Here is a 56,142-nt window from a genome sequence, read left to right on the forward strand (position 1 = left end):
CCAGCCGTGGGTTTGGTGGCTGGTCGTGGTGGTGGTGTCCGGTCCCGGGATACCACCGTGAGCGCCAGCCGGTGGCGGCACCGGCGAACGATAACCGACAGGTTAATCGGCGGTGCGATCTTTCGCGTTGTTCCGGGCCGCGCGCCGGACGATCGTATTCGACATGCCGGAAATCATGATCGACGTGGCGGGGACGCCGGGGAACGCCATGGCCGGGCTGGCCGGGCTGGGGCCGATCATTCCGCTGGGTCCCCCGAGCGTGCCCGGGGCGGGAGCCCGCGCGGCGGCCGGAACCACAGTGCGGTTTCGGGTTGCCGGCGAGGGCGGTGTCCGTAGCGTGTGAGGGCATGCGGGAGAGAAGACTGGGGGACCTGACGGTCTCGGCGATCGGGTTCGGCGCGATGGGGATGAGCCACGGCTACGGACCCGGACCGGACCGGGAGGCGAACATCGCGCTGTTGCGCGGCGCCGTGGAGCGAGGCGTCACGCTTTTCGACACGGCGGAGGTCTACGGGCCGTGGGTCAACGAGGAGCTGGTCGGCGAGGCGCTGGAACCGTTCCGCGGCCAGGTGGTGATCGCCACCAAGTTCGGTTTCCGGATCGACGCGGACGGACGGCAGCAACCCGGGGTGGACAGCCGGCCGGAGAACATCCGCAAGGTGGCCGAGGGTTCGCTGCGGCGGCTGCGGGTGGACGCGATCGACCTGTTCTACCAGCACCGGGTGGACCCGGACGTGCCGATCGAAGACGTCGCCGGAACGGTCCGGGACCTGATAGCGGCCGGCAAGGTCCGGCATTTCGGGATGTCCGAGGCGGCGCCCGGGACGATCCGGCGGGCGCACGCGGTGCAGCCGGTGACGGCGGTGCAGAGTGAGTACTCGCTGTGGTGGCGGCGTCCCGAGGAGGAACTGCTCGACACCCTGGCGGAACTGGGGATCGGGTTCGTTCCGTTCAGCCCGCTGGGCCGCGGCTTCCTGACCGGCAAGATCGGCGCGGACACCGTCTTCGCGGCGAACGACATGCGCAACGGGCTGCCCCGGTTCTCGGCGGCGGCGCGCGAGGCGAATCAGGCGCTGGTCGAGCTGATCGCGCGGATCGCGGCCGGGAAGGCGGCGACCCCGGCGCAGGTGGCGCTCGCCTGGCTGCTCGCGCAGCGGCAGTGGATAGTGCCGATCCCGGGCACCCGGCGCCTCGACCGGCTGGAGGAGAACCTCGGCGCGGACCGAATCGAGCTGACCGCCGCCGACCTGGCGGAGATCGAGACGGCCGCGGCCAAGATCGAGGTGCACGGGGGGCGCTACCCCGAGCAGATGGAGAGGATGACGAACCTCTAGGCGACGGCGGCGCGGCGCGGGGAGTACTCCTTCTCCTCGTACTGCTCGGTCCAGCGGCGGCTGCTCGACTCCAGCGGGTCCGACTCGTAGACGGACCGGCCGTGGAAGCGCTGCGAGTAGTCGAGCATGCCGTCGACCAGGCGGTCCACGTCCGGGGCGGGCCGCACCACCAGGCGCATGAACTGGCTGGTCATGCCGAGCTTGTTGCCGCACTCGCGGGTCATGATGCCGTGGTTGGCGACCAAGAAGTCGCGCAGTGCCACGCCGGACCACTCGGTCGGCAGCTTGACCAGGAAGAAGTTGCCCTGCGACGGGAAGACGGTGAGGCCGGGGATGCGCTGCAGCTCCCGGCCCATCGACCGGCGGTCGCGGCTGAGCAGGCGCAGGCTCTCCTCGTACTCCATCTCGTGCTGCTGGATCATGTGGACCACCTTCTCCGCGAGGGAGTTCACATTCCACTTCGGCAGCATCTTCGCGATCTTGCCGGCGATCGCCGGGTTGGCGAGCATGTAGCCGAACCGGATGCCGTGCAGGCCGAAGTTCTTGCCGAGCGACTTGAGCACCACCGTGTTCGGGCGGATCACCGCGTCCGGGCCGACCGACGGGTAACGCTCGGCATCCGAGAAGTCGATGAACGACTCGTCGATGACCACCAGGTCGAGGTCGCTGAGCTGGTCCATGAACCGGATGACGTCGCGCCGCGGCAGGTAGTTGCCGTCCGGGTTGTTGACGTTGCAGACCACCGCGACCCGGGACCGGCGCTCCCTGATGAACTCGACGTACTCCTCCAGGTCGAGCCGGAAGCCGTCGCGTTCCTGCAGCGGGAACATGTCCACCCGCTTGCCGGTCTCCAGCGGCTGGTCGGTCCACCTGCCGAAGGTCGGGATCGGGACGGCCAGACTCTCCTTGACCAGCAGGTGGTCGATCCAGGTGATCAGCTCGGTGGAGCCGTTCGCCATCGCCACCGTCTGCGGGTGCAGGTTGAGCACGCCGGCCAGCTTCCTGGTGATGGTGGCCGAGTCGCTCGGGTAGTACTTGAGGATGTTCGTCAGCTCCCGGGTGAGCTCGTCGAACATCTCCGGGGTGGGGAAATACGGGTTGCACGGGATGCAGAAGTCGACGATCTCGGCGCCCTCACCGGCCGCTCTGGCCAGGTCGAAGTAGGAGGCGCTGTGCGCTCCCTTGTGCAGGATCGCGGTGTCGATTCCGGTCCGTGCCACGGTGTCCTCCCGATGCCCTCGGTGACGTTGCCGTCCCCGAGTACGGGACTCGCAGCCCGATCGTTCACAACATCGTTGATCCTCGCGGAGCGTTAAGGCGGAGGAAAGGAACGACATGCGGGGGATCGTGCGTACCGGATTGATCGGATGTGTCGTGCTCGGCTCGGTGACCGTGGCGGACGAGGCGCGGGCGGTGCCCGGCGGCGCGGCGGCGGTCCGGACCGGATGGGAGTGGCCCGTCGCCGCGCCCGGAGCAGGGCGGCCGGTGCTTTCATCCCGGTCGGATGAGGCGGTGACGGGCGGGCCACGGCGATCCTCAGCGCCATGACCGTCGAACCTGTCAAACCCACCGTCAACGCCGGGAAACTGTGGGCCGGCGGCGGAGCCACCGCGGCGGTGGCGGCCCTGATCGCCATCGCCGGGATCCTGCTCGGGCGCGGAGTCTTCGGCGTGGACGTGCTGGCCCCCAAGGGCGAGGGCACCTGGGGTGACGCGAGCACCGGGTGGTACGCCCTCGGTGCCGCGGCCGCCGCCCTGGCCGCCACCGGCCTGGTGCACGTGCTGCTGCTGACCACCCCGCGGCCGATGCGGTTCTTCGGCTGGGTGATCACGCTGGCCACGATCTCGGCGATGCTCGCGCCGTTCGTCACCGACGCCAGCCGTGGATCACAGTTCTACACCGCGGGGCTCAACATGATCATCGGGATCGCGATCGGGTCGCTGGTGGCCGGAACGGCGCGCTCCTCGATCGCCGTGCCGGTGCGAGGTTACCGATGACCACGACGTTTCACGTGCTCACCGTCCCGGAGGCGCTGGAGGTCGAGCAGGTCGACCAGCAGCGCGGCCTGAGCGGTGCCGAGGCCACCGCCCGCCGGGCGAAGTACGGCCCGAACAAATTCGCCGAGGCCGAGCGGGAGCCGTGGTGGCGCTCGTTCGTCAGGCAGTACGCCGACCCGATGCAGATCGTGCTGCTCGCCGCCGGCCTGGGCAGCCTCTACCCGCTGAAGCAGTGGGGTACCGGCGTCATGCTGATCGCCCTGACCCTGCTCAACGCGTTCCTCGGCCTGCACCAGGAGGGCAAGGCCGCGGCCGCCATCGACGCGCTGCAGAAGATGATGATCATCAAGACCCGGGTACGCCGGGACGGCAAGCTGGTGGAGCTGGCCGCCGAGGATCTGGTGCCCGGCGACGTGGTGCAGGTCGAAGCCGGCGACGTGGTCCCGGCCGACGGGCGGCTGCTGCGCGCGGCCACCCTGAGATCGCCGAGTCCGCGCTGACCGGGGAGAGCCTGCCGGTCGCCAAGAACGTCGAACCGCTCGAGAAGGTCGACGCCGACCTGGGCGACCGGTCCGACATGGCGTACATGAACACCAACGTGACCCGGGGCTCCGGCGAGCTGCTGGTCACCGCGACCGGGATGAACACCGAGGTCGGCCGGATCTCCGGGATGCTGCAGACGGAGAAGGACGCGGACACCCCGCTCACCCGGCAGCTTGCCCGGCTGACCAACCAGATCCTCTACATCGCCGGGTTCGCGCTGCTCGCCTCGGTCGTGATCAACCTGGCCCGGGGCAACGAGTTCAACGTGGTGTTCACCGCCGCCGTCGCCTTCGCGGTCTCGGCCATCCCGACCGGGCTGCCGGCCGTCGTCACCACCATCCTGTCGCTCGGCACCCAGCTGCTCGCCAGGTCGAACGCGATAGTGAAACGGCTGCGCTCCACCGAGACGCTCGGCTCCACCTCGGCGATCAACTCGGACAAGACCGGGACGCTGACGCTGAACCAGATGACGGCCACCGAGATGGCCATCCCGGGGCGGCGCTACAAGATCTCCGGGAGCGGTTACTCCACCGAGGGCACCATCAAGCGGGTGGCCGGGGAGCCGGACACCCCGCTGGAGGAGTACCTGCTGCCGATGATCCTGGCCTCGGACGCGGTGATCTCCGACGGCGCGATGATCGGTGACCCGACCGAGGGCGCGCTCGTGGTGCTCGCGGAGAAGGGCGGCCTGGACGCCGAGGCGACCCGGGAGAAGTACCCCAGGATCGCCGAACTGCCGTTCGACGCGGCGTACAAATTGATGGCTACCTTTCACCAGGTCTCGGACAAGACGGTCCGCTGTTTCGTCAAGGGCGCCCCTGATCAGCTTCTCGCGCGCTGCGATGTGACACCCGAGCAGCGCGAACGCTACCTGGCCGAGAACGATCGGCTGGCCCGGCAGGGGCTCCGGGTGCTGGCGACCGCCCGCAAGGACATCGACGGCTTCGATCCGGCGGATGACCTGCTGGAGACGCTGACCGGTCTGGAGCCGCTCGCCCTGGTCGGCATCGTCGACCCGCCGAGGCCGCAGGCCAGGGCCGCCATCGAGCAGGCGCACGCGGCGGGCATCGAGGTCCGCATGATCACCGGTGACCACGCGATCACCGCGGCCGCCATCGCCGGCAAGCTCGGCATCCGCGGCCGGGCGATCACCGGCGCCGAGTTCGCCGCGATGAGCGACGACGAGCTGGACCGGGAACTCGACGGGATCGGCGTGATCGCCCGGGTCACCCCGGAGCACAAGGTACGCCTGGTCGAGGCGCTCCGCCGCAAGGGTCACATCGTCGCGATGACCGGCGACGGCGTGAACGACGCGCCGGCACTGAAGAAGGCCGACATCGGCATCGCGATGGGGATCACCGGCACCGAGGTGAGCAAGGAAGCCGCCGCGATGATCCTCACCGACGACGACTTCGCCACCATCGTGAAGGCCGTCGAGCTGGGCCGGGCCCTCTACGCCAACCTGAAGAAGTACATCTTCTTCCAGATGGGCGTGCTGGCCGCCATGATCGTCACGTTCCTCGCGGCGAGCATCGGCAACATCGCGGCCGGCGTGCCGTTCGTGCCGCTGCAGACCCTGTGGCTGAACTTCACCACGCAGGTCTTCCAGTCCGTCGGCCTCGGGTACGGCAACGCCGAGCCGGACATCATGCGGCGCCGGCCGCGCCGTTCCGACGAGCCGCTGCTGACCAACCGGGTGCTCGGCTGGCTGAGCCTGCTCGGCCTGTTCATGGGCGTGATCACGCTGCTGGTGATCTGGTTCGCCGAGCGGAACAGGGACGTCGGTGTCGCCCGGACCATGGGCCTGACCGCGTTCTCGCTGATGAACCTGATCTTCTCCTTCACCGTGCGCAGCGACATCCGCTCGGTCTTCAGCCTGGAGACCTTCAACGACCGGCGCTTCGTGATCACCAGCGGGATGTCGCTGGCCGCGATCGTGCTGGCCACCGAGTTCGGCCTGTTCCAGCGCATCCTGCAGACCGTCCACCTGGACCTGTGGCAGTGGGGTGTCTGCCTGGTCGCCGCGCTCACCGTGCTCGTGCCCACCGAGATTCGCAAGGCGGTGCTGCGGCGCCGGGCGGGAGGTTCGGAATGATCGCATTGATCCAGCTGGGCGATGTCGCCATCGGCGCGGTGTTCCGGGTGGGTGAGAAGAGCGCCGACAGACTGGCCGAGCTCCGGTCGCGGTTCGACAGGGAGAGCTTGCGTACGGCCGGCGAGGCCTGGGCCCGATGGACGATCCTCGCCGAGCGGGGCGCCGCGGAGCGCGAGCGTGGCGTACGCGGCGCCCAGCGGGCCGTCGACGCCGCGGTGGAGCGGCTGGCCCACTCCACCATCGTCGAACGTGTGGTGGACGCCCAGCTGAACCGGGTGCTCGGCATGCTGGAGCACGACCCGGACCGGATCCGGGCGCTGGTCCGTGGCCAGAGGGACAGCATCGTCGGCGAGGCGGTCGGCCGGGTGCGCGCCGGGGCGGCAGCCGGGGACAGTGCCGTCGACCGGTTCACCATGCGGGTGCGGCGCGGCGAGACGCCATGACCGGATACGCCGGGCTGGTCAGCCGGACCTTGGCGTACCTGATCGACACCCTTACCGTCGGGCTGCTGACCGGTGCCGGGCTGACCGCGCTGGCGGCGGTCGCGTCGGTCGTCGGCACCGAGGCGCGCAAGCTCGCCGAGATGCTGCTCTCCGGCTACCTGGTATTCCTGCCGGCCCTGCTGGCGGTGTACTGCGCGCTGTTCTGGAGCCTGGCCGGGCGCACTCCGGGGATGGCGGTGCTCGGCGTCCGGGTGGTCCGCTCCGACGGCCGCCCGGTGCGCTGGTTCGCCGCGCTGGTCCGCGGGCTGCTGCTGGCGTACTTCCCGATCGGCGCCCTGTGGCTGCTGGTCGACCGCCGCCGGCAGGGACTGCCCGACAAGGTGGCGATGACCACCGTGATCCGGGAGGGCTGAGGGGCGTACCGAAAAAGGCCGGTCACCACGAGCGCGGTGACCGGCCGGACAAACCTCAGGACCCCAGGATCTTGGCCTTCTGCACCTCGACCTCGGCGTCGCTCAGCAGACCCTGCGCCCTCAGCTCGGACAGCTGCTTGAGCTGCTCCAGCTTCACCGACATCGGATCCGGCGCCGGGGCGGCCGGCTCCGGCTCCGGCTGCTGGGCGTTGTAATCCTCCTCCTGTGCCTGCCGGGACCAGCGGCCGGCCTGCCGCCGCGACACCCGGTTGGACACCGCTGTCGCCGTGCCGGCGATCACCGCGGTGCGTGCGACTCCCCTGAGCAAACCCGGCATCGCCGATCAACTCCCGCTCGTGATGGTGGACTGTTCGGACTCGGTCTCGTCCAGTGCGGACAGCAGCTGTTGTACCGGGATCCGGCCGCCGGCGACCAGCTGCGCGCCGGCCTCCCGCAGGGTCCGGGCCAGCGGCGCGGCCCAGGTGTTCTCGTAGACCAGGACGGCCGCCGCCGCGCCCGGCGCCAGGATGTCGCCGATCTCGCGCAGGTCGTCGCCGCCGAGGATGCCGGACGCCGCGCCGTGGAACGCGCCCAGCCCGGCCACGTCCATCTCGGTGCCGTCCAGCGCCATCACCGCGCCGTCCGCCGCCTTGCGGACGAACAGCAGGTCGAGCACCCGGATGGTGTGCTGGTCCACCAGGTCCAGCAGCATCGGGAACGCCTTGCCGGTCAGGCTGCCCCGCGGGAACTCGATGCACAGGTAGTCGATCGGTCCCATCTCCTGAAGATCGGTCATCAGGCACCCACCGGCTCGAGACGGCGGTCCGCGGCGTCCGCGATCCCGGCCACCCGCTCCGGTGCCCGGCGGCGGCTGACCAGCGCCTCCAGGCCCAGCGCGATCAGCGCGCCGCCGGCCGCCGCGACCAGCGGCAGCACCACGAGGATGCCGTAGTCCGGCCGCGCCGGGCGGCCCCGGAGCACCAGATAGGCGTCCCCGGCTCGCTGCTTTGCGATCTCTCTCCTGGTCATGGATTCCCCTCAGCTCGTGATGGTCCGGGAGGTGAGCCGGCGCCACGAGGCGGGCCCACGCCGGCTCCGCCGGTGGTCCCGGCCCCGATGCGCTGGCCCCAGCGTGCTCGCCGGTCCGGGCCGGGTCCTCATCCGTCGCGGGTGAAAGCGCCGGTCGCCGGCCGGGTTCATCCCCACCGGGTGAGGCGGTGGGTGACCGATGTCGGCGACCGTCGGCGCATGCCGGCGTCCGCGCCTCGCGCGGCCCGCGCCGGCCCGAGGCCCGCAAGGGAGAGATCATGACAGGCTCCGCGAGTTCGTCACCCGCCGCGGCATCAGAGAACCCTTTCCCGGTACGCCCGGAGGACCCGCCCGTGGCAGCCGGCGGCCTGGCCGGCGACGACGCCGCGGAGCTCGAACGCCTGCGTGCCGAGGTCGCGTCGCTGCGCGCCCGGCTCGACACCCGCCCGCCGCCTCGCCGGCAGCGCACCGGCCGCCACCCGATCCGCGGCACCATCGCCGCGACACTCGTCGCCATCGCCGCGTTCTGCCTGGTCACCAGCGTGGTCGGGCTGTGGGCGGCGCGCACCACGCTGAACACCGACCGCTACGTGGCCACCGTCGCCCCGCTGCCGCAGGACCCCGCGGTCTCCACCGCCGTCGCCGAGTACGCCACCACTCAGTTGTTCGAGGTGGTCGACGTGGACGCCCGGCTGCGCGCGGTGCTGCCGCCGCAGGCCGGCTTCGTGGTCGGCCCGCTGACCGGTCAGCTGCGCGAGCAGGTCGACAAGATCGTGACGAACGTGCTGCGCAGCGACCGCTTCCAGCCGATCTGGATGGAGCTGAACCGGCGGGTGCACCAGCGGGTGATGGCGGTCCTCAACGGCACCAGCGACGTGCTCACCGCCTCCTCGGACCGGATCCAGATCGACCTGCTGCCGCTGATCAACCAGGCGATCCGGGCGGTGAGCGACCAGTTGCCCACCATGTTCGGCAAGACGATCACACTGCCCGACCTGAGCAGTGGCGAGATCCCCGCCAACCTGCGCGATCGGATCTCCGAGCAGCTCGGTGTGGAGCTGCCGGCGAACTTCGCCCAGTTCACCGTCTACGACTCCGGGCAGCTGTACGCCGCTCAGCAGGCCGTCGTCGCCGCCAAGCGGTACCTGGCGCTGTTCGTCGCCGCCACCGTCCTGCTGGTGCTCGCCGCGTTCCTGATCTCGCCGCGCCGCCGGCGGACCACCCTGCAACTGGGGCTGTGGCTGGTCGTCGCGGCGGTGACGATCACCGCGATCCTGCGGGCGGTACGCCGGGAGATCCTCGAACAGGTACCCGGCGGTGTCTACCGCGACGGCGTGGACGCCGCGATGACCAGCGTGTTCGGCCTGCTCCGGGACCGGGGCACGCAGATCATCGTGATCGGCGTGGTGCTCGCCGTGCTGGCCTACCTGGTCGGGCCGGGCCGCTTCCCGCGGTGGCTGCGCGCCCAGCTGGCCCGGGCCGGCCGGGCGACCGGCCGCGGCGTGCGTTCCGGTTCCGCGGTGCTGGCCGCCCGCGGCCCCGGCTGGATCGCCGCACACCTCGACCCGGTCCGGATCGCCGGCGTGGTGGTCGCCGCGATCCTCGCCCTGATCCTGTCCTCCTGGACGTCCCTGCTGGTGATCCTGATCCTGCTGGCCGCCTACGAGGTGGCCGTCACGGTGATCGGCCGGCGCGAGCCGGAGCCGCTCGCCGCCGAGCCGCAGCCGGGCACCTGACCGGCACGACAGCGACCCCGGGTGCCGCCGGCGCCCGGGGTCGCTGTCGTGTGGTCAGGACTTGGTGGCCGCTTTGAAGGCGGCGTGGTCGCGTTCGGTCTGGGTGGCGTAGGACTCGGCGAAGTCGGCCAGGGCGCGTTCGAAGCGGTCACCGCGGCCCAGGTAGGCCGCGATCGCGATGCGGTCGCCGCTGCGGGCGTGTGCGCGGGCCAGGATCCAGGAGCACAGTTCGGCGTACGCCCGCAGGCCCTCCGGGTTCATCTCCTCGGTGGTCACCGACCCCTTCCAGTCGCGCAGCTGGCGGACGTAGAAGTCGCGGGTCTGCCCGTCGAAGCCGACGGCCCGGTCCCAGCCCAGGAAGATGTCGCTGCTGGCCTGCATGAGCCGCTGCCCGGCGACCACCCGGTGGCCCTCGCCCAGCGGATCCGGGGTGTCCGGGCCGAGCACCGACCGGTTGGCCTCCTTGACCTGCAGGAGCAGCGGATCGGTGTCGTCACGGCCGGTCAACAGGACGATCCAGCAGCGGGTGCCGACACTGCCCACACCGACCACCTTGCGGGCCAGGTCGACGAAGCGGTACGCGTCGAACAGGTGCCGCCGGTCCTCGGCGAGCGTCTCCCGGTACTCGGCCAGCAGCCCGCGGATCTGCTCCTCCAGCTCGACCCGTTCCACCTCGGGCAGCAGATCGGCCGCCGGGACCAGCAGCGGCGGGTCGGCCACGATCCGCCGCCGGCCGCCGACCACCTCGGTCAGCTTCCGGTACGCCTGCAGGCTGGTCCGGGCCCGTGCCTTGGCGCCGGCCGCGGCCACCTTGCGGCGGCGTTCCTTGTCCAGCCGCGCCATGACGTCGTCCACGTCGGCGTGGGCGTACCAGACGTCCAGCTCGCCGAGTTTCCTGAAGCCGGCCATCGCCTCCCGGTAGCGCCGGCCGGCGGCCCGCAGGATCCAGGCCCGGTCCCGGCGGCCGAAGTCGTTGGCCCGGGCGGCCAGCGCGACACTGACCAGCAGCCGCTTCACGTCCCACTCGAAGGGGCCGGGGAACGTCTCGTCGAAGTCGTTGAGGTCGAACACCAGCCGCCGCTCCGGCGAGGCGAACAGCCCGAAGTTGTACAGGTGGGCGTCCCCGCAGAGCTGGGCGGTCAGGCCCGAGTGCGGCTGCGCGGCGAGGTCGGCGGCCAGTACGGCGGCCGCCCCGCGGTAGAACGCCAGCGGCGAGGCCCGCATCCGCTTGTGACGCAGGTCGAGCAGTTCGGGCAGCCGGTTCGCCTCCTGGGCGAAGAGCAGGTCCACCGGATCCGGGCGGTCGGCGGCGGGCTGGAACGAGCCGTGCCGGTCGAGCGGGGTACGTTCCCGGGCCGCCCGGCCGGCTTCGGCACGGGCCCGCGGACCGGCGAGCACGGTGCTCATGGCCGGTGGTCGCCGAAGGTCTCGAGCAGCTCGTCGCGTTCCTCGTCGGTGAGGTTGGTGGCGACCAGCTTCATGCCCATCCCGTGGAACCGCTCGCCCAGCCGGTCCAGATTGCCCTCCTCGGTGACCAGGAACAGCGCCGAGGTCCCCTCGGTGACCTCCAGCCGGATCCGCTCCAGCGTCTCGCGGTCGATCCCAGTCCCCTCGGTGGCCTTGGCCAGCGCACCCACCCCGGCGCCGACCACGCCGCCGATCACCGGGATGAAGAACAGGCTGCCCAGCACCACACCCCAGAACGCGCCCCAGCCGGTGCCGCGCCGGGTGCGGTCGTGCGCGTGGTGGGTGTCCGGCTTGCTCGCGCCCTGCGGCCAGGTCACTATCGCGTGGTCGACGATCTTCACCAGATCGTCGGCGGCCGCGTACTTGACGGCGTCGAACGCGTGCTCGGCGCCCTTCGGATCGTCGTACTTCCATACCGTGAAGGTCGTCATGCCGTCATGGTCGCGGTGCGGGTGCGGCCGGAGCCTCATCCTGTGCGGGGGAATCGGCGAGCAGGACGTTCATCCACCGCGTGCTCGGGTCGATGTCCACCAGCAGGCCCTTGGCGAGCAGGGTCAGCGGGATGGCCAGCAGCGCGCCGAGCCCGCCCAGCACCCAGGCCCAGAAGATCAGCGCCAGGAACGAGATGGTGGTCGACAACCCGACCGCGTCGCCCACCACCTTGGGCTGGATCACCGACTGGATGATGAAGTTGACCAGGCAGTACAGCACGATCACGGTGATCATCAGCTGCGGGCCGCCCTGCAGCAGGCCGAGCAGCGCCGGCGGGATCACGCCGATCACGAAGCCGATGTTCGGGATGTAGTTGGTGATGAACGACAGCAGGCCCCACAGCAGAGGCAGCGGCACGCCGAGCGCCCACAGCAGCAGCGTGTCGAAGACCGCCACGATCAGCCCGAACACCGTGCAGACCACCAGGTAGCGGCGGGTGCCCCCGGCGAACGAGCGGAGCGCGGCGACGACCTGCGGCCGTTCGCCCACCACGATGCGCAGCCGGGCCGGGAACTCCACCGCGTCCAGGCACATGAACAGCAGCACCGCGGCCAGGAACAGGGTGTTCGACAGCACCGCGGCCAGCCCGCCGAACAGCCAGCCGATCGCGTGCAGCACCGACTCCGGGTTGGCCGCGCCCACCGCGGTGCGCGCCTGCTCGGTGCTCACGCCCAGCGAGCCGAGGCCGTTCACGATGGCGTCGCGCAGGTCACTGAACTGCTGGGCGTACGTCGGCATCAGGTCGATCAGCTCGGTGACCGACACCGCCAGGGCGGCGCCCAGCGCGACCAGGATCGCGTAGATCACCAGCACCGTGGCGAGCGCGGCCAGCCAGCCCGGCACCCGGCGGCGGCGCAGCCACCCGGTCAGCGGACTGACCGTGACCACCAGCATCAGGCCCAGGAAGACCGGGCCGATCAGGTCGGACACCCAGCGCAGCCCGGCCACCACGACCACCAGGCAGGCGCAGCCGAGCAGCACCAGCGCCCCGCGGGGCAGCATCGCGGGTGGCACCGGCACCGTCTGGTTGCGGCGGTGCCCCGGACGGACCACCGGCCGGTTCATGCCCCGGCCCGGCCGGGCGTCGGGCGTGGACCTCACGGCCGTGTCTCGCCCAGCGAGGTCAGGCAGACCACCTGGACGCCGGACTTGTCCAGGCGGGTGAGCAGTCGTTCCAGGTCGTCGTCGGAGAGCCGGCCGCGGATCGTGCTCTGCCGGGGGATGGGCCGGACCCGCAACTCACCGAGAGTCCTGCGGAGCAGCGGGCCGAGGAAACCGCGCACCCGGATCTCGTATCGCTCCTGCATGACCTGCTCCCCTCGGGCGGCAAAAGATGTCCCTCGACACTCGCGGTCCTCGCCGTACCGGTGCATCGCCCACCGGGGATGAACAACCCGGCGGCGAACGGCGAACCGGGAGAAGTCATCCGTCCGGAATGAGGATCGGCGCCGCGCGCCGTGGCTGACTGGGCATCACGCCGCCGGGCCGCGCCGCGGTGGCGACACGATGCGGAAGGAGCACGACATGTCAACACTGGTCGCCATCGGCTATCCCGACGAGACCACGGCGACAGCGGCGTCGTTGGAGGCCGACCGGCTAGCCAAGGATCTGATCATCCAGCCGGACGCGATCGCCGTGATCATCCGGGACCGCGAGGGCAAGTACCACGTCACCACCAACCACCACGCGGTGGGCGGCGGGGCCACGTGGGGGATGTTCTGGGGCCTGCTGTTCGGCATGCTCTTCTTCATCCCGGTGCTGGGCATGGCGGTCGGCGCCGGCCTCGGCGCGCTCACCGGCAAGATCGCCAAGAACGCGATCAACAAGGAGTTCCAGGAGCGGATCCGGGAGGAGCTGCAGCCGGGCACGTCGGCGCTGTTCCTGGTCGTCGAGTCGGTGACGCCGGACAAGGCGGTCGAGGCACTGAGTAAGTTCGGCGGCACGGTGCTGAAGTCCTCGCTGCCGAAGGAGACCGAGGAAGAGCTGCAGGACGCGCTGCACGGCGGCGGCGCCGGCAAGTAGGGTCCGGACCATGGAGAGTGGACGCCGCCCGGCCTGGCTGGGCGGCGTTTTCCGGGTCAGCGCCGAGCATCCGGGCCGGGACCTGGTGGCCGGGCTGGTGCTGACCACGCTGCTGGTGCCGCAGGGGATGGCGTACGCGGAGCTGGCCGGCCTGCCGGCCATCACCGGGCTCTACACCAGCATCCTGTGCCTGGTGGCGTACGCCCTGATCGGCCCCTCCAAGGTGCTGGTCCTCGGGCCGGACTCGTCGCTCGGGCCGATGATCGCCGCGGTGATCGTGCCGATCGTGGCCGCCTCCGGTGCCGATCCGGTGGCGCTGGCGTCGATGCTGGCGCTGATGGTCGGCGTGATGATGACCGTGGCGGCGGTCGCCAAGCTGGGCTTCGTCGCCGACCTGCTGGCCCACCCCACCCAGCTGGGCTACATGAACGGACTGGCCCTGACCATCCTGATCGGTCAGCTGCCGAAGCTGTTCGGGTTCTCGGTGGACGCCGACGGGCTGTTCGCGGAGGCGGGCGGCTTCGTCAGCGGGGTGGTGAACGGCGAGACGGTGCCGGCCGCGGTCACCCTGGGCGCCGGCGGGCTGCTGCTCATCCTGCTCCTGCGGCGCTACCTGCCGAAGGTGCCGGGCATCCTGGTCGTCGTGGTGGCCTCGATCGCCGCGGTGTCGCTGCTGGACCTCGACGTGGACGTGGTGGGCGCGCTGCCGCGCGGCTTCCCGCCGTTCACGCTGCCGCACGCGAGCTGGCACGACCTGGGTCTGCTGGCGGCCGGCGCGCTCGGCATCACCCTGGTCTCGGTGACCGACACCATCTCCACCGCGTCCGCCTTCGCCGCCCGCACCGACCAGGAGGTGCAGGGCAACCGGGAGATGCTCGGGATCGGCGCGGCCAACCTGAGCGCCGCCTTCTTCCAGGGCTTCCCGGTCAGCACCAGCGGCTCGCGGACCGCCGTGGCCTTCCAGGCCGGCGCCCGCAGCCAGCTCACCGGCCTGGTCGGCGCCGCCGCGATCACCCTGCTGCTGGTCCTCGCGCCCGGCCTGCTGAAGAACCTGCCGCAGCCGATCCTGGCCGCCGTGGTGATCGCCGCCTCGCTGTCGCTGGCCGACCTGCCGGGGATGCGCCGGTTGTGGAGGCAGCGCCGGGTCGAGTTCGCCCTCGCCGCGGCGGCCTTCTTGGGCGTCGCCCTGCTCGGCGTGCTGCCCGGCATCGCCGTCGCTGTCGGCCTGTCGGTGCTCAACGTGTTCCGCCGCCTGTGGTGGCCGTACCGGACCGTGCTGGGCCGGCCGGCCGGCGTGAACGGGTATCACGACGTGCGGTCCTTCCCGGACGCCGTGCGGGAGCCCGGGATGGTGATCTTCCGGTTCGACGCGCCGCTGATCTTCGCGAACGCGCGCACGTTCCGTGAGGAGGTCCGGGCCGCCGTCCGCGCCGAGCCGAAACCGCGGTACGTCGTGGTGGCCGCCGAGCCGATCACCGACGTCGACACCACCGCCGCGGACATGCTCGAGGAGCTCGACGAGGAACTGAACGAGGCCGGGATCTCACTGGTCTTCGCGGAGATGAAGTCACCGGTGCGGGAGAAGATCGACAGGTACAAGCTGACCCGGACGATCGATCCGGCGCACTTCTTCCCGACCGTCGAGGACGCGGTTTCAGCCCTGCGGGAGGATGCCCGCTGACCCGGCACCGCACAGCGTGACGGTATGAACGCAAGCGAGAACGCCGAGCAGCGACGCCTTCGGGACGCCGACACCGCCGCCGTGGACTGGCGGCACTGGGGGCCGTACCTCAGCGAACGGCAGTGGGGGACGGTCCGGGAGGACTACAGCCCGGGCGGGGACGCCTGGAACTACCTGACCCACGACCAGGCGCGATCCCGGGCGTACCGGTGGGGTGAGGACGGGATCGGCGGGTTCAGCGACGACCGGCAGCAGCTGTGCCTGGCGGTGGCGTTGTGGAACGGGCGCGATCCGATCCTCAAGGAACGGTTCTTCGGGTTGACCAACGCCGAGGGCAACCACGGCGAGGACGTCAAGGAGTACTACTTCTACGTCGACGGGACGCCGACGCACTCCTACATGCGGATGGTCTACAAGTACCCGCACCGGGAGTTCCCCTACAACGACCTGGTCGCCACCAACCGGGCGCGCGGGCGGGACGAGTTCGAGTACGAGCTGGTGGACACCGGGATCTTCGCCGAGGAGCGGTACTTCGACGTGGAGATCGAGTACGCCAAGGCCGGCCCGGAGGAGATCCTCACCCGGATCACCGTGCACAACCGCGGTCCGGAGCCGGCCGAGCTGCACGTGCTGCCGACCGTCTGGTTCCGCGCCACCGGCGGCCGGGGCCGGCTGGTCGCCGGCGAGGACGCGTCGGTGCAGGCCGACCACGAGCAGCTCGGCACCCGCTACTGGAGCTGCCTGGGCCAGCACTCCCTGCTGTTCACCGAGAACGCGGACGGGCGCAAGGACGCGTTCCACCGCTACCTGATCCAGGGCGAGAAGGAGGCGGTGAACACCGAGCCGGCCGGGACCAAGGCCGCGGCGGTGGTCACCGTGACGCTGCCGGCCGGCGGGACCTCCCGCGTACGCAGCATGCTGAGTGACCAACCGCGCACCGTGACCGAGGCGGAGTTCGACGCGGTCGTCGAGGCACGCCGCGCCGAGGCCGACCAGTTCTACGCCGCCCTGTTCGCGCCGGCGCTGAGCGAGCCGGAACGCCAGGTGGCCCGCCAGGCACTGGCCGGGATGCTGTGGAGCAAGCAGTACTTCGGCTACGACGTGGAACGCTGGCTGAAGGAGCACGGCAGGGACCCGCTCGGCGCGCCGGACATCCGCAACGGCGAGTGGTTCCACCTGGACGCGCACGACGTCATCTCGATGCCGGACACCTGGGAGTACCCCTGGTTCGCGGCCTGGGACCTGGCCTTCCACACCGTCGCGTTCGCCACCATCGACCTGGCGTTCGCGAAGAACCAGCTGGAACTGCTGCTCAGCCGGCGTTACCTGCACCCGAACGGGCAGATCCCGGCGTACGAGTGGAACTTCAGCGACGTCAACCCACCGGTGCACGCGTGGGCCACCTACCTGGTCTACGAGCTGGAGAAGGCGCGCACCGGCAGCGGCGACCGGGCCTGGCTGGAGCGCCAGTTCCACAAGCTGTCGAAGAACTTCACCTGGTGGGTGAACCGCAAGGACATCGACGGGCGCAACGTCTTCCAGGGCGGGTTCCTCGGCCTGGACAACATCGGGGTCTTCGACCGCAGTGCGCCGCTGCCCACCGGCGGCCACCTGGACCAGGCCGACGGGACCGCGTGGATGGCGCTGTACTGCCAGAACCTGCTCCAGATCGCGCTGGAACTGGCCACCGACGACCCGGTCTACGTGGAGGAGGCGCAGACGTACTTCGAGCACTTCGCCTGGATCGCGGCGGCGGTGAACAACGCCGGCGGCGGCGCCTCGATGTGGGACGACCAGGACGGCTTCTTCTACGACCTGCTGCGCGCGCCGGACGGGTCGGCGCAGCCGCTGCGGGTGCGGTCCATGGTCGGCCTGCTGCCGCTGGCCGCCGCCACCGTCTACGACCGGAGCGTGGTGGAACGCTATCCCGAGGTCATCGACGAGATGCGGCATTTCCTCGGGCGCAATCCCGGGGTGATGGCGACGCTGGCCGGCGGCCGGCGCGGGCAGCGACTGCTGTCGCTGTTCGACGAGGAGAAGCTGCGCCGGATCCTGGCCCGGATGCTCGACGAGGACGAGTTCCTCAGCCCGTACGGCATCCGCGCGCTGTCCCGCCACCACGCCGAGCACCCGTTCGAGTTCGACGCCGGCGGCCAGGTGTACCGGGTCACCTACCAGCCCGCCGAGTCGGACACCGGGATGTTCGGCGGCAACTCCAACTGGCGCGGCCCGATCTGGTTCCCGATGAACGCTCTGATGATCCGCGCGCTGCTCAACCTGTACGGCAGCTACGGCGACGAGTTCACGGTCGAGTGCCCGACCGGCTCCGGGGTGCGGATGACCCTGTTCGAGGTGGCCCGGGAGATCTCCGACCGGCTCACCCGGATCTTCCTGCCCGATGCCGACGGGCACCGGCCTTGCTACGGTGGCCAGGGGATGTTCGCCGGCGAGCACTGGCGGGACCTGCTGCTCTTCTCCGAGTACTTCCACGGCGACAACGGGGCGGGCATCGGGGCCGCGCACCAGACCGGCTGGACCGGCCTCGTGGCGGTCTTCCCGAACCTGTTCGCCGGGTTGACCGGTCAGGACCTGCTCGACAACGGGATGACCGGCATCTTCCAGAAAGTGCAACAGAGGGAGGAACGATGACCGGCTGGCCGCCCACCCCGGCGATCTACGAGATCGACACCTGGCCCTGGCTGACCGGCGTCGCCCGCCGGCTCGGCCGCGAGGTCACCCTGGCCGACGTCCCGGGCGAGATCTGGGACGAGGTGGCCACCCCCGGCCTGGACGGGGTGTGGCTGATGGGCGTCTGGGAGCGCAGCCCGGCCGGGCTGGCGGTGGCCCACGGCAACGAGGGGCTGCAACGGGCGTTCCGCGGCGCGCTGCCCGACCTGACGCCGCAGGACGTGGTCGGCTCGCCGTACTGCGTGCGCCGCTACCGGGTCGACGACCGGCTCGGCGGACCGGCCGGGCTCGCCGTCGCCCGCCGGGAGCTGCGCGCGCGGGGACTGCGGCTGATCCTCGACTACGTGCCGAACCACGTCGCCCCGGACCATCCGGCGGTGCTCGCCCACCCGGACTGGTTCGTGCAGGGCACCGAGGACGGGTTCGAGGCCGGCGGCCGGATCATCGCGCACGGCCGGGACCCCTACTTCCCGCCGTGGCCGGACGTGGCCCAGCTGAACGCGTTCTCCCCGGGGATGCGGGAGGCGACCCTGGCCGCCATGTCGAGCATCGCCGAGCAGTGCGACGGGATGCGCTGCGACATGGCCATGCTGCTGACCAACGAAATCTTCGCGCGCACCTGGGGGAGCTATGTGGGTCCGGCCCCGGCGGCGGAGTTCTGGCCGGAACTGATCGGCCGGCTGCGGGAGCGGCACCCCGATGTGGTGCTGATCGCCGAGGCGTACTGGGACACCGAGTGGATGCTGCAGCAGCAGGGCTTCGACTACTGCTACGACAAGCGGCTCTACGACCGGCTCGCGCACGAGGACGCCGGCTCGGTGCGCAAGCACCTCGCCGCCGGCCGGGACTATCAGGACCGTCTGATCCGGTTCCTGGAGAATCACGACGAGCCGCGGGCGGCGGCCACCTTCCCGGCCGCCCGGGAGCGGGCCGCGGCGGTGGCGATGGCCACCCTGCCGGGCGCGACGCTCTGGCACGACGGGCAGTTCGAGGGGCGGCGTACCCACCTGCCGGTGTTCCTGGCGCGCTATCCCGACGAGCCGGCCGACGCCGGGCTGCGCGACTTCCACCGGCGGCTGGTCAAGGTCGCCGGACAGGTGCGGCACGGCGAGTGGCGGCTGCTGGACACCCACGGCTGGCCGGACAACTGGACGCACCAGGATCTGCTGGCATGGTCCTGGGACCGGGCGGTGGTGGTGGTCAACTATTCCGGGCACCCGTCCCAGGCCCGGGTCGCCCTGCCCTGGCCGGACCTGTCCGGACGGGCCTGGCGGCTGACCGACCGGCTGGACGGCCGGGTGTTCGAGCGGTCCGGCAGTGAGCTGGCCGCCGACGGTCTCTATGTCGATCTGCCGCCTTGGGGATCACACGTCTTGACTCTCGAGTAACCGGACCAGGACTTTCCGTCGCGGATTATCCGATCCGGACGATGCGGAGGTCTGCCGCCGCCAGGAGTCTGAACGAGGAGATCGCGAACGGGGTCGACCTCGGAGGTAGCGGACGTGACCATCGCCCAGATCACTGACTCACCCGACATATCCGGTTCCCTACTGGCCTCGAAGTTCGCGGTGCCGGCCGCCCCGCCGTTCATGGTGGCGCGGCCGGCTCTGCTGGACCGGGTGAGTGAGGGCGTACGCGGCCCGGTCACCCTGGTCACCGGGCTGGCCGGCAGCGGCAAGACCCAACTGCTCGCCTCCTGGGTGCGGTCCCGCGCGGTGGACTGGCCGATCGCCTGGGTCACCTGTGAGAACGGCGACGAGCCGGCGGCCACCTTCTGGTCGTACGTGCTGGAGGGCCTGCGCCGGGCCGGCGTGCCGGCCCCGGAGCCGGCGGTGCCCGGTGCGGCCGCCGGCCGGCCGGTGCTGGCCCGGCTGGCCGCGGTGATCGACGAACAGCCGACCCCGGTGGTGCTGGTGCTCGACGGCGCCGCGCAGCTCCCCGGCCGGGAGTGGTCCGACGGACTGGAGTTCCTGCTGGCCCACGCCCGTGGCCTGCGGGTCGTGCTGGCCGGGCGGTGGGACCCGCCGCTGCCGCTGTACCGCTACCGGCTGGGCGGGCAGCTGCGCGAGGTGCGTACCGCCGACCTGGCGTTCACCGCCGACGAGGCGGCCCGGCTGATGGAGCTGCACGGGGTACCGGTGACCGGGACCGATCTCGCCGCGCTGCTGGAGCACACCGAGGGCTGGGCCGCCGGGATCCGGCTCTGCGCCTGCGCGATGCAGGGCAGCGCGGACGTCACCCGGATGGTCACCGCGATCTCCGGCGACGAGTCGACGATCGCCGAGTACTTCATCGGTGAGGTGCTGCGCACCCAGTCGCCGGCCATGCGCCGGTTCCTGCTGGAGACCAGCATCCTCGACACGTTCTCCGCCGAGCTGGCCGCCACGGTCACCGCGCGGCCCGACGCGGCCCGCCTGCTGGCCGTGCTGACCAGGGAGAACGCCTTCATCCAGCCGGTCGGCGAGGGTGCCGAGCTCTACCGTTACCACAGGTTGTTCGCCGAGCTGCTGCGTGCCCAGCTGTCCTGGGTGGAACCCGAGCAGGTGGTGGTGCTGCACCAGCGGGCCGCCCGCTGGCTGGCCCAGCACGGCCGGCTCACCGACGCGGTGGGTCACGCCGTCGTGGCCGGCGACTGGGGGACCGCCGCGGCCATGGTGATCGAGGACTTCGCGATCGGCCGGCTGGTCGTCGAGGGCAGCTCCGGCCGGCTCGGCGGGCTGCTGGCCGGCCTGCCCGAGCACCTGGACCTGCCCGAGGTGGTGCTGGTCCGGTCCGCGCTGGCTTGGGGGGACGGCCGCCCGGGCGAGGCCCGTGAGCTGTTCGCGCTGGCCGGCAACCTGCTGGCGATCCAGGGCAGCGACTGCGACGACGGGGTCACCCTGGCCTGCTTCCTGATGCGGTTGCTGCTGCTGGCCGGTGGCCCGGAACCGGAACAGGTGGACGAGCTGGTGCCGGTGGCGAACGCGTTCCTGGCGGTGGCCCCGGCCCGCCGGCTGGTCCGGCGGCCCGAGCTGCGGGCGGTGCTGCTGGCCGCCGAGGGCGCGGCGCGCAGCGCGTGCGGCGACGTGAGCCGGGCGGTGGCGGTGCTGGCCGAGGCCGCGGCGGCGACCCCGGCCGGGTGCGAGAGCCTCAAGGTGGACTGCCTGCGGGCGGTGGCGGTGCTGGAGGCGTACCGGGGGCGGCTGGGCCGGGCGGAGACCGCGGCACGACACGCGGGCGAGCTGGCCGGACAGTGCGGGCTGGACCGGGACCACCGGACGGCCGCCGCCGAGGTGGTGCTCGCCTGGGTGGCCCTGGAGCGGTACGACATCGAGGCCGCCGACCGGCACCTGCGCGCCGCGCAGCCCGGCGACGATCCGCTGGCGGTCGCCGCGCACGCCGTGGTCAGGTCCCGCCGCCTGCAGGTCCGGGGCGAGCTGCGGGGCGCGCTGAACGCGCTGACCCCGGTGCCGGGCGCGCCGCCCTGGCTGCGCCGGGAGATCGACCTGGGCCGGGCCCGGCTGCTGATCGGCGCCGGCCGGCTGGACGACGCGGCGGTGCTCCTCGACGGCCACCCGCATCCGCGTACCGCCGACGTGGCAGTGGTGGAGGCCGGGCTCGCGCTGGCTCGCGGCGACACGTCGCGGGCGCACGAGGTGGCCCGGACGGTCGCCGACGCCGCAGGGGTGGCGGCGCCGGTGGCCCTGGACGCCTGGCTGCTGCTGGCCATGCTGGCGGCCGGCGCCGACGACGCGGCCGGTGCCCGGGAGGCGCTGCGCCGGGCCCTGCGGGTGGCCGGACCGGAGAACGTCCGCCGCCCGGTCCACCAGGTCTGGGGCGCGCTGCGGCGGGTGCTGCGCGACGACGAGAAACTGGCGGCGCTGGGCGGCCCGGCGGCCGCGCCGGCGGTCGGTGAGCCGGTGGTGGTGGAGGCGCTCAGCAAGCGGGAACTCGACGTGCTGCGCGGGATGGCCGAGATGCTGCCCACCGAGGAGATCGCCGCCTCGATGTACGTCTCGGTGAACACCGTGAAGACGCACGTGCGCAGCATCCTGCGCAAGCTGTCCGCGTCCCGGCGCAACGAGGCGGTGCGCCGGGCCCGCGCACTGAACCTGATCTAGTCGTGCTGCCGTACCGCACCGCCGTGGGCGGCCAGCGTATAGATGATCAGCACGTCCATGCCGATCAGGATGGCGGCCCAGACCGGCTGGGCGGCGATGAACGTGAAGTGGAGCAGGGCACCGAGGAAGGCGATCAGGATGCCGATCGCCCGGCCCCAGATCCGGCCGAGGAAGACGCCACCCGCGGCCACCAGGGAGAGCAGGCCGAGCCCGACGTGCACCCAGCCCCAGACGGTGTAATCCATCTGGAGCAGCAGGCCGTCCGAGGTCACCAGATAGAAGTGCTCCTCGTAGAGGGCGACGAGGCCCTCGGTCAGCTGGAAGACGCCAAGGGTCAGCAGCAGGATCCCGGCGAAGACCACCATGCCGGCCCAGCCGGTGGACGGCGCGGCGGGCGCGTCCGAGCCGCTGGGTCGCTCACTTGCGTAGCTACTGTTCGACATGCACCCAGAAGACGACGCGGAGCCCGTTGCGCGCCTCGCGCGTCACGGGTGAAACTCGGTGTCGATCGTGCAACTTGCACATTGAAATGCGCGGTACGTGCAAATACGAGGGGTTGCTGGTCCTGCACCCGCTGTGATTGCGTGGGCGGGGTGGCCCGATCTGCCATGTACTGATCGTTACGGCTGAGGCCTTGGGGGCGGGGCGTACAGCGTGAAGCTTCAATCTCTCGTAACTGAGAGTGATGTCGGCGGGATGCCGGCCAGGGACGCTTTTCGGGGGTTGGGGGCGCCATGCGAGAGACAACGGGCCACGGCCCGCCCGCACACATAGCGACGACCCGGGTGGCTCGTCCGAGACTGCCGCAGGGGGTGATCTGGCGGACCCGCCTGGCCGAGGCGATGGACGCCGGCGCCCGCCGTGCGGTGACGCTGGTCTGCGCCGGGCCGGGGTGGGGCAAGACCGCCCTGGCCTCGGCCTGGGCCGGAGCGCGCTCGATCGGCGGGCCGATCGCCTGGCTCACCTGCGAGCCGGGGCACAACGACCCGTACGTGTTCTGGTCCGACCTGCTGCTGGCCCTGCGCACCAGCGGGGCGATCCGGCCGGACACCGCGGTCCCGGACCGGGGCCCGGTGCTCTCCATCGACGCCCCGGCGTTCCTGCGGCGGCTCGGCTCCGGGCTGGCCACGATGCCCGCGCCTGTCGTCGTGGTGCTCGACGACCTGCAGGAGATCCAGGATCCCCGGGTGCTGGACTCGCTGGGCGGCCTGATCCGGAACCCGCCGGAGCGGCTGCGCCTGGTGCTGCTCACCCGGGCCGAGCCCGACCTGCCGCTGCACCGGCTCCGGGCGGCCGGCGAGCTGACCGAGATCACCGGCCGCGATCTCGCCTTCCGGGTGGAGGAGGCGGGCGAACTGCTGGCCCTGCGCGGCCGCCGGATGCCCGTCGACCGGCTGGCCGAGCTGGTCCGCAACACCGAGGGGTGGGGTGCCGGGCTGCGGCTGGCGCTGGACGCGCCGCCCGGTGTCGGCCCGGACGAGGCGGCCGCCGACTACCTGGTCCGCGAGGTGCTGGCCGCGCAGCCCGCCCAGGTCCGCGAGTTCCTGCTCTGGACCAGCGTGCCGGACCGGATCTCCGGCGGCCTGGCCGAGTCGCTGACCGGCCGGCGCAACGGCGACCAGCTGCTGGCCGACCTGGAACGGGCCAACCTGTTCCTGGAGCGGGTGGGCACCAACGGCTGGTTCCGGTACCACCGGCAGTTCCGGGCGGTGCTGCGCCGCCGGCTCACCCAGACGCACAACGGCACGGTGTCCCGGCTGCACCTGCTCGCCGCGCAGTGGCACACCCGGGTGGGCAGCCCGCTGGCCGCGCTCAACCACGCTGCCACGGCCGGCGACTGGCAACTGGTCGCCCGGCTGGTGGTCGACTACGGGATGCCGCTGTTCGGCTCGTCCGACCGCGGTGACATCGCCGCCCTGCTGAGCCGGATCCCGGCCGAGCGGCTGACCGACAGCGCCGAGCTCGCCTTCTGCGCGGTGCTGCAGACGTACGCGCTCGGCGACCTGGCCGGGGTGGCCGGCCGGGTCGCCCAGTGCCGGGCCATGCTGGCCGGCCGCAGCGACGACGACTGCCGGGTGATCGAGCTGGCCCTGGACATCGTCGAGGGGGTCACCGTGGCCCGCTGGCGCGGTGACATGCCGCGTCTGGTGGACACGTTCACCGGCGTGCTCGCCGAGCTGGGCCGGCTGCGCTGGGACCAGGTGCCGGCGATGCCGCAGTACCGGGCGCTCGCCCTGCTCAACAAGGGCATCGGGATGCTGTGGAGCGACCAGTTCGACCACGCCGACCGCTACCTGTGGGCGGCCGCCACCGGGGCGCGGGCGGCCGGCACGCCGTTCGTCGAGATCAGCGCGTTCGGGCACCTGGCGCTGCTCAGCGTGATCCAGGGCTCGATGGTGGAGGCCAAGGAGCACGTCGCCGCGGCGATCGGGGTGGCCCGCCGGATCGACGCCGAGGACCGGCCGTCGGCCGCCGCGGCGTACCTCGCCCAGGCGGTGATCGATCAGGAGCAGGGCCGCGAGGCGGCCGCCGAGGAGGCGCTGCGGCGCGCCCTGCACGCCGCGGGCGAGCAGCCGGAGGCGGCGCTCGCCGTGCTCACCGGCGTGGTCCGGGCCTACCTGCTGATCGACCGCGGTGAGGCGAACTCGGCGCGGGCCCTGCTCTGCGGGGTGGCCGGGGAGATCCGTCCCGGCCTGGTGGCGCCGATCCTGCACCGGATCCTGGACGTGGCGCACAGCGAGATCGACCTGGCGCGCGGCAGGCCGAACGCGGTGCTCGACAGGTACGCCGACCGCACCGGCCTCTACCCGGCCGAGCAGCTCCGGGTCGCGCAGGCGTGGCAGGCGGCCGGCTCGCCGAACCGGGCCGAGGAACTGCTCGCCCGGATCCGGGAGGGCACCGACCGGCTCTCCGCCGTCTGCGCCTGGCTGCTCACCGCGCTCGCCGCCGACGCGCAGGGCCGCGGGCAGCGGGCCGCCGACGCGATGGCCCGGGCGCTGGCCGGGGCCGAACCGGAGCACATCCGGCGGCCGTTCCGCCGCTTCGACGCCGACCGGGTGCTGGTGCTGGCCGAGCGGCAGCAGTGGCTGACCGAGCCGCCCGGCCCGGCCGGCGAGGGCGTTCTCGCGGAGATCACCGGTGAGATCCCGATCGTCGGGGGCCCGGTCGCCGGGCCGCTCAGCGAGCGCGAGATCGACGTGCTGCAGTACCTGCCCACCGTGCTGACCGCCGGGGAGATCGCCGAGAACCTCGGGATCTCGGTGAACACGGTCAAGGCGCACATGCGCTCGATCTATCGCAAACTGGGCGCCGGTCGCCGCCGGGAAGCCGTGGTCACGGCTCGTCAGCTGGGACTCTTGTGAAGAACTCCCGGCTGACGATGCCACCGATGATCGCGGCGAGCAGCAGGCAGAAGGAGAGGACGTACAACCAGCCGATGTAGGTGAACGTCAGCCCGATCGTGCCGTACTTGTCGGTGCTGGACTTCAGCGCCCGGGGCAGGTAGATCGCCTCGCCGCCGCGTACCGCGATCATCAGCAGGCCGAACACGACGCCGCCGGCGAGCAGCGGGCCCCGCGGGGCCCGCCCGCCGAGCAGCAGCCAGGGCAGCAGGATCGCCAGCGAGCAGTCCGCGACGAAGGAGACCAGCAACCCGGAGACGTGCGGCGCGGGCAGCAGCGACGCCAGCCAGCCCAGCACCCTGGCGAAGAGCAGGAAGACCACCAGCACCAGCACGGTGCCGATCTGCCGGCCGGTCGCCGCGGCGCCGGCCGGCTTCTGCTCGACCGTCCACACCACCAGGTAGGAGCGGACCAGCGCCCGGCTCAGCCCGGTCGCCGACAGGATCACGATCACCGAACCGGCCAGCCCGAACGCGTTGCTGTGGCTGCCGCTGAGCGCCTCCTGCAGCAGCCGCTCGCTGTCGGCCGGCAGGTGCAGCAGCCCGGTCAGCCGCGACCGGTAATGCGGCCCGAGCACCGCCGCCAGCATGATCAATAGCGGGAAGATCGAGGTGAACGACTGCGCGGCCAGCGTCATCGACCGATCGAAGATCTGCACCCGGACCAGCTCGCCGGCGCCGTGCAGCACCAGCCGGCCGACCCGGCCACCGAGCCACAGCGCGGCACGCGGCCGCAGCCAGCGCGGGATCCGCGACTCCCATCCGGGTGGTTCCAGCATGGCGCTTCACCTCCGCTGGGGTCACTGTCCGCGAGCCGCCGCCGGGCCACCCCATCCCAAGGGAGTGAAAACCGCTTTCCGGTACGCCCACAGCACCCGCCGCCCCGTCGCCGGTCGCGAGAGGGCCGTCACGCCCCGCCGAGGGTTCCGGCTGGTGGTGGCGGTGGTTTCCCGGGCCGGGAGTGGGTCGTCACTCCCAGCCGGGTTGTGGGGGCTGGTGGTGGCGGTGGTTTTCCGGGTGGGGAGTGGGCCGTCACTCCCAGCCGGGTTGTGGGGGCTGGTGGTGGCGGTGGTTTTCCGGGTGGGGAGTGGGCCGTCACTCCCAGCCGGGTTGTGGGGGCTGGTGGTGGCGGTGGTTTTCCGGGTGGGGAGTGGGTCGCCAGGACCAGCCGGGTTCTGGGGGCTGGTGGTGGCGGTGGTTTCCCGGGCCGGGAGAGGGTCACCACGACCAGCCGGGTTGTGGGGGCTGGTGGTGGCGGTGGTTTCCCGGGTCGGGAGAGGACTGTGACGACCAGCCGGGGGTTCCGGCTGGTGGTGACGGTGCTGGCCGGGCTCGGGCGGGAGCGGCCGGGCGGTGCGGGTGGGTCGTTCATCCCGCCGGAGGGATGCTGGACCGTCGGCGGGCCGGGACGCTGGGGCGATGCGGGTCAGGGAGCCTCTCGTCACGGTCGCGCTCGGGACGGCCGTCGTCGGCGTGACGATCGCGGTGCTCCCCGGGATCAGCGCCGACGACGGGTGGTCGGTGCTGGCCGTGGCCGTCCTGGTCGGGGTGCTCGGGGCGGTGGTCCGGCCGATCATGGTGCGGCTGCTCTCCGCGCTCGGCTGGGCCGGGGTGGTGGCCGGGTGGCTGGTCTGTCAGGCGCTGCTGGTCTGGGCGGCGCTGCTGCTGGCGCCGGGGGTGCACGTGACCGAGTTCTGGGCCGCGTTCGTGGCGGCCTGGCTCGGCGCGGCCCTGATGAGTGTGGGGCTCTGGGTGGTCACGGCGGGACAGGACGGCGCGGTCACCCAGCATCTGCTCCGGGTCAACCGGCGGTTCCGCGAGGAGGTGTCACCGACCGACGTGCCGGGTGTGCTGTTCCTGCAGATCGACGGGCTTTCCGCGCCGCTCGCCCGGTGGGCGATCGAGGCCGGCAACCTGCCCACCCTGGGGCGCTGGCTCTCCGAGGGCAGTCACGCGCTGGCCGAGTGGCACGCGCAGCTGCCGGCCACCACCCCGGCCAGCCAGGCCGGCCTGCTGCACGGGGCGAGCGCGCAGGTGCCGGCGTTCCGCTGGTACGAGAAGGAGACCGGCCGGCTGGTCGTCACCAACCACCCGCAGGACGCCGCGCTGGTGGAGAGCCGTTGCTCGGACGGGAAGGGGCTGCTCGCCGACGGCGGGGTGAGCGTCAGCAACGTGTTCTCCGGCGACGCGCCGACCTCGCTGCTGACCATGAGCACCGCGCGGCGCGGCGGCAACGGCCCGGCCCGGTACGTCAGCTCCTTCCTGCTCGACCCGTTCGGCCTGACCCGCTCGCTGGTGCTGACCGTCGGCGAGATCGTCAAGGAGCTGCACCAGGCCCGCCGGCAACGGTTGCGCCGGGTCCGCCCGCGGATGCGCCGCACCTGGTCATACGTGCTGCTGCGGGGCGCCACCAACGTGCTGCTGCGGCACCTGAACCTGGCCGTGCTGGCCGAGCAGATGATGCGCGGGGCACCGGCGGTGTACTGCGACTTCGTGGACTACGACGAGATCGCGCACCACGCCGGTCCGGCCCGGCCGGAGGCGCTGGCGTCGCTGGAGGGCATCGACGCGGCGCTGGCCACGCTGGAGGAGGTCGCGGCGGCGGCACCCCGGCCGTACCGGTTCGTGGTGCTCTCCGATCACGGGCAGAGCCAGGGCGCCACGTTCCGGCAGCGGTTCGGGATCCGGCTGGAGGACCTGGTCGCCCGGCTGACGACCACCGCTGACGTGGTGGTGCCGGAGGAGGACGAGCAGGCCGGCCGGGCGCGGAATTTGCGGGCGGGCATCGGGCGTACCGGAAAGCAGGCGCCGCGAGGGACGGCGGACCGGGCCGAGTTGGTGGTCGCGGCGTCGGGAAATCTGGCTCTGATCTATTTCGTGCAGCGACCGGGACGGGTGACCCTCGAAGAGATCGAACAGTGGCATCCGGAGTTGCTGCCCGGCCTGACGGCACACCCGGGAGTCGGCTGGGTGCTGGTTCGCTCGCAGCGCGAGGGGCCGATCGTTCTCGGTCGTGACGGGCGCCGGTGGCTTGACGACGACCACGTCATGGGCGTCGATCCGCTGCTCGGGTTCGGACCGCACGCGGCCGACGACCTGCGCCGGCACGACCGTCTCGCCCACACCGGCGACCTGGTGGTGAACAGCCTGTGGGACCCGGTCAGCCAGGAGGTGGCCGCGTTCGAGGAGCTGATCGGCTGCCACGGCGGGCTGGGCGGCCAGCAGAACCGGCCGGTGCTGATCCACCCCCGGGACTGGGCCGCGCCGGGCGTGCTGACCGGCGCCGACGAGGTCTACCGGTACCTCGGCGGCTGCCTGCGCAAGCTCACCCCGCCGGGGTGAACCACCGCACGTCACCGGCGATGACGATGGCATCAATCGATTGTGGAAGGAGCCCGCGATGTGTCGCTGGCTGGCCTACTCGGGTACCCCGATCCGGCTCGAGGAGCTGCTCTACAAACCACGGTATTCACTGATCGACCAGAGCATGCACTCCCGTCTCGGGGTGGAGACCACCAACGGCGACGGCTTCGGGGTCGGCTGGTACCCGGTGGACGGCCCGGGCGAGCCGGCGCTGTTCCGCGGCGTCGGCCCGGCCTGGAGCGACGCCAACCTGCGGGAGATCGCCCGGTCCACGCTGTCCCCGCTGTTCCTCGCGCACATCCGGGCCAGCACCGGCACCGCGGTGCAGCAGACCAACTGCCACCCGTTCCGGCACGAGAACTGGCTGTGGCTGCACAACGGCTCGATCCGGGAGTTCGGCAAGCTCAAGCGGGACCTGGTGCTGGCCGTCGACCCGCGGCTCTACCCGTCGCTGGCCGGCTCCACCGACTCCGAGGTGATGTTCCACCTGGCGCTCACCTTCGGGCTGCGGGACCGGCCGGTGGCGGCGGTGGAACGGATGGCCGGGCTGGTCGAGGCGGTGGGCCGCGCGCACAACGTGGCGAACCCGCTGCAGATGACGGTGGCCACCACCGACGGCGACCGGGTCTGGGCGTTCCGGTACTCCAGCGAGGGACACAGCCGGTCGCTGTACTACAGCACCGAGACCGCCGCGCTGCACCGGCTCTACCCGGACAACGCCCGGATCCAGCAGCTCTCCGAGGAGTCCCGGCTGGTCGTCTCCGAGCCGCTCGCCGACCTGGAGGACGCCTGGCAGCCGGTGCCCGAGTCGTCCTACGGCGTGATCCAGAAGGGTGCCGACGAGCTCGGCAGATTCGAACCGGCCGCACCCTGATCGGAGCCCCGTCATGGCCTTCCACGTGGACTCCGAGACCGGCCGGCTGCGTCAGGTGATCCTGCACCGGCCCGGCGTCGAACTCAGCCGGCTCACCCCGGACAACGTCGGGGAGCTGCTCTTCGACGGCATCCTGTGGGGCCGCCGGGCCCGTCAGGAGCACGACGCGTTCGCCGAGGTGCTGCGCGAGCGGGGTGTCCAGGTGCACTACTTCAACGAGTTGCTCGCCGACGTGCTGGACATCCCGCACGCCCGGGCCTGGGTGATCGACCGGATCATCAGCGACGACACTGTCGGGCCGACGCTGGCCGGGCCGCTGCGCCGGCTCGCCGAGCAGGCGGAGAGCGCCAAGCTCGCCGAGTACCTGATCGGCGGCGTGCTCAAGCAGGAGCTGGCCGGGTTCACCGTGAACAGCCTGCGCTGGGAGCTGATGGGCGCCGACGACTTCGTGCTCACCCCGCTGCCCAACCATCTGTTCCAGCGGGACAACTCGGCGTGGATCTACAGCGGGGTCAGCGTCAACCCGCTGGCGATGCCGGGCCGGCACCGCGAGTCGCTGCACAGCTCGGCGGTCTACCGGTTCCACCCGATGTTCGTGCTGGCCGACTTCGAGGTCTGGTACGGCGCCGACGGCCAGCCGCACCAGCCGGCCACCCTGGAGGGCGGCGACATCCACGTGCTCGGCAACGGCGCCGTGATGGTCGGGCTGGGCGAGCGGTCCACCCCGATGGGTGTGGAGAACCTGGCCCGCAACCTGTTCCAGGCCGGCGCCGCGACCAAGGTGATCGCCATCGAGCTGCCGCACTCGCGCGCGATGACGCACCTCGACACGGTGATGACCATGATCGACCGGGACACCTTCGTGATGTACCCGTACCTGGAGGGTGAGCTGCGGTCGTGGACCGTGCTGCCGGACACCGACCCGGACGGGCTCCGGGTGACGCGCAACCCGGACCTGTTCGCCACCATCGCCGAGACCCTGGGTTTCGACAAGATCCAGGTGCTGGAGACCAACGACGACCTCCGCGCCGCCCAGCGCGAGCAGTGGGACGACGGCAACAACTTCCTGGCCGTCGAGCCGGGCGTGATCATCGGGTACGAGCGGAACGTCACCACCAACACGTTCCTGCGCCGGCACGGCGTCGAGGTGATCACCATCGCCGGTGGCGAGCTGGGCCGGGTCCGGGGCGGGCCGCGCTGCATGACCTGCCCGATCGAACGCGACGCCCACTGAGAGGCCGTGCTGACCATCGCGCACCTGTCCGACCCGCACCTGGGTGCGCACGAGCCGGACGCGGTGCCGAGCCTGATCGCCGACGTGACGGCCGCCGCGCCGGCCCTTACCGTGGTCACCGGGGACTGGACGATGCGCGCCCGGCCGCGGGAGTTCGCGCTGGCCCGCGAGGTGCTCCGGGCGCTGCCGGAACCGGTGCTGACGGTCACCGGGAACCACGACCTGCCGCTGCTCAGCCCGTTGCGGCTGGCCGAGCCGTACGAACGCTATCGGGCCTGGCTCGCCAGCGACCTGGACCCGGCGGCGCGCCTGCCCGGACTGACCGCCCTCGGGCTGCAGTCGATGCCGCGGTGGCGCTGGAAGGACGGGCTGATCACGCGCGGGCACGTCGACCGGATCGCCGCTGTCTTCGGCGCGGCCGCACCCGGTGACGTCCGGCTGATCGCGCTGCACCACCCGCCGATCGGCGCCGACCTGGCCGGCCGGCGGCGGTTCCTGCGGGCGGCGCGCGCGGCGGGGGTCGAGCTGATCCTCGCCGGGCACACCCACGTGCCCGACGTGCGCCGGGTCGGCGGCATCGCGCTGGTCGTGGCGGGCACCGCGACCAGCCGCCGGACCCGGGGAATCCCGCGCTCCTGGAGCCTGATCCGGGTCGATGCCGAGGCGATCACCGTCACCGAGCGGTATTGCGTGGACCGCGGCTGGGAAACCGGCCGGATGATCACGCTGCTCAGGTCCTCGGGAAACGGATAGGAACCGGCCGTGAATGCGCTTGCCCGCCCGGGAGGCCGCCGCGGCCGGCTGCTTCGGCCTCGGCCACGCCCGTCCCCAAAGGGGTGACCGGCCGATCAGTGCAACAGGGTCTTGAGCACCACCAGTGCCGCGCCGAACGAGCCGGCCACCAGGGTGGAGACGATCCGCTCGCCGGTGGTGAGCCGGCCGTCCCCGCCGACCCGCCAGCCGGCCAGGCAGAGCAGCAGGGTGCTGACCGCCAGCGAGGCGATCTCGGCGGTGCCCAGCTGGGCACCGGTCAGGCGGGCGGCGACCAGGGTGACCAGCGGAAGCACCGAGGCGGTGACCATCTCCCAGCCGGTGGTGAGCTGGTCGCGCACGGTGTGCCAGGCGGGGCGGTGGCCCTCGTGGATGCGCTCGGCGACGATCCGCGCGTATCGTTCCGCGGCCCAGTAGACGATCAGCGTGATCAGGACGGCGAGCACGTCGCCCCAGGCGGTCAGCGCGTGGCCGGCGACCAGGACGGCCGCGCCGACGATGATGCCGTAGACGCCGGATGCCGTGGCCTCCGCGGACTCGTGGGTGAGGCGGATACGCGTACCGGTCATGGACCCAGCGTCGCCGGACCGCCCGCTCCGGGCCCTCACCCGGGCGGGGTGATTCACCCGTGGCGAATGGCGACGGCCGCGGTTCCCCACTCGGACCATGAAGACCCGGTGCGCCGATGTGCGTCGCGGACGCCGGCGTACGGGTGAAGCTCGGAACGCCGGTGAGGGCTGTGCGGAGAAGGAGCTGAAACATGATCGGGCGTCGGGTCGCGCGCCGCTTCGGCTGGGAACGCAACGTGCTGCGCCGCAGGACGGACCGGATCGAGAGTCTCATGGTGTTCGTGCTGGTCTTCTCGTTCCTGGCGGGGGCGCCGCTGCTGGCCTGGTGGGCCGGCGAGGCCAGTTACCGGCAGGATCTGCGGGCCCAGCAGTGGGAGCGGCGGCACCTCTTCCAGGTGGACGCGGTGCTGGTCGAGGGCGCCTCGACGGCCGTCGCGGGGAGCACCCGATCGGCCGGCCCGCAGACGGCGAAGGCCACCTGGACGGCGCCGGACGGCACGGCGCGCAGTGGCGTGGTGCAGACCGGCACGGACGCGAGGACCGGCACCCGCGTCCGGATCTGGGTGGACGACAGCGGGACGCCGCGGATGCCGCCGGCCGAGCGCAACCCCACGTCGCAGGCGGTGCTGGTCGGCGCCGCGGTGCTCCTGTGCCTGTGCGCCGCCCTGGTCGGGCTGCACCGGATCGGCCGCGGCGCGCTGGACAGGCACCGGGACCGGGCCTGGGGCCGGGAGTGGATGGAGGTCGGTCCGCGCTGGAGCCGGGACAGCCGGTGGGGTGGCCGCTTCTGACGCAGTCATGCGTGGGGGAGGATGCCTCCGGCCGCCGCGAGCGGCACTGTCTGCCGGGTGGAAGCGGACGACGGAGGTGGTGCCGCGATGGCGGAACAGACCAGGACCGGGCGATTCGCGCCCGCTCTCAGACGGGCGCTGATCCCGTTCGCGCTGGCGCAGTTCATCTGCAGCTTCGCCGGCTCGAACATGAACGTGATGATCAATGACATCAGCGAGGACCTGAACACCACCGTGGCCGGGGTACAGCTGGCCATCACCATCTTCCTGCTGGTGATGGCCGCCCTGATGATCCCCGGCGGCAAGCTGACCGACCGGATCGGCCGCAAGCGCTGCCTCACCGTGGGGCTGCTGATCTACGGGGTCGGCGCGCTGCTCAGCGCGGCAGCCCCGGGGCTGGGCGTCCTGATCCTGGGCAACTCGATCCTGGAGGGCATCGGCACCGCGATGCTGATCCCGCCGGTCTACATCCTCACCACGCTGCTCTTCACCGACCTGACCTCGCGGGCCCGGGCCTTCGGCATGATCAGCGCGCTGGGCGGGATCGGCGCGGCCACCGGCCCGCTGATCGGCGGCTTCATCTCGACGGCGATCAGCTGGCGGGCGGCGTTCCTGTTCCAGGCCGCGATGGTGCTGCTGATCGCGGTGCTCAGCCGCCGCTGGGTGCGGGACCCGCTGCCGGCCGACCCGACCCGGCCGACCGACCCGCTCGGCGCGGTGCTCTCCGCGCTCGGCCTGGTGCTGGTGGTCTCCGGGATCCTGGCCGCCGACGACAACGTCTGGCTGATGCTCGGCCTGTTGGTCGCCGGGGTGGCGGTGCTGGTCTGGTTCTTCGCCTCGGTGCGGGCCAAGGAACGCGCCGGGAAGGAGCCGCTGCTGGCCACCAAGCTGTTCCACAACAAGACCTCGAATCTCGGCATGATCACCCAGTCCGCGCAATGGCTGATGCTGATGGGCACGTCCTTCGTGGTGTCGGCCTATCTGCAGGTGGAGCGGGGGTTCAACGCGATCGAGACGGGCGTGGTGTTCACCGCCACCACCGTCGGCCTGCTGATCTCCTCGCTCGCCGCGGAACGTTTCGCCAGGCGCCGGGCGCAGCGCACCCTGATCGTGGCCGGCTTCCTGATCACCGTGGTCGGCGTGGTGCTGCTGCTGACCCTGGTCCTGGTCTCGAAGTCGGTGTGGATGTTCGTGCCCGGCCTGTTCGTGATCGGGTTCGGGCTGGGCGGCATGCTCACCCCGTCGGTGAACGTGGTGCAGTCCGCGTTCGGCGAGGACCTGCAGGGCGAGATCTCCGGGTTGTCCCGCAGCGTCTCGAACCTGGGATCGGCGCTGGGTGGCGCGGTGGCCGGGACCATCCTGGTGGCCGGGATCGGCTCGCAGCCGGGGACGGCGTACACCGTGGCGATGGTCGCTGTCGCGCTGGCCGGGGCTATCGGTCTGGTGGCGGCGTGGTTCCTGCCGGAGCGAACCGCTCCTGTTCCCGCTTGAGCAGCGCGACGACGCGCAGGTCGGCAGCCGTCGGCCGGGACGGGTCCAGGGCCCGGGGCCAGAGCCGGGCCCACCGGACGGCGGCCACCTCGGCGGCCAGCACCAGGGCGTTGCTCAGCAGGTAGAGCAGGGTGAAGAAGCCGGCCACGGTGGCGAACCCGCCGTAGACCGGCCCGGCCCCGCGGACCAGCCGGGGCAGCAGCGCGGCGCCCAGCTCCAGCATCAGCGTCACCGCCCCGGCACCGGCCAGGGCGGCCGGCCAGATCGCCCGCAGCGGCGCCGGCCGATCCAGCAGCAGCCGGGCGAGCAGCCACAGCACCAGGAACGCGGTGCCGAACGCGCCGGCCGCGGGCAGCAGCGCGGTGCCCACGATCCCGGCCAGCAGCACCGCCAGCGCGCCCAGGACCCGCAGGTACCGGGACAGGTAACCGGTACGGTCCCGCCACGGCACCGCCGCCAGGTGGTTGAGCGTGAAGTACGCCGACAGCACCACCCCGGCCGCGGTGTACGCCAGCCCCAGCACGCCGAGCACCCACGCCGCGCTCGACGTGGGCAGCGCGGCCACCGCGGCGTCCACATCGGCCCGCAGCGACGCCGGGACGAACCCGTCGATCACCTCGTGCCGCAGCTCCGGCCGGTTCCGCAGGGCCTCGGACACGATCGTGACGGCCAGCAGCAGCACCGGGAACAGGCCGAGGAACCCGTAGTACGTGATCAGCGCCGCCTCCCGGGGGCCGCCGTCGTCGAAGTACTTGCAGACGACGGCGTACCCGAATCCGGGCACCCGGTGCCGCCGCTGCCACTCGTCGAGCCGGCGGATCACCGGCCGTACGCGTCGGCGACCTCGCCGCCGTGCGCCGCTACCGCCCAGGCGATCAGCGTGGCCAGCACGATCCCGGTCACCGACCAGACCGGGTACACCGCCACGAACGCGAAGTCGGCCAGGGCGGCCAGCACCGCCAGCCCGATCGCCGCGACCCGCGCCCAGGTCAGGCCCCGGACCAGCCCGACGCCGGTGACCAGCGCGGCGACCCCGAGCACGAGGTGCACCCAGGCGACAGCGGTCAGCGGCACCGAGAGCAGGTGGTCGGAGCGGGTGTCGGCGAGGATCTCCGGGCGGGTCAGGGCGACCAGGCCGATGGTCAGGTGCACGGCACCGAGCAGCACCAGCAGGATGCCGCCGAACAGCACCCAAGCGACCCAGCCGCTGGCCCGGCTCTCCTCGATCTCCATGGCGTCCCGCCCCCTCAGCAGGTCGAGGCCATCGCGGTGTGCAGGCCGTCCGCACTGGTCCGGACCTCGGCGACCGAGGTGCGCACGGCGGCCAGGGTGGTCCGGTCCGGGCTGGCCTGCGCCGCCCGCAGGTCGGCGCCGAGCCGCTCGGCCGCCGCCTTCAGCGCCTCGGCCTGCGGCGCGAACTGCGCCTGGGCGTCCAGGTAGAGCTGGCTCAGCTGCTCCTTGAGCTGGGTCAGGTACGGCCGCAGCGCCTGCAGCCCGTTCTCCGAGACGTTGACGGTCTTGATGTGGCCGACGGTCACCTGCACCGCGTCCCAGCTGTCACAGACCGGCGGCGTGGCCGGCGTTGCGGACGAGTCCGAGCAGCCGGCCAGGCCGAGGACCAGCAGTACGACGACGAGGATGCGCTTCATGGCGCCAGCGTGCCGCGCCGGTCGGATCCGGGGCCTCACCCGTGCCGGATGAGGCGGGATCCGCGGCACCGAACCGAGGATCGGGGGAGAAGGCAGGACGCGAGAAGGAGCGGCACATGGCCATCGGACCCGTCCAGTTGATCGTGCTGGGTTTCCGGCACCCGGACTTCCACGGTGAGGTCGTCGCCGAGCTGGAGCGGTTGCGCCAGAGCGACACGGTGCGCGTGATCGACGCGCTCGCCGTCTACAAGGACGCCCAGGGCGACGTGGAGGTCGAGCATCTGAGCAACCTGACCAAGGAGGAGGCGGTCGAGCTGGGCAGCAAGATCGGCGCGCTGATCGGGCTCGGCATCGAGGGCGAGACCGGGATGGAGGCGGGTGCGCGGCTGGGCGCCGTCGTCGCCGAGGAGGACGGCCGGGTCGCGGTCTTCGACGACCCGCAGGCCTGGGACGTCCTCGAGGACATCCCGAACGACAGCGCCGCGGCGCTGCTCCTGATCGAGCACCACTGGGCGGTGCCACTGCGCGACGCCATCGCCCGGGCCGGCGGGTTCCGGCTGGCGGACGGGTTCATCAGCCCGCTCGACCTGATCGGGATCGGTCTGGTCAGCGCGGAGGAGGCAAAGGTTCTGCACGACCTGGAGACCTCCGGGTCCTGAGAGGAGGCTGACATGTTCGGTTCACGCAGAGTCGCCCGGCGTACCGGCCGGCGCACCGCCCGCCGGGTCGTCCGGCGCGTCGATCGCCGCCGGTAACGATCCGAGCGGTGCCTCAGCGGCGGCTGGCGAAAGCTAGCCGCCGCAGTCGCGTCCAGTCGAGGTGCGGCGGCGGGACCGGTACGCCGGGGCGCCGGCGGGGGAGCCGCACCCGGAGCGCACCGGGCCGGATCTCGCAGCGCACCGGGGTGGCCAGCATCAGCGCCTCCCCGTCCACGCCGACCGGGACCTCGGCCGGCTCGGCGTCCACGATCGCCTCGTGCGCGGTCCGTACGGTCAGCGACCGCGCGCGGCCCCGCCACCCGATCAGCCCGGCCGCGTCCAGCGCCCCGCGCACTGTCACCGCCAGCACGCCCAGTTCCCCACGATCCATGGCGGCCCGTTGCCCGGAGTCGGTCCGGTACGCGTTGTTGCTGATCAGCACGGCCTGCGGCCCGCTGACGGTGATCCCGTCCACGGTCAGCTCCAGCGGTGACGCCCCGTTCAGCGCGGACGGCAGCAGGTCCAGCGCGGTGCCGATCTTGGCGTCCCGGTACTCCGGGCTCTGCACCACCGTCGCGTAGGCGCCGAACGAGGCGTTGTTGACGAACGTCCGGTCGCCGATCCGGCCCAGGTCGATCCGCACCTCCTCGCCGTCGGTGAGCGCGTCCAGGCAGGCCGCCGGATTCTCCCGGTCCAGGCCGAGGTCCAGGGCGAAGTGGTTGCGGGTGCCCGCGGAGATCACCAGGAACGGGATGCCGTGCTCGGCGGCCACCCCGGCGACCAGGGCCTGGGTGCCGTCGCCGCCGGCCACCCCGAGCAGGTCGGCGCCGTCCCGGACGGCCTGCCGGGCCACCTCGGCGACGTCCACCGCCGGGCCGTCCAGCAGGAACACCTCGGCGCCCAGCTCGCGGGCCCGCTCGTCGAGCCGGAACCGGCCGACCTTCCCACCGCCGGAGCGCGGATTCATGATCAGGAACGGCCGGTGCGGCGCCGGGGTGTGCCGGACCGCGGGGCCGTCCGGCTCGACGGCCAGCGCGCGCCGCCCGGCGGTCATCGCGCCGGCCCAGAGTAGGCCGAACACCAGCACCACCCAGATCAGCTGGGCGCGGGCGAAGAGCACCGCCACCACCACCGGGGTGAGCACCACCACCAGCCCGGCGGCCCAGCGCAGCAGGCGACGGTGGGTGAGGAAGACCCAGGCGGCGGCCAGCGTCACCGCGCTGCCGATCGCGCCGATCAGCAACAGCGCGAGACTGCCGCGCAGGCCGGCGACCGCGAGGACCAGCACGGTGGCGGCCACGGCCGCGACGAACGCCAGGCGGGCGAGCCAGCGACGCGCACGGTTGTCGATCACCTTGGGCTCCTTTACCGGTACGTCGGGGGCGGGCTCCGCCGGGTGACCGCGGGACGGGTGCTCAGGTCGTACGAAAGCCGTTGCTGTCGCAAGCGCCCGCGGCCCGGCGGCGAACCGCTCTCCCTCTCCTCCGCACAGCGTCGCCGCAGCCTTTGCCGTCGGCCTCATACCAGCGGGATGAGGTGCACGGGCTCTCCCGGGTGGACCGTCGGCAGGGAGCCGCGGCACGGCGATCCGCGGGCAGACCAGGAGAGGAGACCGGCTGTGTCGACGTCATCAGCGGTCGGCAAGCGCTTGCGGCACCCGGCCGAGATGCCGTTCTACGTGTTCATGGTGGTGCTCAACCTGATCATCATCTGGGTGATCCTGCAGGCCGCGATCACGCTGCCCTTCCTGCCCGACCGGGTGGTCGAGTCCGGCTGGGGCACCGCGATCCGCAGCGCGTTCCTCGGGCTGCTCCTGCTGGTCCCGGCGCTGGTGGTGATCCGCGAGACGCAGCGGGCCTCGGTGCGCGGCACCGCTGTCGAGCTGAACCCGCACCAGTACGGCGACCTGTACCGGACCGCCGACGACTTCGCGCACCGGCTGGGCCTGCCCCGCCGCCCGTCGCTCTACCTGGCCAACGGGAACGGCACGCTGAACGCCTTCGCGGCGCAGGCCACCGGGCACGACTACGTGGTGCTGGCCAACGAGCTGTTCGTGAACCTGCGGCAGGACAACCGCGAGGGACTGCGGTTCATTCTCGGACACGAGATGGGCCACATCCGCCTGCACCACGTCGCGCTCTGGTACCAGCTCTCGGTCGCCTACTCGGAGCGGATCCCGGTGCTCGGCCCGACGCTGTCCCGGCTGCGGGAGTACTCCTGCGACCGGCACGGTGCCTACCTCTGCCCGTCCGGCGCGTCCGGGCTGGTGCTGCTGGCGTCCGGGCGGCACACCGAACACACCACCGATGTCGAGCAGCTGCTGCGCCAGGGCAAGGCGCTGCGCGGGTTCTGGGTGGAGCTGGCGCAGCTGCCGCAGTCGCACCCGTTCACGGTGCGCCGGATCGAGCGGCTGTTCCGGCTGGGGCTGCTGCAGCACACCCGGTCCGCCGGCTCGCCGGCCGGCTCGGAACAGTTTGCGAAATAGGGGGCGAAGTGATGCCGGATGCGACCTACCAGGTCCGGGTTTCCGGGGTGATCCCGGACGAGGTGCTCGCCGAACTACGTGACCTGACGGTGAGCGTCGAGCCGCCGGAGACCGTGTTGCACGGGAATCTGCCGGATCAGTCCGCGGTGGTCGGCCTGATCTCCCGGATACACGGGCTCGGGCTGCGACTGATCGAGGTGCGCCGTCTGCCGGCGGACGACGACCCGGCCGGATGAACCCACGATTCGGGTACGGCGTGGTCCTGCTCCTGATCGTCGGTACCTACGTGCTGGCGCTCTTCGCGGAGCGGCGCTGGCTGGTGACGGTGCTGCTGGCCGTGCAGAGCGCGACGGCGTGGCAGTCGTTGCGGGTGGCCCGGGCCCACCGCGGGCTCCGGATGACCGGGGCGGTGGTGTTCCTGCTGGCCCTGGCCGTCGCCACGGTCAACGCGGTCAGCCACGGCCGGGCGCTGACCGGGGTGGCGTTCTCCGCGGCCAGCATGCTGTACCTGCTGGCGCCGATCGCCATCGTCCGGGACCTGGCCCGCCGGGAACGGGTCGACGGGCAGACCATGCTCGGGGCGCTCGCGGCGTACCTGCTGATCGGGATGGCGTTCGGCTTCGCCTACCAGTGCGTCGCGGCGTTCCAGCCCGGCCCGCTCTTCGGCGAGCAGGGCGACGCGACGCTCGCCGACGCGCTGTTCTTCAGCTTCGTCACGGTGACCACCACCGGGTACGGCAACCTCGTCCCGGCCTCGAACCCGGGCCAGACGATCGCCGTGCTGGAGGCCCTGATCGGCCAGCTCTTCCTGGTCACCGCGGTGGCCAAGGTGGTGGAGAACTGGCGGCCCCGCAACTGGAAACGGGACTCATCCACCGGGGATGACGCGACCGAACGGGAGGTCCGGTGACGATATCGACATCCATCTTTGTCCTGGTCCTGCTCCTGGCCCTCGCCGCCGGCCGCGAACGGCGCAGACGGCGGGCCTTCGCCGAGGACGGGCCGACCTTCGAATGCCGGGTGCGGGCCGTCGGCAGGTCCCCGGCGCCCTGGCGGCGGTTGCGCCGGCGCTGGTCCCGCTGGATGTGGGCGCGCTGGTCCGGCGAGGTGCTGGTGATCCGGCGCGGGCCGGTGCTCGACCGGCGGGTCCGGCTCGCCGCCCAGGTCACCCCCAAAGGCGTCTACGTACTGCCGCTCCGCGAGGGGCCCCGGTGCGGGCGCGATCCGATAGCGGTGCGGCTGCGGACGGCCGACGGCGCGGTGATCGAGGTGGCCGCGCACGCGGCGGCCCGCACCGAGCTGGTCGGGATGTACGTGGCCGCGGCGTTCAGCGACCTCCCTCGGGCGCCGCTCCGGCGCCCCGAGAACCTGAACTGAAGGGAAACGACATGTCAGACGTGCGGGATCAGGAAGCCGACTACCTTCCGCCCTCGGCGGGACGCGAACCCACGGCATGGGTCGGCATGGTGGTCTTCGCCGGCGTCATGCTGTTGCTGATGGGCGGCTTCCAGGCGATCGAGGGCCTGGTCGCCATCTTCAAGGACGAGTACTACGTCGCCACCAACTCGGGCCTGGTGCTCACCTTCGACTACACCGTCTGGGGCTGGACCCATCTGCTGCTCGGCGTGGTAGCGGTGCTGACCGGCATCGGGGTGTTCCTCGGGCAGATGTGGGCCCGCGTGGTCGGCATCATCGTCGCCGGGGTGAGCGCTCTGGCGAACCTGATGTTCCTGCCGGCGTACCCGGTCTGGTGCACCATCATGATCGCCACCGATGTGCTGATCATCTACGCCCTGTCGGTGCACGGCCGTGAGGTCCGGTACCGCTGATCACGGTGGGCCCGGCCGCCGGCCGGGCCCCCTTTCCGGTGTCCTTTCTGGTGTGCCCGGCCGCCGTGCCGGTCGGGTGTCCTTTCTGGTGTGCCCGGCCGCCGTGCCGGTCGGGTGCCCTTTCTGGTGTGCCCGGCCGCCGTGCCGGTCGGGTGTCCTTTCTGGTGTGCCCGGCCGCCGTGCCGGTCGGGTGCCCTTCCTGGTGTGCCCGGCCGCCGTGCCGGTCGGGTGCCCTTTCTGGTGTGCTCGGTCGCATCGGCCGGGCCCCGTTCCGCCTTGAGGGGGCATGAATGGGACGAAAAGCGGGATGGCTGGCCCTGATCGCCGGGGTGCTGGCCCTGGTGCTGGGAATCGTCGCGTTCGCCTGGCCGTCGGCCACGCTGAAGGTGGTTGGCTTCCTGTTCGGACTGAATCTGCTGATCGTGGGCGTGATCCGGGTGCTGCAGTTCGTGTTCACCCCGGACGCGCCGGTCGCCGGCCGAGTGCTCGGCGTCATCTTCGGGGTGCTGGTCGGCCTGCTCGGCATCCTGTGCATGCGCAACCTGGCCGGCTCGGTGACGTTGCTGCTGGTCATCGTGGCACTGGGCTGGTTGCTGGAGGGCCTCGCGGAGATCTTCACCAGCATCGGCCACCGGGAGTCCGGTGCCGGCTGGCGAATCGGGCTCGGCGTCTTCGCGGTGCTGGCGGCGATCGCGGTGCTGGTCTGGCCGGGGCTGGGGCTGGCGACGTTCGTCTTCATCGGGGCGACGACGCTGTGCTTCGTCGGCATCGGCGGGATCATCGCGGGCATCGCCGGGCTGCGCTCCCGCGATCCGGTGACGGCATAGATCCTTCACCCCGGGTCCGCCGGGGGCTGCGGGTCGCCCGTTCCCGGGTGGCCCGTTCCCGCATGGCCCGTTCCCGTGTGGCCCACTCGGGTCGCCTGCTCCCGGGTGGCCCGTTCCTGGGTAGCTTGCTCCGGGATCGTCCGCTCCTGGGGCCTGCTCCCGAGCCTCCTCCCGGTTTGCCTGCTCCCGTCACCGGGCTGAGGCCAGCGGTCTGGCCGCTGGGCGCCCAAGCGATCGTCACCGTCTTCACTCTCCACAGCTGGTCCCCGAACCCTCGTCGTCCCCACCCTCGTCCCGCTCTCGTGGCTGGTGCTCACGGTGGTATCCCGAGCTCGGAGACCACCGTGACGGCCAGCCGGTCTGGGGTGGCTGGTGCTGGTGGTGGTGTCCCGGGCTCGGATGCCACCGTGACGGCCAGCCGGTCTGGGGTGGCTGGTGCTGGTGGTGGTGTCCCGGGCTCGGATACCACCGTGACGGCCAGCCGGTCTGGGGTGGCTGGTGCTGGTGGTGGTGTCCCGGGCTCGGATGCCACCGTGACGGCCAGCTGGTCTGGGGTGGCTGGTGCTGGTGGTGGTGTCCCGGGCTCGGATGCCACCGTGACGGCCAGCCGGTCTGGGGTGGCTGGTGCTGGTGGTGGTGTCAGCGCTCGAGAGGCCACCGTGGCGGCCAGCTGGGGGTGATCTTGACCTGCTTGGGTTCGGGCGTTGCCGGGCGTACCGGGAAAAGCGGATCGCGGCCTGGAGCGGATCGCGGACCGCGACCGGATGGGCACCCGCTCTGACCGCTTCAACGGCGGCGCGGGCCGGCGGCCGAGACCGCGACCAGCTGTGCTCCCGGCGTGGGAACCTGCCCCGACCGGTACACACCGCAACCTACCTGGGGTGACGAGCAGCGGGCGCCTGCTGACGGCGACGTGGTGCTCGACGATTTTCCGCAGGAAGAAACGCACACTCTCGTGTTGTCCACAGTCCACTCGCCGCACGCTAGAAAAATCGGCCACACTGTTCGAGGAAGGTCCCCCCTGGGTGGGCGGGCTGTGAGCGCGGCGGGCGGCTGTGGGCTGCGGCGCGGCGGGCGGCTGCGGGCTGCGAGCGGCAGTGGCGACCTGCGGGTGGTGGGCTGCGAGCCGACGTGCAGAGGCGGCTGGCACGCTGCGGACGGCAGACTACGAGCTGTGACCCGCCGGACTACCGGCGGCGTGCGGTGAGCCGGCGTGCGGAGTGCGGCCGTGCCGCAGGTGGCGCGCGGTGAGCGGCCGTGCCGCAGGTGGCGCGCGGTGAGCGGCCATGCTGCAAGGGGCGTGCTGTGAGCGGCCGCGCTGTAAGGGGCGTGCTGTCAGCGGACCAGCTGCAGGTAGCGTGCGCTGAGCGGGTGACCTGCAGCCGGAGCGCTCTGAACTGACGTCCCTATACCCAGGTGTGCTCCGCGCGGTGGGCCGTGAGCGCCCCTGCCACCGACGGCGGACCGCGGACAGCGGACTGCGAGCGCCGGCGCCGTGGACGTACCGGCAAGGGGCTGACCCCGGAACGCAGCCGACCGTGAGTGAGCCGGCGGTCCGGACCCGGAAGGGCCCGGCGCCTTCCTCCAGCCGCCGGGCCCGGTCCCACTACGCGCTATCTCGTGTACCGCTGCAGGAACAGCGCCTCGGCAAGCGCCAGCTTGGCGATCTCGGTCGGGTCGACGCTCTCGTTGGGGGCGTGGATGAGGGCGAGCGGCTCCTCCACGCCCATCAGCGCGATCTCCGCGTCCGGATAGGTGTCGGCGAAGACATTCGACAGTGGGATCGAGCCGCCCTGTCCGAGAGTGGTCATCTCCCTCCCGTACGCCTCCCGCATCGCCCCGGCCAGCGCCCGATACGCAGGTCCGCCGGTGCGTGCCTCGAACGGCTGCCCGAGCGCCTCCTTCGCCACCTCCACCCGGACCCCCCACGGGGCCGCCGCGTGCAGGTGGGCGATCAGCGCGTCCTGGGCCTTGACCGCGTCCATGCCCGGCGGTACCCGCAGGTTGAGCCGGGCCCGGGCGTGCGGCTGGATGGCAGCTGCCGAGCCGATCACCGGTGGGCAGTCCAGGCCGAGCACGGTGACCGCCGGCCGGGCCCAGATCATGTCCGAGACCGATCCGTCGCCGAGCAGGCCGACGCCGTCCAGCAGTCCGGCATCCGTCCGGAACTGCTCGGTCGGGTACGGCTCCCCGGTCCACGTCTGGTCGTGTGCCAGCCCGGCGATGGTGGTGTTGCCGTTCCGGTCGCGCAGCGTGGACAGGATTTGGATGAGCGCCGCGAGCGCGTCCGGGGCGGCCCCGCCGAACATGCCGGAGTGCAGTTCCCCGGCCAGCGCCGAGACGCTGACCACCACGTTGACCAGGCCGCGCAGTGTCACCGTGGTGGCCGGCCGGCCGACCGCCGCGTTGCCGGTGTCGCAGACCAGGATGGCGTCGGCGCGCAGCAACTCCGGATTGCGGACGACGAAGTCCTCCAGGCCACCGGTGCCCTGCTCCTCGGAACCTTCGACGATCAGTTTGAGGTTCACCGGTACGCCGGAGGCGCCGAGTGCCCGCAGCGCGGTCAGGTGCATGACGATGTTGCCCTTGCAGTCGGCGGCGCCCCGGCCGTACCAGCGCCCGTTCGACTCGGTGAGCTGGAACGGCGGGGTCCGCCAGGCGTCGTCGTTCAGCGGCGGCTGCACGTCGTAGTGCGCGTAGAGCAGGACGGTCGGGGCGTCCGGGCGGCTGCCCGGCCGGTATCCGTAGACCGCCTTGCTGCCGTCGATGGTCTCGTGCAGGCCCAGGTCGGTGAAGCCGGCCTCGGCGAACCGGTCCACCACCCAGGCCGCCGCGCGTTCGCACTCCGCCGGCGGGAACTGCCGGGGGTCGGCGACCGAACGGATCGCCACCAGTTCGGCCAGGTCGGCCCGGGCCTGTGGCATCAGGGCGTCGATCTGTTCGCGCAGGTCCATGTCAGGCGTCCTTGAGATCGGCGATGACGTCCTGGAAGGCGTCGGTGTACTGCGGGCAGTACACCTTGATGATCAGCAGCTGGCCCTGCAGGAGCTTGTTGTCCACCAGCACCGGCCGCTGTCCGGGACCGGCCGCGCCGTTGGTGAGCATCCCGTAGAGGGTGCTGCGGCGCAGGGCGTCGTCCGGGTCGGAGCAGATGGCGCCGCCGTCGTCGCCGAGCACCCGGGCGAGCTGCTCGGTGGACGGCACCCGCAGCCCGGCCGCCTGCAGTTCGGTCTGCAGCTGCTGGGCCTTGGCGGTGGCCCGCTCGGTCTCCTTCTTGCCGTGGTACCGGACCAGGCCCACCCCGGCGAGCAGCACGAAGACGATCCCGCTGACGAGATAGATCAGGAACCGCTTCTCGCTCATGCCGGTACCTCCTCCTCCGCGGTGACGGTCTTCCAGGACGGTTTGCGCGATCGGTAGAACAGGTAGGGCACCAGCAGGCCGAGTCCGAGCGCGCCGCCCGCGACGATTGCCAGGTAGGCCCAGACGCTGCCGCCGCCGAACTGTGAGGACGGGACGAAGCCGATCAGCAGGGCGGCGAGGGAGGCGGCGAAACCGACACCGCACAGCGCGGTCAGCATCGGCGCCCGGTAGCCGCGCGGGTGGTCGGGCTGGTTGCGGCGCAGGCGTACGGCGGCCACGAACATCAGCAGGTACATGATCAGGTAGACCTGCGTGGTGATCACCGAGAAGATCCAGTAGACGCTCGACACGTCCGGGATGAACGCGTAGGCCAGTGCGATCACCGTGGTGACCGCACCCTGGACCACCAGGATGTTCTGCTGCACGCCGTGCTTGTTGAGCTTCTGCAGGTACGGCGGCAGGTACCCCTCGGTGCGCGAGATCAGCAGCAGGCCGCGGGACGGGCCGGCCAGCCAGGTGAGCATGCCGCCCAGCGACGCGGCCACCAGCATGACCCCGAGGATCGGGGTGAGCCACTGCGAGTCGAACGCGGCGAACACCGCGTCGAACGCCTGCATCACGCCGGCCGTCAGGGACAGCTCGTCGGCCGGCACGACCCAGCTGATCGCCAGCGCCGGCAGGATGAAGATGAGCAGCACCAGGGCCATCGACAGGAACATCGCCCGGGGAAACTCCCGGCCCGGCTTGCGCAGCGAGGAGACGTGCACCGCGTTCATCTCCATGCCCGAGTAGGACAGGAAGTTGTTGACGATCAGCACCAGGCTGGACAGCCCGGCCCAGGCCGGCAGCAGGTTGTCGCTGGTCATCGGGGCGGCCGACTCGTTGCCCTGGCCGAGGAAGGCGATGCCGAGCACCACCAGCAGCACGCCGGGGATCAGCGTGCCGATGATCAGGCCGCCGCTGGCCAGGCCGGCGACGCCCTTGGTGCCGCGTGACGACACCCAGACACCGGCCCAGTAGCAGACCATGATGACGATCGCGGTCCACAGGCCGCTGGACGCCAGGTCCGGGTTGATGACGTAGGCCAGCGTGCTGGCCACGAAGCCGAGCAGGCTCGGGTAGTAGAAGATGGTCATCGCGAACTGGCACCAGACCGCGAGGAAGCCCATCGGTTTCGACAGGCCCTGGCTCACCCAGTTGTAGACGCCGCCGTTCCAGCCGGAGGCCAGTTCCGCCGAGACCAGGGCGGTCGGCAGCAGGAAGACGATGGCCGGCACGAGATAGAGGAAAATGCTGGCGAGGCCGTAGACCGCCATGGTCGGCGCCGGGCGCAGGCTGGCCACCGAGCTGGTGGTCATCAGCGCCAGAGCTACCCAGGAGATGTAGGACACCGCGCGCGTGGACTTCGGCGGTGAAGTCGCTTGGTTTTCCGCCTCAGCGCTCACGCTGACTCCCTTCCGATAGGTGTGATCCCGGCGGAATCATCGGCGTGGCCGGATGTGGATCGCCTCATCCCTGGAGGGCGGTTCGGGCCGAGGCGGCCGCCGTACCAGGAGGCGGCGAACGCCGACCCGCAGCCGAGCAGCTCCAGCGGGAAGAGGCCGGGGCCGACGGCGCGGTCGCCGGTACGCACCCGGATCATCACCAGCACCGCGAAGAGGAACAGCACTCCCAGGTCGGCGAGCAGGATCGGCGCGCGCGGGCGGCCGATCAGCGCGGCGAAGACGCCGCCGGCCAGCCCGGCGAGCACGTTCCAGTACGCGAGCGTGCCCACCATCGCCGGCGCGCCGGCCAGCGTGGCCAGGTCCAGCAGGGCGGCCACCAGGAAGAGGCCGAGCGGGAACATCAGCAGCACCGGCTCCACCGGGTTACGACTCCGCATGCCCCGACGGTCCGGGTCCGGCGGGGCGGGAGCGTCACCCCGTACGGATGAGCTGCGAGCGCGGCCGGCCGCCGGCCGGGCGATTCATCCGGCACGAGCGATGCCGGTCGGTGCCGTGCCCGGCGAGGCTGGCGGCATCGGACGAGGGAGGGCGCCCATGGCGGCGACGGATTCACCGGCACAGGTCAATCGCGCGGCGGGGCTCGGCGTCCTGCTCGCCGCCTGCGTGTCCGCGCTGGTGGTGAACGCCAACACGTCCGCCGTGACGATCCTGCTCCCGGCGATCGGCGAGGATGTCGGCGCCTCGGTGGACACGCTGCAGTGGGCGGTGACCGGGTACATGCTGGTCGGCGCCGCGGTGATCGTCACGTCCGGCGCGCTCGGCGACGTCTTCGGCCGGCGCCGGATCTTCCTGGGCGGCCTGGTGCTCTTCGTCCTGTCCTGCGTGCTGATCGCCCTCTCCTCGGCCGCCGCCGGGGTGATCGCCGGCCGGATGATCCAGGGCGCCGCCGGATCCACCATCCTGGCCTGCGGGATGAGCCTGCTCTCGGTGGACTCGTCGGGACCCGGCCAGATGCGGGCGATCACGCTGTGGGGTGCCGCCTCGGCGGTCGGCGGCGCGGCCGGCCCGCTGATCGGTGGCGTGCTGGTCGACTCCACCGGCTGGCAGGGGCTGTTCTGGATCGACGCGCTGATCGCGGCGCTCTGCATCCCGCTGACCTGGTTCGCGGTGCGGGAGTCGCGGGATCCGGACCGGCCCCGGCAGATCGACGTGCTCGGCACCGTGCTGGTCGCGGTGCTGCTGGTCCCGCTGGTGCTCGCGCTCAGCGAGGGCAGCGACTGGGGCTGGTTCTCCGTCCCGGTCGTCGGCTGCCTGGTCGTCGCGGCGCTCGGCGGCGCCGGTTTCGTCCACGTCGAACGCCGGGCCACCGCGCCGCTGGTCGACCTCCAACTGCTACGCAACCGGGTGCTGGTCGGCGCCGCCCTCGCGATCCTCCTGGTGGCCGGCGTGATCAACGCGTTGATGTACCTGCTCAGCCTCTACTTCCAGAACCCCAACGGGTTCGGGATGACGGCCCTCGACGCCGGTCTGGCCACGCTGCCGGCCGCGGCCGCGATGATCGCCATCACCCCGGTGATCACGCCGCTCGCGGTCAAGATCGGTCCGAGGTACGCCGTAGCGATCGGTTTCGGGCTGTCCACCGTCGGCTGTGCCGCGCTGGTGTTCGTCGAACCGTCCTGGGGCTACGGCGCCTTCGTCGTCCCGCTGATCGTCCTCTCGATCGGTCTCGCCCTGGCCAACGGCCCGGCGTCGGCCGCGTCGACGAGCGTGGTCGACGCGGACCAGATCGGCCAGGCGTCCGGCATCTCCAACATGGCCCGCTACGTGGGTGGGTCGCTCGCCGTGGCCGCCGCGGCCACCGTCTCCACCGCGGCGACCGCCGGGCGGGACACCGCCGAGGGCGCCTCGGCCGGGCTCGGCGCCGGCGCGTTGCTGCTGGCGCTGATGTCCGCCGGTGGGGTGGCATTGGTGCTGCTGCTGCGGCGGCACCGGGCCGAGCCGGCCACCGCCGTCCACCTCGCGGCCGCCGCCGCGGCGACCAGCCACACGATCCCGACCCGGCCGCGGCCGGCGACTACCGGAGGAGCTCGATGACCCCGTTCACCAGTAAGGACTACCTCCAGCGGATGGAGCGCGCGGTGGCGCAGGCGGCCGGCGCCGGGCTCACCGGGCTGCTGGTCACGCCCGGGCCCGACCTGACCTACTTCACCGGGTACCAGCCGACCGCGATCACCGAGCGGATCACCATGCTGGTGCTGGACGCCGATCACGACCCGCACCTGATCGTGCCGGTGCTGGAGCGTCCGGACGCGGCCGGCGCCCCGGTGGCGATCACCGACTGGGCGGACGGGACCGACCCGTACGCCGCGGCGGTCAGGCTGCTGGATCCGAGCGGCCGGTACGCGATCTCCGACTCGGCCTGGGCGATGCACCTGCTCGGCCTGCAGCAGGCGCTGCCCGGGTCGTCCTACACGTCGATGACCGGCAGCCTGCCGATGCTGCGGGCGGTCAAGGACGCCGACGAGGTGGATCGGCTCACGGCCGCCGGGGCCGCCGCCGACGCGGCCTACGAGCAGATCGTCTCGGTACGGTTCGAGGGCCGCACCGAACGTGAGATCGGCACCGACCTGGCCCGCCTGCTGATCGAGCACGGGCACTCCCAGGTGGACTTCACCGTGGTCGGGTCCGGTCCGAACGGCGCCAACCCGCACCACGAGATGGGTGACCGGGTGATCCAGCGCGGTGACATGGTGGTCCTCGACTTCGGCGGGCTCAAGGACTCCTACGGCTCGGACACCACCCGGACCGTGCACGTCGGGCCGCCGACCGCGGAGGAGCAGGAGATCTTCGACGTGGTCCGGCGGGCGCAGCAGGCGGCGTTCGAGGCGGTCCGGCCCGGGATCCCGTGCCAGGAGATCGACCGGATGGCGCGGCGGGTGATCGACGAGGCCGGGTACGGCGAGTTCTTCATCCACCGGACCGGGCACGGGATCGGACTGACCACGCACGAGCCGCCGTACCTGGTCGAGGGGGAGGAGCAGCCGCTCGTTCCCGGGATGTGCTTCTCCATCGAGCCGGGGATCTATCTGCCCGGGCGGCTCGGGGTGCGCATCGAGGACATCGTCACGGTCACCGAGACCGGCGGCCGCCGCCTCAACAACACCAGCCACGACCTGCGGGTGGTGGCCTGACCGGCTTCTCCTGGAGGAACGCCGCGGCCGATGGGGGTCGCCCGCGGCGTCGCGGGGCGCCGGCCGTCGTGCCGTCACCTGGCCGGCCGGCGCCCCGCCTTCCCCCCGTCCGCTTCTGTCCGGGTCTGTAGGAGTGAGGAACCGATGGAGTCTCTGCGAATCCGGCGCCCGGTCGTGGCGCTCGCGCTGACCGGCCTGCTGCTCGGTGGGCCGGCCGCGTGCGGCGGGGAGAACAAGCCGGAGGGGTTGCCGTCGAACCGCCCGTCCGTCGAGTTCTCCGCCGACCGGACCGCCCGCCCGGCGCCCACCGGCGACGAGACCACCGAGACCTCGGAACCGGAGCCGACCCGGACCCGGGAGACCCGGACCGCGGACCCGACGAAGACCACCGAGGCCACCGAGCCGACGAAGACGCGGGAGCCGACCAAGACCCCCGAACCGGCCAAGACCCAGAAGCCGACCAAGACTCAGGAACCGGCCGACACGCAGGAGCCCAGGCCCGCCGCCACATCCAGTTCCGCGGTGGCGGCCGGCACGGTGTCGGGCGAGGACGACGGCGGCGATGGCGGCGTCTGGGGCTGGCTGCTGCTGATCGCGCTGCTCACCGGTCTGGTCGGGGCGCTGCTCTACGGCCGGAACCGGAAGGTCACCGCCTGGGACGGGGAGGCTCGCGGCCTGGCCGGGGAGACCCGTACCGTCCTCGGTGTCCGCCTGCCGCCGGTGCTGACCGCCACCGGTCCCGGGCAGCGCGGCCTGGCCTGGCCGCCGGTCCGCGACGACCTGACCGCGCTGGAGGCGCGCTGGGCCGCCATCCTGCCGACCGCGCCGGATGACGAACGCTCCTCGTACGCCGGCGGGATCGGCGGCATGCTCCGCGATCTGGTGATCGCGGTGGACGCCGAGAACGAGGCGGTGGCGGCCGGCCGCGACTGGCAGATGCTGCGGCCGCGCCTGGACGCCATCCTGGCGGCGCTCACCGCGGCGCTGGAACCGGCCCCCGCGGCCGCCACCGTCCACCCGCCGCAACCCACCGCGGCGCGGACACCGGAAGCCCCGCCGCAACCCACCGCGCCGCGGACACCGCAAGCCCCGCCGCAACCCACCGCGCCGCAGGCGCCGCAAGCCCCGCCCGCGGCCACCACGGAGTACGGCGAGCCGCTCGACGCGGATCCGGACGACCCCTACGGCAGCTATCCGCCGCCCCGGCACGCAGCTCCCGGCGATGCGGGCCCGGCCCAGCCCGGCCCCTCCGGATACCCCGACCCGGATGACCCCGGAGATCGCTAGCCCGCGCGGTAGCGCCTGAAAAAGCGCTTTACGGTACGCCCGCAGTGTCCCGTCATCACGATCGTGACCAGGCAGTTCAGCGGATTCCGGCGAGTGACAGTGCCCCACCGGAATCCGCTTCCGCATGCCGTCGACATCGAGATGTGTGAATCTTTTTGGTGACGCGCCCCATATGCGTGTTCGTGCACGTCCGTCGATGTCGCGGGCGGGTGTGCCGGGCCGCGGCCTGCGACACCGTCCGTACGTGAGCGTTCACATTGGGGTGATGTCACGTTTCGTCCCGCTTACCGTTAGGGGTCTTGACAGATAACGAGCGTCGATGGGTGAATGTGTGAGTTCCTGATCGGACGAGTGAGTGACCCACCATCGTTTGCGTGTGAAGCCGTGTGGCTTTGAGGGGGCTCCATGTTCAATAACGTAGGTTTCGTGCGACCGAAGGCCGTTGCCACCACCTTCGCCGCCGCCGCTCTGCTGCTGGGCGCCGGCGCCTGCGCCAAGAGCGAGGACTCCGGCTCCACCGGCGGCGGCGCCGGCGCGGGTCCCGCCGCCACCCAGGTCGTGCAGTCCGCGGCGCCCGGCTCCGCCACCTGCACCGCCGATCAGTACGGCGCTTCCAAGATCGACCTGAAGACGGCAAGCGTCGGCTTCTCCCAGTCGGAGAAGGAAGCGAACCCGTTCCGGATCGCGGAGACGCAGTCCATCAAGGACGAGGCCGCCAAGCAGGGCATCACCAACCTGAAGACGGCGAACGCGGACTCCAAGTTCGACAAGCAGATCGCCGACGTCGAGCAGATGATCGACGGCGGCGTCCAGTTGCTGATCATCGCGCCGCTCAACTCGGACGGCTGGGACTCGGTGTTCGCCAAGGCGTCCGCCAAGCACATCCCGATCGTCACCATCGACCGGAAGATCAACGCCACCGCCTGCAAGGACTACCTGACCTTCATCGGGTCGGACTTCGCCGAGCAGGGCAAGCGGGCCGCCGACGCGATGGCCAAGGCGCTGGGTGGCAAGGGCGAGGTGGCGATCCTGCTGGGCGCGCCCGGTAACAACGTCACCACACTGCGGACCAGCGGTTTCAAGAACGAGATCGCCAAGGTCGCACCGGCCATCAAGGTCACGTTCGAGCAGACCGGCAAGTTCTCCCGCGAGGAGGGCCAGAAGGTCGCCGAGCAGCTGCTCCAGTCCAACCCCAAGATCAACGGCATCTACGGGGAGAACGACGAGATGGCCCTGGGCGCGATCACCGCGCTGAAGGGCGCCGGCAAGAAGCCCGGCGACGTGAAGATCGTGTCGATCGACGGCACCAAGGGCGCGGTCCAGGGCATCGTGGACGGCTGGATCTCCGCGGTCATCGAGTCGAACCCGCGGTTCGGCCCGCTGGCCTTCCAGACCGCCGGTGACTTCTTCGGCGGCAAGCCGGTCGGCCAGGACATCATCATCCAGGACCGGGCCTACGACGAGGGCAACGCCAAGACCGACCTCGGCAGCGCGTACTGAGGGACACCCCGGCGCCCGGCCCGCGAGGCCGGGCGCCGGCCGGCACGGAGGAGGAGCGGCGCATGGCGCTGCTGGAAGTGGCAGGTGTTTCCAAGATCTTCCCGGGTGTGCGCGCGCTGGACGGGGTGTCCTTCACCCTGAACCCGGGCGAGGTGCACGCGCTCGTGGGGGAGAACGGCGCCGGCAAGTCGACGTTGATCAAAGTGCTCACCGGCGTGTACCAGCCGGACGGCGGTGAGCTGCGCTACCAGGGGCAGCCGGTCCGGTTCGGCACCCCGCTGGACGCCCAGCGCGCCGGGATCTCGACCATCTACCAGGAGGTCAACCTGGTCCCGCTGATGAGCGTGGCGCACAACCTGTTCCTCGGCCGCGAGCCGCGCAACCGCTTCGGGATGCTCGACGAGGCCCGGATGGTGCGCGAGTCCACCGAGGTCCTGGCCGGGTACGGCGTGCGTACCGACGTGCGCCGCCGGCTCGGCACGCTCCCGCTGGGCGCGCAGCAGATGGTGGCGCTGGCCCGGGCCGTCATGATCGACGCCAAGGTGGTGGTGATGGACGAGCCCACCTCGTCGCTGGAACCACGCGAGGTGGAGACGCTCTTCGGGGTGATCCGGGACCTGCACGCCCGGGGGATCGGCATCATCTACGTCTCGCACCGGCTCGACGAGCTCTACCGGATCTGTGACGCGGTCACGATCCTGCGCGACGGCAAGCTGGTGCACACCGGCGCGATGGCCGGCCTGGAACGCCGCAAGCTGGTCTCGCTGATGATCGGCCGCGAGTTCGGCGAGGACTTCACCAGCTTCAGCGAGGTTCCGCAGCGGGCCGGGGCCGGCGGGCCGGTGCTCAAGGTGACCGGCCTGACCAGCCGGCCGCGGCTCGACGACATCAGCTTCGAGGTGCGGCCCGGCGAGGTGGTCGGGCTCGGCGGCCTGCTCGGCGCCGGCCGCAGCGAAACCGTCAAGGCGATTGGCGGCGCCTACCCGGTGGACGCCGGCGAGATCGAGGTGGACGGCGTCAAGCTGGGCAAACCCAGTACGGTACGCGCGGTCCGGGCCGGCGTGGCGACCCAGCCGGAGGACCGCAAGGCCGAGGGCATCGTCCCCGGGCTGTCCATCCGGGACAACATCGCGCTGGCCATCCTCCCGCGGATGACCCGGTTCGGCCTCATCAGCGACCGGAAGATCGACGAGGTGGTGGCCACCTACATGAGCCGGTTGCGGATCAAGGCGTCCAGCCCGCACCAGGTGGTCGGTGACCTGTCCGGCGGCAACCAGCAGAAGGTGCTGCTGGCCCGGCTGCTCGCCACCGGCCCCAAGGTGCTGCTGCTGGACGAGCCGACCCGGGGCATCGACGTCGGCGCCAAGGCCGAGGTGCAGGCGCTCATCGACGAGCTGGCCGGCGAGGGACTGGGCGTCGTGCTGGTCTCCTCGGACGCCGAGGAACTGGTCGAGGGCGCCCACCGGGTGGTGGTGCTGCGCGACGGAGCGGTGGTCGGCACCCTCACCGGCGACCGGGTGACCACCGAGGCCCTGATGGCCACTATCGCGGAGGCCGCCGATGACCACTGAAGCCCTCGCCCGCCCGCGCCTGTTCACCACTGCCTGGCTGCCGAGATACGGCGTGTACGCGGCCATCCTGCTGCTGATCGCGTACAACATCGCGTTCACGCCGTACTTTCTGACGCTGAGCAACCTGCGGATCCAGCTGATCCAGGCGGCCCCCGTGGTGATCGTCGCGATGGGCATGGCGCTGGTGATCGGTACCGAGGGCATCGACCTCTCGGTCGGTTCGGTGATGGCGCTGGCCGCCGCCCTCATCCCGCTCTACCTGGGCTACGGGGTGATCGCCGCGATCCTGGTGTCGCTGCTGGCCGGTGTGGCGGTCGGACTGGCCAACGGCCTGCTGGTGGCGAAGGTCGGCCTGCAACCGATCGTGGCCACGCTGGCACTGTTCGTCGGCGGCCGTGGCCTGGCCGTGGTGATCTCCGGCGGCCAGCTCAAGGACGTCCGCAACGAGGACTTCCTCTACCTCGGCTCGGGTGACCTGCTCCAGATCCCGGTGCTGGTGTGGATCGCCGCGCTGCTGGTGGCGGTGGTCGGGTTCACGGTCCGCCGCACCGTGTTCGGCAGGCGGCTGCTGGCCATCGGTGGCAACCGGCCCGCCGCCGAGCTGGCCGGCCTGCCGGTCAAGCGGGTGCTGATCGGGGTCTACGTGCTCTGCGCGGTGCTCGCCTCGATCGCCGGCCTGCTCTCGGTCTCCCGCATCCAGTCCAGCGACGCCTCGGCGGTCGGCCTGCTGATCGAGCTCTCCGCGATCACCGCGGTGGTGGTCGGCGGCACCCCGCTCACCGGCGGCCGGGTCCGGGTGCTCGGCACCGTCGCCGGCGCCCTGCTCATGCAACTGGTGGTCGCCACCATGATCAAACACGACCTTCCGCCGTCCACCACCGAGATGGTGCAGGCCGTGATCATCCTGGTCGCGGTCTACGTGGCCCGGGAGAGGAGGACCCGGTGACCATGTCCGTCACGCTTCCCGCCGGCTCCGGCCGGATGGCCGGGGTGGTGCGGCGACAGGGCGCGCTGGCCGTGCTGCTCGCCGTGGTGGTGGTCAGCCTGGCCCTGTTCCCCGGCTTCCGCAGCCTGGACAACGCCGGGACGATACTGGTCGCCGCCGCCCCGCCGATGCTCATCGCGCTCGGCATGACGTTCGTGATCATCACGGGCGGCATCGACCTGTCGGTCGGCTCGCTCTACGTGCTCGGCGGTGTGGTGGCCGCCTGGGCCTCGCCGTACGGCTTCGTCGCCGCGCTGGCCGCGCCGCTGCTGTTGTGCGGGGCGATAGGCGTACTCAACGGGGTGTTGATCTCGCGAACCGGGATGGCGCCCTTCATCGTGACCCTGGCCGCGCTCCTCGGCGCCCGCGGGCTGATGCGCAGCATCAGCGACGAGGGCTCGACCACCTACCTGGTGGAGAACGACGCCTTCCACCGGCTCGGCACCGGCTCGCTGCTCGGCGTCGGCATCCAGGTCTGGCTGACCGCCGTCCTGGTGGCCCTCGGTGTGGTGCTGCTGAACCGCACCCGGTTCGGTCACGCGGTGCAGGCGATCGGCGGCAGCGAGGACGCCGCGGCCCTGATGGGCCTGCCGGTCCGCCGGATCAAGGTCGGGGTCTACCTGCTCTCCGGCCTGCTCGCCGGGCTGGCCGGCGCGATCAACGCGGCCAAGCTCGGCTCCGGCGTCACCGTGCTCGGCGGCGGCATGGAACTCGACGCCATCGCCGCCGTGGTCATCGGCGGCACCCTGCTCACCGGCGGCTCCGGTTCCATCGCCGGC

The 56,142-nt window shown here is 71.8% G+C and carries 53 protein-coding genes (1 of these 53 running past the window's edge); 34 read left to right on the forward strand and 19 right to left on the reverse strand.

Going from position 1 to position 56,142, the window contains the following annotated elements; genetic code table 11:
* Positions 1-112: 112 nt before the first annotated feature.
* Both Actob_RS09955 and Actob_RS09960 read left to right on the forward strand, forming a co-directional pair.
* Positions 113-343: a hypothetical protein gene (locus tag Actob_RS09955; RefSeq protein ID WP_284919775.1), complete on the forward strand. Its 231-nt coding sequence runs from the start codon at positions 113-115 to the stop codon at positions 341-343.
* 4 nt (positions 344-347) lie between these two features.
* Positions 348-1,334 (forward strand): aldo/keto reductase, encoded by a 987-nt coding sequence (locus Actob_RS09960; protein WP_284919776.1) that lies wholly within the window; start codon positions 348-350, stop codon positions 1,332-1,334.
* Here the strand turns inward: Actob_RS09960 and Actob_RS09965 are convergent.
* Positions 1,331-2,554 carry a pyridoxal phosphate-dependent aminotransferase gene (locus Actob_RS09965; protein ID WP_284919777.1) on the reverse strand — a complete coding sequence of 408 codons (1,224 nt, stop codon included), beginning with the start codon at positions 2,552-2,554 and terminating at the stop codon, positions 1,331-1,333. The two genes, Actob_RS09960 and Actob_RS09965, sit on opposite strands and share 4 nt — an antisense overlap.
* Positions 2,555-2,878: 324 nt before the next feature.
* Between Actob_RS09965 and Actob_RS09970 the strand changes: the two genes are divergently transcribed.
* Genes Actob_RS09970 through Actob_RS09990 form a run of 5 tightly spaced genes read left to right on the forward strand, consistent with a single transcriptional unit; the run spans position 2,879 to position 6,825 of the window.
* Positions 2,879-3,331 carry a DUF6069 family protein gene (locus Actob_RS09970; protein WP_284919778.1) on the forward strand — a complete coding sequence of 151 codons (453 nt, stop codon included), beginning with the start codon at positions 2,879-2,881 and terminating at the stop codon, positions 3,329-3,331.
* Positions 3,328-3,831, forward strand: a complete 504-nt coding sequence (locus Actob_RS09975; RefSeq protein WP_284919779.1) for a cation-transporting P-type ATPase — start codon at positions 3,328-3,330, stop codon at positions 3,829-3,831. The genes Actob_RS09970 and Actob_RS09975 overlap by 4 nt, the downstream gene beginning before the upstream one ends.
* An 11-nt stretch (positions 3,832-3,842) precedes the next feature.
* Positions 3,843-5,969, forward strand: coding sequence for a cation-translocating P-type ATPase (locus tag Actob_RS09980; RefSeq protein ID WP_284922287.1), 2,127 nt, complete (start codon positions 3,843-3,845; stop codon positions 5,967-5,969).
* Positions 5,966-6,412, forward strand: a complete 447-nt coding sequence (locus Actob_RS09985; protein ID WP_284919780.1) for a hypothetical protein — start codon at positions 5,966-5,968, stop codon at positions 6,410-6,412. Before Actob_RS09980 ends, Actob_RS09985 begins: the two co-directional genes overlap by 4 nt.
* A complete protein-coding gene (locus Actob_RS09990; RefSeq protein ID WP_284919781.1) occupies positions 6,409-6,825 on the forward strand; it encodes an RDD family protein in 417 nt (138 codons plus the stop codon). Before Actob_RS09985 ends, Actob_RS09990 begins: the two co-directional genes overlap by 4 nt.
* Before the next feature lie 55 nt (positions 6,826-6,880).
* Here Actob_RS09990 and Actob_RS09995 read toward each other — a convergent pair whose 3' ends face one another.
* From Actob_RS09995 to Actob_RS10005, 3 genes are read right to left on the reverse strand one after another with little or no spacing between them, the layout of a single operon-like run.
* Complete coding sequence (locus tag Actob_RS09995) at positions 6,881-7,162, reverse strand: SHOCT domain-containing protein (protein WP_284919782.1); 282 nt, start codon at positions 7,160-7,162, stop codon at positions 6,881-6,883.
* 6 nt (positions 7,163-7,168) lie between these two features.
* Complete coding sequence (locus Actob_RS10000) at positions 7,169-7,621, reverse strand: DUF6325 family protein (RefSeq protein WP_284919783.1); 453 nt, start codon at positions 7,619-7,621, stop codon at positions 7,169-7,171.
* Entirely contained in the window at positions 7,621-7,854 is a 234-nt protein-coding gene (locus tag Actob_RS10005; RefSeq protein ID WP_284919784.1) for a hypothetical protein, read from the reverse strand. Before Actob_RS10005 ends, Actob_RS10000 begins: the two co-directional genes overlap by 1 nt.
* Positions 7,855-8,207: 353 nt before the next feature.
* Between Actob_RS10005 and Actob_RS10010 the strand changes: the two genes are divergently transcribed.
* A complete protein-coding gene (locus Actob_RS10010; RefSeq protein WP_284919785.1) occupies positions 8,208-9,590 on the forward strand; it encodes a hypothetical protein in 1,383 nt (460 codons plus the stop codon).
* Between the two features lie 54 nt (positions 9,591-9,644).
* Here the strand turns inward: Actob_RS10010 and Actob_RS10015 are convergent, their stop codons facing one another.
* From Actob_RS10015 to Actob_RS10030, 4 genes are read right to left on the reverse strand one after another with little or no spacing between them, the layout of a single operon-like run.
* Positions 9,645-10,997, reverse strand: a complete 1,353-nt coding sequence (locus Actob_RS10015; RefSeq protein ID WP_284919786.1) for a DUF2252 domain-containing protein — start codon at positions 10,995-10,997, stop codon at positions 9,645-9,647.
* A complete protein-coding gene (locus Actob_RS10020; RefSeq protein WP_284919787.1) occupies positions 10,994-11,488 on the reverse strand; it encodes a DUF1269 domain-containing protein in 495 nt (164 codons plus the stop codon). Before Actob_RS10020 ends, Actob_RS10015 begins: the two co-directional genes overlap by 4 nt.
* 4 nt (positions 11,489-11,492) lie before the next feature.
* A complete protein-coding gene (locus Actob_RS10025) occupies positions 11,493-12,650 on the reverse strand; it encodes an AI-2E family transporter (RefSeq protein WP_284919788.1) in 1,158 nt (385 codons plus the stop codon).
* Positions 12,647-12,856, reverse strand: coding sequence for a hypothetical protein (locus Actob_RS10030; RefSeq protein WP_284919789.1), 210 nt, complete (start codon positions 12,854-12,856; stop codon positions 12,647-12,649). Before Actob_RS10030 ends, Actob_RS10025 begins: the two co-directional genes overlap by 4 nt.
* A 217-nt stretch (positions 12,857-13,073) precedes the next feature.
* Here Actob_RS10030 and Actob_RS10035 point away from each other — a divergent pair, with 217 nt between their 5' ends.
* The 5 genes from Actob_RS10035 to Actob_RS10055 all read left to right on the forward strand — a co-directional run bounded on the left by Actob_RS10035 (position 13,074) and on the right by Actob_RS10055 (position 22,040).
* Complete coding sequence (locus Actob_RS10035) at positions 13,074-13,571, forward strand: DUF1269 domain-containing protein (protein WP_284919790.1); 498 nt, start codon at positions 13,074-13,076, stop codon at positions 13,569-13,571.
* Between the two features lie 10 nt (positions 13,572-13,581).
* A complete protein-coding gene (locus Actob_RS10040) occupies positions 13,582-15,252 on the forward strand; it encodes a SulP family inorganic anion transporter (RefSeq protein WP_284919791.1) in 1,671 nt (556 codons plus the stop codon).
* A 24-nt stretch (positions 15,253-15,276) separates the two neighbouring features.
* Positions 15,277-17,901, forward strand: a complete 2,625-nt coding sequence (locus tag Actob_RS10045) for an MGH1-like glycoside hydrolase domain-containing protein (RefSeq protein WP_284919792.1) — start codon at positions 15,277-15,279, stop codon at positions 17,899-17,901.
* Entirely contained in the window at positions 17,898-19,328 is a 1,431-nt protein-coding gene (locus tag Actob_RS10050) for an alpha-amylase family protein (protein ID WP_284919793.1), read from the forward strand. Before Actob_RS10045 ends, Actob_RS10050 begins: the two co-directional genes overlap by 4 nt.
* 114 nt (positions 19,329-19,442) lie before the next feature.
* Complete coding sequence (locus Actob_RS10055; protein ID WP_284919794.1) at positions 19,443-22,040, forward strand: LuxR C-terminal-related transcriptional regulator; 2,598 nt, start codon at positions 19,443-19,445, stop codon at positions 22,038-22,040.
* Here the strand turns inward: Actob_RS10055 and Actob_RS10060 are convergent.
* On the reverse strand, positions 22,037-22,483 hold the full coding sequence (locus Actob_RS10060; protein ID WP_284919795.1) for a DUF7144 family membrane protein: 447 nt from the start codon (positions 22,481-22,483) through the stop codon (positions 22,037-22,039). The genes Actob_RS10055 and Actob_RS10060 overlap by 4 nt on opposite strands.
* 342 nt (positions 22,484-22,825) lie before the next feature.
* Between Actob_RS10060 and Actob_RS10065 the strand changes: the two genes are divergently transcribed.
* Positions 22,826-25,402, forward strand: a complete 2,577-nt coding sequence (locus Actob_RS10065; protein ID WP_284919796.1) for a LuxR C-terminal-related transcriptional regulator — start codon at positions 22,826-22,828, stop codon at positions 25,400-25,402.
* Here Actob_RS10065 and Actob_RS10070 read toward each other — a convergent pair.
* Positions 25,374-26,219 carry a YhjD/YihY/BrkB family envelope integrity protein gene (locus Actob_RS10070; protein WP_284919797.1) on the reverse strand — a complete coding sequence of 282 codons (846 nt, stop codon included), beginning with the start codon at positions 26,217-26,219 and terminating at the stop codon, positions 25,374-25,376. The two genes, Actob_RS10065 and Actob_RS10070, sit on opposite strands and share 29 nt — an antisense overlap.
* A gap of 640 nt (positions 26,220-26,859) precedes the next feature.
* Between Actob_RS10070 and Actob_RS10075 the strand changes: the two genes are divergently transcribed.
* From Actob_RS10075 to Actob_RS10090, 4 genes are read left to right on the forward strand one after another with little or no spacing between them, the layout of a single operon-like run.
* Positions 26,860-28,782 carry an alkaline phosphatase family protein gene (locus Actob_RS10075; protein WP_284919798.1) on the forward strand — a complete coding sequence of 641 codons (1,923 nt, stop codon included), beginning with the start codon at positions 26,860-26,862 and terminating at the stop codon, positions 28,780-28,782.
* 58 nt (positions 28,783-28,840) lie between these two features.
* A complete protein-coding gene (locus tag Actob_RS10080; RefSeq protein ID WP_284919799.1) occupies positions 28,841-29,677 on the forward strand; it encodes a class II glutamine amidotransferase in 837 nt (278 codons plus the stop codon).
* A 13-nt stretch (positions 29,678-29,690) separates the two neighbouring features.
* Positions 29,691-30,911 (forward strand): arginine deiminase, encoded by a 1,221-nt coding sequence (locus tag Actob_RS10085; RefSeq protein ID WP_284919800.1) that lies wholly within the window; start codon positions 29,691-29,693, stop codon positions 30,909-30,911.
* Positions 30,912-30,917: 6 nt separating this feature from the next.
* Positions 30,918-31,664: a metallophosphoesterase family protein gene (locus Actob_RS10090; protein WP_284919801.1), complete on the forward strand. Its 747-nt coding sequence runs from the start codon at positions 30,918-30,920 to the stop codon at positions 31,662-31,664.
* Positions 31,665-31,759: 95 nt separating this feature from the next.
* On the opposite strand, the gene Actob_RS10095 is transcribed toward Actob_RS10090, so the two are convergent.
* Positions 31,760-32,251 carry a hypothetical protein gene (locus Actob_RS10095; RefSeq protein WP_284919802.1) on the reverse strand — a complete coding sequence of 164 codons (492 nt, stop codon included), beginning with the start codon at positions 32,249-32,251 and terminating at the stop codon, positions 31,760-31,762.
* A gap of 191 nt (positions 32,252-32,442) precedes the next feature.
* Between Actob_RS10095 and Actob_RS10100 the strand changes: the two genes are divergently transcribed.
* Complete coding sequence (locus tag Actob_RS10100) at positions 32,443-33,042, forward strand: Rv1733c family protein (protein ID WP_284919803.1); 600 nt, start codon at positions 32,443-32,445, stop codon at positions 33,040-33,042.
* A 57-nt stretch (positions 33,043-33,099) separates the two neighbouring features.
* Positions 33,100-34,533, forward strand: a complete 1,434-nt coding sequence (locus Actob_RS10105; protein ID WP_284919804.1) for an MFS transporter — start codon at positions 33,100-33,102, stop codon at positions 34,531-34,533.
* On the opposite strand, the gene Actob_RS10110 is transcribed toward Actob_RS10105, so the two are convergent.
* The 3 genes from Actob_RS10110 to Actob_RS10120 are packed head-to-tail and all read right to left on the reverse strand — an operon-like array spanning position 34,475 to position 36,182.
* The gene (locus Actob_RS10110) at positions 34,475-35,356 is read right to left on the reverse strand and encodes a YhjD/YihY/BrkB family envelope integrity protein (RefSeq protein WP_284919805.1); all 882 of its coding nucleotides are present in this window, start codon (positions 35,354-35,356) and stop codon (positions 34,475-34,477) included. The genes Actob_RS10105 and Actob_RS10110 overlap by 59 nt on opposite strands.
* On the reverse strand, positions 35,353-35,766 hold the full coding sequence (locus tag Actob_RS10115) for a DUF7144 family membrane protein (RefSeq protein WP_284919806.1): 414 nt from the start codon (positions 35,764-35,766) through the stop codon (positions 35,353-35,355). Before Actob_RS10115 ends, Actob_RS10110 begins: the two co-directional genes overlap by 4 nt.
* A gap of 14 nt (positions 35,767-35,780) precedes the next feature.
* The gene (locus tag Actob_RS10120; protein ID WP_284919807.1) at positions 35,781-36,182 is read right to left on the reverse strand and encodes a lipoprotein; all 402 of its coding nucleotides are present in this window, start codon (positions 36,180-36,182) and stop codon (positions 35,781-35,783) included.
* Between the two features lie 116 nt (positions 36,183-36,298).
* Here Actob_RS10120 and Actob_RS10125 point away from each other — a divergent pair, with 116 nt between their 5' ends.
* Entirely contained in the window at positions 36,299-36,841 is a 543-nt protein-coding gene (locus Actob_RS10125; RefSeq protein WP_284919808.1) for a hypothetical protein, read from the forward strand.
* 112 nt (positions 36,842-36,953) lie between these two features.
* On the opposite strand, the gene Actob_RS10130 is transcribed toward Actob_RS10125, so the two are convergent.
* Complete coding sequence (locus tag Actob_RS10130) at positions 36,954-38,234, reverse strand: diacylglycerol/lipid kinase family protein (RefSeq protein WP_284919809.1); 1,281 nt, start codon at positions 38,232-38,234, stop codon at positions 36,954-36,956.
* Positions 38,235-38,498: 264 nt separating this feature from the next.
* On the opposite strand from Actob_RS10130, the gene Actob_RS10135 reads away from it, so the two are divergent.
* From Actob_RS10135 to Actob_RS10160, 6 genes are all read left to right on the forward strand, one after another.
* Entirely contained in the window at positions 38,499-39,365 is an 867-nt protein-coding gene (locus Actob_RS10135) for a M48 family metallopeptidase (RefSeq protein WP_284919810.1), read from the forward strand.
* An 11-nt stretch (positions 39,366-39,376) separates the two neighbouring features.
* A complete protein-coding gene (locus Actob_RS10140; RefSeq protein ID WP_189333661.1) occupies positions 39,377-39,601 on the forward strand; it encodes a hypothetical protein in 225 nt (74 codons plus the stop codon).
* Positions 39,598-40,275, forward strand: a complete 678-nt coding sequence (locus Actob_RS10145) for a potassium channel family protein (protein ID WP_284919811.1) — start codon at positions 39,598-39,600, stop codon at positions 40,273-40,275. The genes Actob_RS10140 and Actob_RS10145 overlap by 4 nt, the downstream gene beginning before the upstream one ends.
* Positions 40,272-40,742, forward strand: a complete 471-nt coding sequence (locus tag Actob_RS10150; RefSeq protein WP_284919812.1) for a hypothetical protein — start codon at positions 40,272-40,274, stop codon at positions 40,740-40,742. The genes Actob_RS10145 and Actob_RS10150 overlap by 4 nt, the downstream gene beginning before the upstream one ends.
* 11 nt (positions 40,743-40,753) lie before the next feature.
* Entirely contained in the window at positions 40,754-41,194 is a 441-nt protein-coding gene (locus Actob_RS10155; RefSeq protein WP_284919813.1) for a DUF7144 family membrane protein, read from the forward strand.
* A gap of 290 nt (positions 41,195-41,484) precedes the next feature.
* The gene (locus tag Actob_RS10160) at positions 41,485-42,021 is read left to right on the forward strand and encodes an HdeD family acid-resistance protein (protein ID WP_284919814.1); all 537 of its coding nucleotides are present in this window, start codon (positions 41,485-41,487) and stop codon (positions 42,019-42,021) included.
* A gap of 1,613 nt (positions 42,022-43,634) precedes the next feature.
* On the opposite strand, the gene Actob_RS10165 is transcribed toward Actob_RS10160, so the two are convergent.
* The 4 genes from Actob_RS10165 to Actob_RS10180 form a co-directional block, all read right to left on the reverse strand.
* Entirely contained in the window at positions 43,635-44,975 is a 1,341-nt protein-coding gene (locus Actob_RS10165; protein ID WP_284919815.1) for a dipeptidase, read from the reverse strand.
* 1 nt (position 44,976) lies between these two features.
* Positions 44,977-45,384: a hypothetical protein gene (locus tag Actob_RS10170; protein WP_284919816.1), complete on the reverse strand. Its 408-nt coding sequence runs from the start codon at positions 45,382-45,384 to the stop codon at positions 44,977-44,979.
* A complete protein-coding gene (locus tag Actob_RS10175; protein ID WP_284919817.1) occupies positions 45,381-46,742 on the reverse strand; it encodes an APC family permease in 1,362 nt (453 codons plus the stop codon). Before Actob_RS10175 ends, Actob_RS10170 begins: the two co-directional genes overlap by 4 nt.
* An 83-nt stretch (positions 46,743-46,825) precedes the next feature.
* Positions 46,826-47,266: a hypothetical protein gene (locus Actob_RS10180; RefSeq protein ID WP_284919818.1), complete on the reverse strand. Its 441-nt coding sequence runs from the start codon at positions 47,264-47,266 to the stop codon at positions 46,826-46,828.
* Between the two features lie 157 nt (positions 47,267-47,423).
* Between Actob_RS10180 and Actob_RS10185 the strand changes: the two genes are divergently transcribed.
* The 7 genes from Actob_RS10185 to Actob_RS10215 all read left to right on the forward strand — a co-directional run.
* Positions 47,424-48,923, forward strand: a complete 1,500-nt coding sequence (locus Actob_RS10185; protein WP_284919819.1) for an MFS transporter — start codon at positions 47,424-47,426, stop codon at positions 48,921-48,923.
* Positions 48,920-50,020 (forward strand): aminopeptidase P family protein, encoded by a 1,101-nt coding sequence (locus tag Actob_RS10190; RefSeq protein ID WP_284919820.1) that lies wholly within the window; start codon positions 48,920-48,922, stop codon positions 50,018-50,020. The genes Actob_RS10185 and Actob_RS10190 overlap by 4 nt, the downstream gene beginning before the upstream one ends.
* 144 nt (positions 50,021-50,164) lie before the next feature.
* The gene (locus tag Actob_RS10195) at positions 50,165-51,307 is read left to right on the forward strand and encodes a hypothetical protein (RefSeq protein WP_284919821.1); all 1,143 of its coding nucleotides are present in this window, start codon (positions 50,165-50,167) and stop codon (positions 51,305-51,307) included.
* A 426-nt stretch (positions 51,308-51,733) separates the two neighbouring features.
* Positions 51,734-52,807: an ABC transporter substrate-binding protein gene (locus tag Actob_RS10200; RefSeq protein ID WP_284919822.1), complete on the forward strand. Its 1,074-nt coding sequence runs from the start codon at positions 51,734-51,736 to the stop codon at positions 52,805-52,807.
* 62 nt (positions 52,808-52,869) lie between these two features.
* Positions 52,870-54,378: a sugar ABC transporter ATP-binding protein gene (locus Actob_RS10205; protein WP_284919823.1), complete on the forward strand. Its 1,509-nt coding sequence runs from the start codon at positions 52,870-52,872 to the stop codon at positions 54,376-54,378.
* A complete protein-coding gene (locus Actob_RS10210; protein WP_284919824.1) occupies positions 54,368-55,324 on the forward strand; it encodes an ABC transporter permease in 957 nt (318 codons plus the stop codon). The genes Actob_RS10205 and Actob_RS10210 overlap by 11 nt, the downstream gene beginning before the upstream one ends.
* Positions 55,325-55,326: 2 nt before the next feature.
* Positions 55,327-56,142, forward strand: the 5' portion of a protein-coding gene (locus Actob_RS10215; RefSeq protein ID WP_284922288.1) for an ABC transporter permease. It continues 162 nt past the right edge of the window; the window shows 816 of its 978 coding nt (coding positions 1-816); the start codon lies at positions 55,327-55,329; its stop codon lies beyond the right edge, outside the window.

The sequence above is a fragment of the Actinoplanes oblitus genome, assembly GCF_030252345.1.
In the GTDB taxonomy this organism is placed as follows: domain Bacteria; phylum Actinomycetota; class Actinomycetes; order Mycobacteriales; family Micromonosporaceae; genus Actinoplanes; species Actinoplanes oblitus.

What these genes read in the sequence shown, in the direction of transcription:
- Actob_RS09975 (WP_284919779.1), top strand. Translation starts at nt 3,328, where the DNA reads ATGACCACGACGTTTCACGTGCTCACCGTCCCGGAGGCGCTGGAGGTC.
- Actob_RS10175 (WP_284919817.1), bottom strand. Translation starts at nt 46,742, where the DNA reads ATGACCACCAGCTCGGTGGCCAGCCTGCGCCCGGCGCCGACCATGGCG.
- Actob_RS10125 (WP_284919808.1), top strand. Translation starts at nt 36,299, where the DNA reads ATGGCCATCGGACCCGTCCAGTTGATCGTGCTGGGTTTCCGGCACCCG.
- Actob_RS10205 (WP_284919823.1), top strand. Translation starts at nt 52,870, where the DNA reads ATGGCGCTGCTGGAAGTGGCAGGTGTTTCCAAGATCTTCCCGGGTGTG.
- Actob_RS10030 (WP_284919789.1), bottom strand. Translation starts at nt 12,856, where the DNA reads ATGCAGGAGCGATACGAGATCCGGGTGCGCGGTTTCCTCGGCCCGCTG.
- Actob_RS10155 (WP_284919813.1), top strand. Translation starts at nt 40,754, where the DNA reads ATGTCAGACGTGCGGGATCAGGAAGCCGACTACCTTCCGCCCTCGGCG.
- Actob_RS10035 (WP_284919790.1), top strand. Translation starts at nt 13,074, where the DNA reads ATGTCAACACTGGTCGCCATCGGCTATCCCGACGAGACCACGGCGACA.
- Actob_RS09960 (WP_284919776.1), top strand. Translation starts at nt 348, where the DNA reads ATGCGGGAGAGAAGACTGGGGGACCTGACGGTCTCGGCGATCGGGTTC.
- Actob_RS09995 (WP_284919782.1), bottom strand. Translation starts at nt 7,162, where the DNA reads ATGCCGGGTTTGCTCAGGGGAGTCGCACGCACCGCGGTGATCGCCGGC.
- Actob_RS10145 (WP_284919811.1), top strand. Translation starts at nt 39,598, where the DNA reads ATGAACCCACGATTCGGGTACGGCGTGGTCCTGCTCCTGATCGTCGGT.
- Actob_RS10210 (WP_284919824.1), top strand. Translation starts at nt 54,368, where the DNA reads ATGACCACTGAAGCCCTCGCCCGCCCGCGCCTGTTCACCACTGCCTGG.
- Actob_RS10045 (WP_284919792.1), top strand. Translation starts at nt 15,277, where the DNA reads ATGAACGCAAGCGAGAACGCCGAGCAGCGACGCCTTCGGGACGCCGAC.
- Actob_RS10085 (WP_284919800.1), top strand. Translation starts at nt 29,691, where the DNA reads ATGGCCTTCCACGTGGACTCCGAGACCGGCCGGCTGCGTCAGGTGATC.
- Actob_RS10160 (WP_284919814.1), top strand. Translation starts at nt 41,485, where the DNA reads ATGGGACGAAAAGCGGGATGGCTGGCCCTGATCGCCGGGGTGCTGGCC.
- Actob_RS10070 (WP_284919797.1), bottom strand. Translation starts at nt 26,219, where the DNA reads ATGCTGGAACCACCCGGATGGGAGTCGCGGATCCCGCGCTGGCTGCGG.
- Actob_RS10120 (WP_284919807.1), bottom strand. Translation starts at nt 36,182, where the DNA reads ATGAAGCGCATCCTCGTCGTCGTACTGCTGGTCCTCGGCCTGGCCGGC.
- Actob_RS10080 (WP_284919799.1), top strand. Translation starts at nt 28,841, where the DNA reads ATGTGTCGCTGGCTGGCCTACTCGGGTACCCCGATCCGGCTCGAGGAG.
- Actob_RS10095 (WP_284919802.1), bottom strand. Translation starts at nt 32,251, where the DNA reads ATGACCGGTACGCGTATCCGCCTCACCCACGAGTCCGCGGAGGCCACG.
- Actob_RS10050 (WP_284919793.1), top strand. Translation starts at nt 17,898, where the DNA reads ATGACCGGCTGGCCGCCCACCCCGGCGATCTACGAGATCGACACCTGG.
- Actob_RS10140 (WP_189333661.1), top strand. Translation starts at nt 39,377, where the DNA reads ATGCCGGATGCGACCTACCAGGTCCGGGTTTCCGGGGTGATCCCGGAC.
- Actob_RS10040 (WP_284919791.1), top strand. Translation starts at nt 13,582, where the DNA reads ATGGAGAGTGGACGCCGCCCGGCCTGGCTGGGCGGCGTTTTCCGGGTC.
- Actob_RS10075 (WP_284919798.1), top strand. Translation starts at nt 26,860, where the DNA reads ATGCGGGTCAGGGAGCCTCTCGTCACGGTCGCGCTCGGGACGGCCGTC.
- Actob_RS10015 (WP_284919786.1), bottom strand. Translation starts at nt 10,997, where the DNA reads ATGAGCACCGTGCTCGCCGGTCCGCGGGCCCGTGCCGAAGCCGGCCGG.
- Actob_RS10165 (WP_284919815.1), bottom strand. Translation starts at nt 44,975, where the DNA reads ATGGACCTGCGCGAACAGATCGACGCCCTGATGCCACAGGCCCGGGCC.
- Actob_RS09970 (WP_284919778.1), top strand. Translation starts at nt 2,879, where the DNA reads ATGACCGTCGAACCTGTCAAACCCACCGTCAACGCCGGGAAACTGTGG.
- Actob_RS10170 (WP_284919816.1), bottom strand. Translation starts at nt 45,384, where the DNA reads ATGAGCGAGAAGCGGTTCCTGATCTATCTCGTCAGCGGGATCGTCTTC.
- Actob_RS09985 (WP_284919780.1), top strand. Translation starts at nt 5,966, where the DNA reads ATGATCGCATTGATCCAGCTGGGCGATGTCGCCATCGGCGCGGTGTTC.
- Actob_RS10180 (WP_284919818.1), bottom strand. Translation starts at nt 47,266, where the DNA reads ATGCGGAGTCGTAACCCGGTGGAGCCGGTGCTGCTGATGTTCCCGCTC.
- Actob_RS10060 (WP_284919795.1), bottom strand. Translation starts at nt 22,483, where the DNA reads ATGTCGAACAGTAGCTACGCAAGTGAGCGACCCAGCGGCTCGGACGCG.
- Actob_RS09990 (WP_284919781.1), top strand. Translation starts at nt 6,409, where the DNA reads ATGACCGGATACGCCGGGCTGGTCAGCCGGACCTTGGCGTACCTGATC.
- Actob_RS10195 (WP_284919821.1), top strand. Translation starts at nt 50,165, where the DNA reads ATGGAGTCTCTGCGAATCCGGCGCCCGGTCGTGGCGCTCGCGCTGACC.
- Actob_RS10185 (WP_284919819.1), top strand. Translation starts at nt 47,424, where the DNA reads ATGGCGGCGACGGATTCACCGGCACAGGTCAATCGCGCGGCGGGGCTC.
- Actob_RS10190 (WP_284919820.1), top strand. Translation starts at nt 48,920, where the DNA reads ATGACCCCGTTCACCAGTAAGGACTACCTCCAGCGGATGGAGCGCGCG.
- Actob_RS10100 (WP_284919803.1), top strand. Translation starts at nt 32,443, where the DNA reads ATGATCGGGCGTCGGGTCGCGCGCCGCTTCGGCTGGGAACGCAACGTG.
- Actob_RS10115 (WP_284919806.1), bottom strand. Translation starts at nt 35,766, where the DNA reads ATGGAGATCGAGGAGAGCCGGGCCAGCGGCTGGGTCGCTTGGGTGCTG.
- Actob_RS10000 (WP_284919783.1), bottom strand. Translation starts at nt 7,621, where the DNA reads ATGACCGATCTTCAGGAGATGGGACCGATCGACTACCTGTGCATCGAG.
- Actob_RS10005 (WP_284919784.1), bottom strand. Translation starts at nt 7,854, where the DNA reads ATGACCAGGAGAGAGATCGCAAAGCAGCGAGCCGGGGACGCCTATCTG.
- Actob_RS10020 (WP_284919787.1), bottom strand. Translation starts at nt 11,488, where the DNA reads ATGACGACCTTCACGGTATGGAAGTACGACGATCCGAAGGGCGCCGAG.